General features: G+C 66.2%; 52 protein-coding genes and 1 pseudogene (2 of these 53 running past the window's edge). 32 read left to right on the top strand and 21 right to left on the bottom strand.

Features of this window, described 5'->3' with window-relative positions; all coding sequences use genetic code 11:
• Positions 1-3 carry the start of a DUF1843 domain-containing protein gene (locus tag QW861_RS20600; RefSeq protein WP_315716327.1) on the bottom strand. 459 nt of this gene lie to the left of the window's left edge, so 3 of the gene's 462 nt are visible here — the first part of the coding sequence; the start codon lies at positions 1-3; its stop codon lies off the left edge, out of view.
• Between the two features lie 79 nt (positions 4-82).
• On the opposite strand from QW861_RS20600, the gene QW861_RS20595 reads away from it, so the two are divergent.
• Positions 83-1,573: a radical SAM/SPASM domain-containing protein gene (locus QW861_RS20595; RefSeq protein WP_316172619.1), complete on the top strand. Its 1,491-nt coding sequence runs from the start codon at positions 83-85 to the stop codon at positions 1,571-1,573.
• 85 nt (positions 1,574-1,658) lie between these two features.
• Entirely contained in the window at positions 1,659-2,117 is a 459-nt protein-coding gene (locus QW861_RS20590) for a hypothetical protein (RefSeq protein ID WP_315751394.1), read from the top strand.
• A gap of 359 nt (positions 2,118-2,476) precedes the next feature.
• On the opposite strand, the gene QW861_RS20585 is transcribed toward QW861_RS20590, so the two are convergent.
• From QW861_RS20585 to QW861_RS20575, 3 genes are read right to left on the bottom strand one after another with little or no spacing between them, the layout of a single operon-like run.
• Positions 2,477-3,226, bottom strand: coding sequence for a CoA-transferase (locus QW861_RS20585; protein WP_315751396.1), 750 nt, complete (start codon positions 3,224-3,226; stop codon positions 2,477-2,479).
• Positions 3,223-4,041 (bottom strand): CoA transferase subunit A, encoded by an 819-nt coding sequence (locus tag QW861_RS20580; protein ID WP_315751398.1) that lies wholly within the window; start codon positions 4,039-4,041, stop codon positions 3,223-3,225. Before QW861_RS20580 ends, QW861_RS20585 begins: the two co-directional genes overlap by 4 nt.
• Before the next feature lie 57 nt (positions 4,042-4,098).
• Entirely contained in the window at positions 4,099-5,160 is a 1,062-nt protein-coding gene (locus QW861_RS20575) for a LacI family DNA-binding transcriptional regulator (protein WP_315751400.1), read from the bottom strand.
• Between the two features lie 122 nt (positions 5,161-5,282).
• On the opposite strand from QW861_RS20575, the gene QW861_RS20570 reads away from it, so the two are divergent.
• The gene (locus QW861_RS20570) at positions 5,283-6,584 is read left to right on the top strand and encodes a Xaa-Pro peptidase family protein (RefSeq protein ID WP_315751402.1); all 1,302 of its coding nucleotides are present in this window, start codon (positions 5,283-5,285) and stop codon (positions 6,582-6,584) included.
• Between the two features lie 155 nt (positions 6,585-6,739).
• Positions 6,740-7,705, top strand: a complete 966-nt coding sequence (locus QW861_RS20565; protein ID WP_315751404.1) for an NAD(P)-dependent oxidoreductase — start codon at positions 6,740-6,742, stop codon at positions 7,703-7,705.
• 6 nt (positions 7,706-7,711) lie between these two features.
• Here QW861_RS20565 and QW861_RS20560 read toward each other — a convergent pair whose 3' ends face one another.
• The 3 genes from QW861_RS20560 to QW861_RS20550 all read right to left on the bottom strand — a co-directional run bounded on the left by QW861_RS20560 (position 7,712) and on the right by QW861_RS20550 (position 10,619).
• The gene (locus QW861_RS20560; RefSeq protein WP_315751406.1) at positions 7,712-9,025 is read right to left on the bottom strand and encodes a tetratricopeptide repeat protein; all 1,314 of its coding nucleotides are present in this window, start codon (positions 9,023-9,025) and stop codon (positions 7,712-7,714) included.
• A gap of 2 nt (positions 9,026-9,027) precedes the next feature.
• Positions 9,028-10,038 (bottom strand): aldo/keto reductase, encoded by a 1,011-nt coding sequence (locus QW861_RS20555; protein ID WP_315751408.1) that lies wholly within the window; start codon positions 10,036-10,038, stop codon positions 9,028-9,030.
• Between the two features lie 158 nt (positions 10,039-10,196).
• Positions 10,197-10,619, bottom strand: coding sequence for a PaaI family thioesterase (locus tag QW861_RS20550; RefSeq protein WP_315716316.1), 423 nt, complete (start codon positions 10,617-10,619; stop codon positions 10,197-10,199).
• Positions 10,620-10,699: 80 nt separating this feature from the next.
• Between QW861_RS20550 and QW861_RS20545 the strand changes: the two genes are divergently transcribed.
• Both QW861_RS20545 and QW861_RS20540 read left to right on the top strand, forming a co-directional pair.
• Positions 10,700-11,329, top strand: a complete 630-nt coding sequence (locus QW861_RS20545) for a CoA pyrophosphatase (protein ID WP_315751410.1) — start codon at positions 10,700-10,702, stop codon at positions 11,327-11,329.
• A gap of 25 nt (positions 11,330-11,354) precedes the next feature.
• Positions 11,355-12,536 (top strand): hypothetical protein, encoded by a 1,182-nt coding sequence (locus QW861_RS20540; RefSeq protein WP_315751412.1) that lies wholly within the window; start codon positions 11,355-11,357, stop codon positions 12,534-12,536.
• An 18-nt stretch (positions 12,537-12,554) separates the two neighbouring features.
• On the opposite strand, the gene QW861_RS20535 is transcribed toward QW861_RS20540, so the two are convergent.
• Complete coding sequence (locus QW861_RS20535; protein WP_315716313.1) at positions 12,555-12,857, bottom strand: hypothetical protein; 303 nt, start codon at positions 12,855-12,857, stop codon at positions 12,555-12,557.
• Between the two features lie 173 nt (positions 12,858-13,030).
• Here QW861_RS20535 and QW861_RS20530 point away from each other — a divergent pair, with 173 nt between their 5' ends.
• From QW861_RS20530 to QW861_RS20510, 5 genes are all read left to right on the top strand, one after another.
• Complete coding sequence (locus tag QW861_RS20530) at positions 13,031-13,507, top strand: hypothetical protein (protein ID WP_315716312.1); 477 nt, start codon at positions 13,031-13,033, stop codon at positions 13,505-13,507.
• 208 nt (positions 13,508-13,715) lie between these two features.
• The gene (locus QW861_RS20525) at positions 13,716-14,678 is read left to right on the top strand and encodes a TAXI family TRAP transporter solute-binding subunit (RefSeq protein WP_315716311.1); all 963 of its coding nucleotides are present in this window, start codon (positions 13,716-13,718) and stop codon (positions 14,676-14,678) included.
• 156 nt (positions 14,679-14,834) lie between these two features.
• Positions 14,835-16,928, top strand: a complete 2,094-nt coding sequence (locus QW861_RS20520; RefSeq protein WP_316193486.1) for a TRAP transporter permease — start codon at positions 14,835-14,837, stop codon at positions 16,926-16,928.
• A complete protein-coding gene (locus QW861_RS20515) occupies positions 16,925-17,299 on the top strand; it encodes a DUF1850 domain-containing protein (RefSeq protein ID WP_315751414.1) in 375 nt (124 codons plus the stop codon). The genes QW861_RS20520 and QW861_RS20515 overlap by 4 nt, the downstream gene beginning before the upstream one ends.
• Positions 17,300-17,322: 23 nt before the next feature.
• On the top strand, positions 17,323-18,123 hold the full coding sequence (locus QW861_RS20510) for an SDR family oxidoreductase (protein WP_315716309.1): 801 nt from the start codon (positions 17,323-17,325) through the stop codon (positions 18,121-18,123).
• Positions 18,124-18,270: 147 nt separating this feature from the next.
• Here QW861_RS20510 and QW861_RS20505 read toward each other — a convergent pair whose 3' ends face one another.
• Positions 18,271-19,041, bottom strand: coding sequence for a hypothetical protein (locus QW861_RS20505; RefSeq protein ID WP_315751416.1), 771 nt, complete (start codon positions 19,039-19,041; stop codon positions 18,271-18,273).
• 325 nt (positions 19,042-19,366) lie between these two features.
• Here QW861_RS20505 and QW861_RS20500 point away from each other — a divergent pair, with 325 nt between their 5' ends.
• From QW861_RS20500 to QW861_RS20480, 5 genes are all read left to right on the top strand, one after another.
• Complete coding sequence (locus QW861_RS20500) at positions 19,367-20,116, top strand: tetratricopeptide repeat protein (protein WP_315716460.1); 750 nt, start codon at positions 19,367-19,369, stop codon at positions 20,114-20,116.
• A 101-nt stretch (positions 20,117-20,217) separates the two neighbouring features.
• Positions 20,218-21,600 (top strand): tetratricopeptide repeat protein, encoded by a 1,383-nt coding sequence (locus QW861_RS20495; RefSeq protein WP_316235510.1) that lies wholly within the window; start codon positions 20,218-20,220, stop codon positions 21,598-21,600.
• A gap of 122 nt (positions 21,601-21,722) precedes the next feature.
• A complete protein-coding gene (locus QW861_RS20490) occupies positions 21,723-23,627 on the top strand; it encodes a propionyl-CoA synthetase (RefSeq protein ID WP_315751418.1) in 1,905 nt (634 codons plus the stop codon).
• Positions 23,628-23,725: 98 nt separating this feature from the next.
• Positions 23,726-23,998, top strand: coding sequence for a hypothetical protein (locus tag QW861_RS20485; RefSeq protein ID WP_315751419.1), 273 nt, complete (start codon positions 23,726-23,728; stop codon positions 23,996-23,998).
• Positions 23,999-24,181: 183 nt separating this feature from the next.
• On the top strand, positions 24,182-24,913 hold the full coding sequence (locus QW861_RS20480) for an OmpW family protein (RefSeq protein ID WP_315751420.1): 732 nt from the start codon (positions 24,182-24,184) through the stop codon (positions 24,911-24,913).
• 286 nt (positions 24,914-25,199) lie between these two features.
• Here the strand turns inward: QW861_RS20480 and QW861_RS20475 are convergent, their stop codons facing one another.
• The gene (locus tag QW861_RS20475) at positions 25,200-25,895 is read right to left on the bottom strand and encodes a DUF1013 domain-containing protein (RefSeq protein ID WP_315716303.1); all 696 of its coding nucleotides are present in this window, start codon (positions 25,893-25,895) and stop codon (positions 25,200-25,202) included.
• Between the two features lie 267 nt (positions 25,896-26,162).
• On the opposite strand from QW861_RS20475, the gene ispH reads away from it, so the two are divergent.
• The 3 genes from ispH (at position 26,163) to rnhA (ending at position 28,714) form a co-directional block, all read left to right on the top strand.
• The gene (ispH, locus tag QW861_RS20470) at positions 26,163-27,131 is read left to right on the top strand and encodes a 4-hydroxy-3-methylbut-2-enyl diphosphate reductase (RefSeq protein WP_315716301.1); all 969 of its coding nucleotides are present in this window, start codon (positions 26,163-26,165) and stop codon (positions 27,129-27,131) included.
• A gap of 147 nt (positions 27,132-27,278) precedes the next feature.
• Positions 27,279-28,253 carry a homoserine kinase gene (locus QW861_RS20465; protein ID WP_315751421.1) on the top strand — a complete coding sequence of 325 codons (975 nt, stop codon included), beginning with the start codon at positions 27,279-27,281 and terminating at the stop codon, positions 28,251-28,253.
• On the top strand, positions 28,250-28,714 hold the full coding sequence (gene rnhA, locus QW861_RS20460; protein ID WP_315751423.1) for a ribonuclease HI: 465 nt from the start codon (positions 28,250-28,252) through the stop codon (positions 28,712-28,714). Before QW861_RS20465 ends, rnhA begins: the two co-directional genes overlap by 4 nt.
• A gap of 129 nt (positions 28,715-28,843) precedes the next feature.
• Here rnhA and QW861_RS20455 read toward each other — a convergent pair whose 3' ends face one another.
• The 5 genes from QW861_RS20455 to QW861_RS20435 form a co-directional block, all read right to left on the bottom strand.
• Positions 28,844-29,329: a peroxiredoxin gene (locus QW861_RS20455; protein WP_315716297.1), complete on the bottom strand. Its 486-nt coding sequence runs from the start codon at positions 29,327-29,329 to the stop codon at positions 28,844-28,846.
• Positions 29,330-29,473: 144 nt separating this feature from the next.
• Complete coding sequence (locus QW861_RS20450; RefSeq protein WP_315751424.1) at positions 29,474-31,165, bottom strand: long-chain fatty acid--CoA ligase; 1,692 nt, start codon at positions 31,163-31,165, stop codon at positions 29,474-29,476.
• A 191-nt stretch (positions 31,166-31,356) separates the two neighbouring features.
• A complete protein-coding gene (locus tag QW861_RS20445) occupies positions 31,357-32,784 on the bottom strand; it encodes a D-alanyl-D-alanine carboxypeptidase family protein (RefSeq protein WP_315751426.1) in 1,428 nt (475 codons plus the stop codon).
• A gap of 173 nt (positions 32,785-32,957) precedes the next feature.
• Positions 32,958-34,748 carry a glucan ABC transporter ATP-binding protein/ permease gene (locus tag QW861_RS20440; RefSeq protein WP_315751427.1) on the bottom strand — a complete coding sequence of 597 codons (1,791 nt, stop codon included), beginning with the start codon at positions 34,746-34,748 and terminating at the stop codon, positions 32,958-32,960.
• A gap of 85 nt (positions 34,749-34,833) precedes the next feature.
• A complete protein-coding gene (locus QW861_RS20435; protein WP_315751428.1) occupies positions 34,834-35,889 on the bottom strand; it encodes an ABC transporter substrate-binding protein in 1,056 nt (351 codons plus the stop codon).
• A 276-nt stretch (positions 35,890-36,165) separates the two neighbouring features.
• On the opposite strand from QW861_RS20435, the gene QW861_RS20430 reads away from it, so the two are divergent.
• The 5 genes from QW861_RS20430 (at position 36,166) to QW861_RS20410 (ending at position 39,466) form a co-directional block, all read left to right on the top strand.
• Positions 36,166-36,567, top strand: coding sequence for a hypothetical protein (locus QW861_RS20430; protein ID WP_315716292.1), 402 nt, complete (start codon positions 36,166-36,168; stop codon positions 36,565-36,567).
• Positions 36,568-36,672: 105 nt separating this feature from the next.
• Positions 36,673-37,074, top strand: coding sequence for a phosphoribosyl-ATP diphosphatase (hisE, locus tag QW861_RS20425; RefSeq protein WP_315716291.1), 402 nt, complete (start codon positions 36,673-36,675; stop codon positions 37,072-37,074).
• 69 nt (positions 37,075-37,143) lie between these two features.
• Positions 37,144-37,725: a YqaA family protein gene (locus QW861_RS20420; RefSeq protein WP_315716459.1), complete on the top strand. Its 582-nt coding sequence runs from the start codon at positions 37,144-37,146 to the stop codon at positions 37,723-37,725.
• On the top strand, positions 37,725-38,354 hold the full coding sequence (locus tag QW861_RS20415) for a hypothetical protein (protein WP_315716290.1): 630 nt from the start codon (positions 37,725-37,727) through the stop codon (positions 38,352-38,354). The genes QW861_RS20420 and QW861_RS20415 overlap by 1 nt, the downstream gene beginning before the upstream one ends.
• A gap of 143 nt (positions 38,355-38,497) precedes the next feature.
• Positions 38,498-39,466: a nitronate monooxygenase family protein gene (locus QW861_RS20410; protein ID WP_315716289.1), complete on the top strand. Its 969-nt coding sequence runs from the start codon at positions 38,498-38,500 to the stop codon at positions 39,464-39,466.
• An 81-nt stretch (positions 39,467-39,547) separates the two neighbouring features.
• Here QW861_RS20410 and QW861_RS20405 read toward each other — a convergent pair whose 3' ends face one another.
• From QW861_RS20405 to QW861_RS20390, 4 genes are all read right to left on the bottom strand, one after another.
• Positions 39,548-41,119, bottom strand: a complete 1,572-nt coding sequence (locus QW861_RS20405) for an ABC transporter substrate-binding protein (protein ID WP_315716288.1) — start codon at positions 41,117-41,119, stop codon at positions 39,548-39,550.
• A gap of 212 nt (positions 41,120-41,331) precedes the next feature.
• On the bottom strand, positions 41,332-42,864 hold the full coding sequence (locus tag QW861_RS20400; RefSeq protein WP_315751429.1) for an ABC transporter substrate-binding protein: 1,533 nt from the start codon (positions 42,862-42,864) through the stop codon (positions 41,332-41,334).
• A gap of 132 nt (positions 42,865-42,996) precedes the next feature.
• Positions 42,997-44,607 carry an ABC transporter substrate-binding protein gene (locus QW861_RS20395; protein WP_315751431.1) on the bottom strand — a complete coding sequence of 537 codons (1,611 nt, stop codon included), beginning with the start codon at positions 44,605-44,607 and terminating at the stop codon, positions 42,997-42,999.
• A gap of 44 nt (positions 44,608-44,651) precedes the next feature.
• Positions 44,652-45,287, bottom strand: coding sequence for a hypothetical protein (locus QW861_RS20390; RefSeq protein ID WP_315751433.1), 636 nt, complete (start codon positions 45,285-45,287; stop codon positions 44,652-44,654).
• A 519-nt stretch (positions 45,288-45,806) separates the two neighbouring features.
• On the opposite strand from QW861_RS20390, the gene minC reads away from it, so the two are divergent.
• Genes minC through QW861_RS20370 form a run of 4 tightly spaced genes read left to right on the top strand, consistent with a single transcriptional unit; the run spans position 45,807 to position 48,405 of the window.
• Positions 45,807-46,502, top strand: a complete 696-nt coding sequence (minC, locus tag QW861_RS20385; RefSeq protein ID WP_315751435.1) for a septum site-determining protein MinC — start codon at positions 45,807-45,809, stop codon at positions 46,500-46,502.
• A 20-nt stretch (positions 46,503-46,522) separates the two neighbouring features.
• A complete protein-coding gene (minD, locus tag QW861_RS20380) occupies positions 46,523-47,338 on the top strand; it encodes a septum site-determining protein MinD (RefSeq protein WP_315716283.1) in 816 nt (271 codons plus the stop codon).
• On the top strand, positions 47,335-47,610 hold the full coding sequence (gene minE / locus QW861_RS20375; protein ID WP_315716282.1) for a cell division topological specificity factor MinE: 276 nt from the start codon (positions 47,335-47,337) through the stop codon (positions 47,608-47,610). Before minD ends, minE begins: the two co-directional genes overlap by 4 nt.
• A 21-nt stretch (positions 47,611-47,631) precedes the next feature.
• Complete coding sequence (locus QW861_RS20370; RefSeq protein WP_316193441.1) at positions 47,632-48,405, top strand: thioesterase family protein; 774 nt, start codon at positions 47,632-47,634, stop codon at positions 48,403-48,405.
• A 334-nt stretch (positions 48,406-48,739) separates the two neighbouring features.
• Here the strand turns inward: QW861_RS20370 and QW861_RS20365 are convergent.
• A pseudogene (locus tag QW861_RS20365) lies at positions 48,740-48,913 on the bottom strand (methyl-accepting chemotaxis protein); the annotation flags it as partial.
• A gap of 112 nt (positions 48,914-49,025) precedes the next feature.
• On the opposite strand from QW861_RS20365, the gene QW861_RS20360 reads away from it, so the two are divergent.
• Entirely contained in the window at positions 49,026-49,439 is a 414-nt protein-coding gene (locus QW861_RS20360; RefSeq protein WP_315751436.1) for a DUF1801 domain-containing protein, read from the top strand.
• 547 nt (positions 49,440-49,986) lie between these two features.
• Positions 49,987-51,003 carry a hypothetical protein gene (locus QW861_RS20355; RefSeq protein WP_315751438.1) on the top strand — a complete coding sequence of 339 codons (1,017 nt, stop codon included), beginning with the start codon at positions 49,987-49,989 and terminating at the stop codon, positions 51,001-51,003.
• Between the two features lie 1,247 nt (positions 51,004-52,250).
• Here the strand turns inward: QW861_RS20355 and QW861_RS20350 are convergent.
• Positions 52,251-53,813 carry an AMP-binding protein gene (locus QW861_RS20350; RefSeq protein ID WP_315751440.1) on the bottom strand — a complete coding sequence of 521 codons (1,563 nt, stop codon included), beginning with the start codon at positions 53,811-53,813 and terminating at the stop codon, positions 52,251-52,253.
• Between the two features lie 154 nt (positions 53,814-53,967).
• Here QW861_RS20350 and QW861_RS20345 point away from each other — a divergent pair, with 154 nt between their 5' ends.
• Both QW861_RS20345 and QW861_RS20340 read left to right on the top strand, forming a co-directional pair.
• A complete protein-coding gene (locus tag QW861_RS20345) occupies positions 53,968-54,597 on the top strand; it encodes a hypothetical protein (protein WP_315751442.1) in 630 nt (209 codons plus the stop codon).
• Positions 54,598-54,653: 56 nt separating this feature from the next.
• A protein-coding gene (locus tag QW861_RS20340; protein WP_315751444.1) for a nitronate monooxygenase crosses the window boundary here: on the top strand, positions 54,654-55,518 show its 5' portion. It continues 107 nt past the right edge of the window; 865 of the gene's 972 nt are visible here — the first part of the coding sequence; its start codon is at positions 54,654-54,656; its stop codon lies beyond the right edge, outside the window.

Raw genomic sequence — 55,518 nt, 5'->3', positions numbered from 1 at the left:
CAAATTCGCCTCCCTCGTCCTCTATACAATCTAAGGTTAGTATTTTACGATACCAATCGTCAACGATGTCGCGGCAAATTTCATGTTCTCTCGTGTACCCCACGCCGATACCGAGATGCCGGTCCGATCAATCCCTTCCGGCGGCTTGCCTACCGCTCAACCGCGCTATGTGGTCTGGGAGATCACGCTCCTCTGCAACCTGAAGTGCAGCCATTGCGGGTCCCGGGCCGGCGCACCTCGCAATGACGAGCTGACCACCGCGGAATGCATCGCTCTGATTGGCGAACTTGCGCGCGCTGGCACCAAGGAGATCGTTCTGATCGGCGGCGAAGCTTACCTCCGCCCCGATTGGCTAGTCCTCGTCGAGGAGATCACTCGTAACGGCATTGTCTGCGGCCTGCAGACCGGCGCCCGGGCACTCACGGAAGCGAAGATCGAAGCGGCCGCGCGCGCCGGACTCAAGACCGTCGGCGTTTCCATCGACGGCCCGGCCGCTACACATGATCGTCTCCGCGGTATCAAGGGCAGCCACGGCCAAGCGGTGGCCGCGCTCCGGAACGCCCGAAAGCATGGGCTGATGGCGACCGCCAACTCGCAGGTCAATCGTCTTACCCTGGGCGGCCTGCGCGACATTTTCGATACGATCATCGACGCCGGGGCCTCCGCCTGGCAGATTCAGCTCACCGTGCCCATGGGCAATGCGGCCGATGCTCCATCCTTGCTGCTGCAGCCCTTCGATCTCGCTGCGCTGATGCCGGAGCTGTTTGCACTGTTCGAAGAGGGCCTCGATCGCGGCCTGCAGCTTATGCCCGGTAACAACATCGGGTATTTTGGCCCATACGAAGCGGCTTGGCGCAGTACCTCCGGACGATTCGAATACTACGGCGGCTGCCAGGCCGGACGGGCTGGCCTGGGAATCGAGGCTGACGGCGCCATCAAGGGCTGCCCGTCGCTCCCTACGGCCGCCTATGTCGGCGGCAATATCCGCGATCGATCATTTACCGACATCTGGAACGACAGCGCCGAACTGCGTTTCATGCGCGATCTCGACGAGAGCCGCGGGCGCCGCTGGGGGTTCTGCGCCAAGTGCTACTATGGTCCGATGTGCCGCGCCGGGTGCAGTTGGACCACGCACGTGCTGTCGGGACGGCCTGGCAACAATCCGTTCTGCCACTACCGGGTATTGCGGCTGGCCGAACGCGGCTGGCGCGAGGTGATCGTGCAGCGGACGAGGCCATCGGGACGACAGCCGTTCGACCATGGCTGCTTCGACATCATGATCGAGGACGCCCACGGCGGCCGATACGGCCAGGAAGTGTACGCGAGCGACGAGTTCCAGGATCTCGCGCCTGACGCGGCGGCGAGGCTGGACCAGCTGCTGCTCTGCGAGTCCTGCAAGCACTTCTTCTATCAGGGAGAGCCGGAATGCCCGCATTGCCGCGCAGGCGCGGACGCAACGAACAGTGCCGATGATCACGTGCGGGTCGTGCAACGCGTCATGCAGCACCACAACGAGATCGAACAAATACTGCGCCGTATCGAGGCCGGACCGAAGGGCGCCTCCGCAGGTTGAGCGGAGTCGTTCTTCGGTGCCTACGGCCGCGGGAAGGCGCGGCGAAAGTCGTCTGGTCCAATCCAACCCAACCGAGGAGAGTCCCATGAATGCAAATGAAGACGTCAGAGCCGCGTTGGCGAACATTCCCGTGTCCTGGCTGCACATGCCGGCTCTGGCGTTCGCGGAAGCAGGAGCAGCGGGCGCGAAGGAATTCGGGCCGAAGATCGCGCCCGCCGTGCTGGCGCTCGGCGCTGCAGCCGCAGGAGCGATCATCGGCGGTGGCCTGCAACTCACGCATCAATACCTTCACGACAGCAAAGCCGGACCTGTATCGTATCAGGGCATCGACAAGGTGATCTGCACGGCGACCTTCGCCGAGATCGAAGCAGCCGCAACGCGCATCTACCAGGAGTCCGCCCAGGCCAAGGACGGCAATGCGCTGCAGCAGATCATCGATACTGCGGCAGGCGCGAAGTTCGTTCCCGCGCTGGCGCCCGTTGCCGGAGCGGCGGCGGCCTTCCTTGCCGGTGTCTATGCCGGTGCTGCGGCGGCACGTCACTGATCAACAGTGAAACTGATCAACGCTGAAGGCGGCGCGCGGCTTGCCCGTGCGCCGGTTTCACAGGTGCGGCTTCGCATGATGCCGACCGAGTCGACGGGCGGCTTTGGCCCCCCGGGGCATCGTGGACGGCGCGTGCGCCAGACCCGCCGCTACCAGCGGCGGCAGACCGTTCCGGTCGCAGCATGGCTCAGCGGAATGGCGATGGGCCGTTCCGAGTTTTGTTACTTCGTTCGTCCATTTAAGCCTTTGGCGGATTTGCCGAGTTCAAAATGCCCGCCCCGCGGCGCGCGATGGCCTATGCATCCAATTCCAATTTTGGCGTCGGCACCAGCATGGACAGGCGTAGCCTGGATCGCTGGCTAAGCCGCTGCAGCCATCGCGCGCGCGAATTCCGGATAGCATTCGGCGAGCTCGTCGAGGATCCGGCCGCGGATCAGCTCGACGGTCGCCCGGTCCGGCGCGGGCGTCGGCGGCACGATCTCCGGCACCGCATAATCGAATCCGGTGCGATCGCGCACGTCGTCGGCGTAGTAGCCCGGATGCACCGAGCGCAGCCGGAAGCCGCCGCGCTCGCGGTCGAAATCGAACAGCGCCAGATTGGTCAGCAGCGCATGCGGGCCGCCGCGCCGCTTCACCTCCGGCGTGGTCGCGGCGGCGCTGACGAAATCCACCTTCGGCACCAGCACGCGCGGCGAATGCTCCTCGCGAAACAGGATCACCCGCGGGATGAGATGATAGAGATAGGCCGAGCCGAACGAGCCCGGCCAGCGCACATCCATCCGCGGATAGTCGCCGGTGCCGACCAGGTTGATGTTGCCGCTGCCGTCGATCTGACCGCCGCCGAGAAAGAACGCGTCGACGCGGCCCTGCGCGGCGCAGTCGAACAGCTCGACGCCGCCATTGGTGAAGAAATTGTGCCGGCTCGAGCCGAGGATCGAGATGCGGACCGGTGGCTTGCCCGCTTGCGCGTTCCGTGCGCGCAGCAGCATCGCGCCGGCCGCCGGGATCGGCGACGAGGCGCCGACGGCGACATGGCGGATGCCATCGAGCAGGTCGGCGATGGTGGTGATCAGCAGCTCCTTGCGCGCGCGCTCGTCGTGCATGGTCATGCCACCTCCTTGCAGCGGGTCAGGAAGGCGGAGAGATAGCTGCGAAAGCCCTCGTCGGTGCGCGCCATCGCGGCGTAGCGCGCCAGCTCGGCGCCGTCGGTCTCGTATTCGTCCCACAGCGGCAGCGGCCAGGCCCCGTTCGCGGCCACCGCGATGGCATCGACATACAGCGCCGGCAGCACGCCGGCCGCCGAGTCTTCGGTCGCCATCAAATCGCTATCGACGATGCGCTCGACGGTGACCAGCGTGCGCTTCGCCGCATAGGCCATCGTCGCCAGCTCGCGGTAGCGACCGATGCGGACATTGCCGAAGCGGTCGGCCTCGGGCGCATGAAACAGCGCCACGTCGGGCGTGATCGCCGGCACCACGACCACCTTGCCGGGCTCGCCGACCGGACTGTCGATCACCTTCCAATCGGGGCGGACCTGCAGCAGATCGCTGCCGATGATGCCGGCGATCGGCATGAACGGCACGCCCTTCTGCCCGGCCAGCAGGCCGGCATGGATCGCAGGGCAGGTGGCATCGCGCAGGCGGATGCTGCCGTCGCGCACGGCCGAGACGAAGCGCGGTGCGCCGCCGGCCTCGCCGAGCGAGACGGCGCTGGTTTCCACCACCGCGGCCACGCCGGCGCCGATCAGCAGATCGGCCTGGAGGCCTGATATCGGCACGCAGACGAGATGCAGTCCGGTGAGGCCGGCCTCGATCATGGCCGCCGTCGCCGCCATCGAGACGCCGGCACGGTCGACCGGGATCGCGATCGATTGCCCCGGTGCGATGGATGCGACGAGCGCCCCCAGACCGACCATCTCCGTCATCGGCGTATCCTCCCGTTGTTGCTTTGCCGCGCAGTGTAGCGATGACCCGCGGACCTGTCAGTGCTCGTATGCGATCGTCGAGCCGCGGATGATGAGCTCCGGCGCCAGGACGATGTGGTCGGTCGCTGCCTCGCGCCCGGCAAGGCGGTCGAGCAGCAGCCGCGCCGCGGCTTCCCCCATGTCGCGCTGGGCGATCCGCACCGTGGTCAGCGGCGGCGCGACCATGTCGACGAACGGCATGTCGTTGTGGCCGACCACGGAGATATCACCGGGGCAGGTCAGGCCGCGCGCGGCGATCGCGTCATAGACGCCGAGCGCCAGTAGATCATTGGCGGCGACGATTGCGGTCGGGCGCGTCCGCCGCGCGAGCAGGCGCAGCGCAGCCTCGCGACCCGCCGCCCGCGTATAGGCTTCGACGGCTTCGACCGGCGCATGGCGGGCGGACAGTCCCGCGACCCTGATGCTGGCCTCGAAGCCGGCGCGGCGGTGCGCGCCGGTCGAGACGTGCTGCGGGCCCGCGACGTGACCGATGCGGCGGTGGCCGAGCGCGACGAGATGCTGGACGGCGAGACGCATGCCGGCGGCATCGTCGCTGGCTGCCGAGGGCAGGAGTCCGGCGGCATCGACGCGATTGACCAGCACCACCGGCAGCGCCGCGTCCAGGCAGTGCTTCACGACATCGTCGCGCAAGCTCACCGTCGCCAGCACCAGACCGTCGACGCCGCGGGCAATCAGCCGGTCGACCAGATCCTGCTCCGAGCCCTTGCTGCCGACGTCGACGACGATCGTCGCATAGCCCTCGGCGTTGAGACGATCGGCGATGCCGGACAGCACGGGCGGGAAGCCGGGATCGGCGATATCGGGCGCGAGCACACCGATCAGGCCGCTGCGCCCGGTTCGCAGGCCCTTGGCGGCCATGTTCAGCCGATAGCCGAGCGCGTTGGCGGCGGCCTGGATCCGCTCCACGACATCGCCCGCCACCAGATGCTTCATGGCCGGGCTGAGCGCGCGCGACACCGTGGAGGGATGCACGTCGCAGCGCGCGGCGACGTCCTTGATCGTCGGGCGTGAGGACGCCGTTGCGCGCGGGCTCCTTGTCGATGGCGACGTCCGTTTCATCTCCGCTCCCCGATGCCGCAGCGCAACGACGTTTTGATCGCGCGGTACCTTGACACATTTTGCGTGCGTGCAATAAATCCGGCTCTGCAATCGATTGCAATAGCACAATGGGAAACGCCCACATGACAGCTAGCGCGCTGAAGCCGCATCTGGTCAGCCCGGAGCATCTCGATCCGCATTGGCGCTGGGGGCGGGCGATTCCGTCGCATGGCCATGTCTCGGTGGATTTCGAGCGCCGCGTCGATTTCGACAGGTTGCGGCGCTACCGACTGGCGCGGGCGCGCGTGGCGCTGAAGGCGTCGGGCTATGGTGCGCTGCTGCTGTTCGACGTCAACAACATTCGCTACGTGTCCGGCACCAAGATCGGCGAATGGGAGCGCGACAAGCTGTGCCGTTTCGCGCTGCTGGCCGGCGACGGCGAGCCGATCGTGTGGGATTTCGGTTCGGCAGCCGTCCACCATCGTCTGTTCTGCGACTGGCTGGCGCCGGAGAACTGCCGCGCCGGCATGCTCGGCATGCGCGGCACCGTGCCGCCGGCGGTCGGACTGATGAAGGCGCATGCCGAGGAGGTGATGAGCCTGTTGCGGTCGGCCGGCGTTGCCGACATGCCGGTCGGCGTCGACCTCGCCGAGACCGCGATGTTCTTCGAGCTGCAGAAGGCCGGCATGAAGGTGGTCGACGGCCAGCAGGTCATGCTGGACGCGCGCGAGATCAAGAACATCGACGAGATCATGCTGTTGAATCAGGCCGCGGCCATGGTCGACGGTGTCTATCATTCGATCTACGAACACCTGAAGCCGGGCGTGCGTGAGAACGACATCGTCGCGCTCGCCAACAAGATGCTCTATGAGATGGGCTCCGACGACGTCGAGGCGATCAATGCCATCTCCGGTGAGCGCTGCAATCCGCATCCGCACAATTTCACCGACCGCATCCTGCGTCCGGGCGACCAGGCGTTCTTCGACATCCTGCAGTCCTATCAGGGCTACCGGACCTGCTACTACCGCACTTTCAACGTCGGCCGCGCCACGCCGGCGCAGCACGACGCCTACAAGCAGTGCCGCGAATGGCTCGATCATGCGATCGCGCTGATCAAGCCAGGCGTCTCGACCGACACCGTCGCCAAGGTCTGGCCTAAGGCCGAGGAGTTCGGCTTTCCCTCGGAGATGGCCGCCTTCGGCCTGCAGTTCGGCCACGGCCTCGGGCTCGCGCTGCATGAGCGCCCGATCATCTCGCGGCTGGTCTCGCTGGACAATCCGATGGAGATCAAGACCGGCATGGTGTTCGCGCTCGAGACCTACTGTCCGGCGACCGACGGCTTCTCGGCCGCGCGGATCGAGGAGGAGGTCGTGGTCACCGACAAGGGCTGTCAGGTGATCACGCTGTTCCCGGCCGAGGAATTGCCGATCGCCAACCGCTATTGAGCGAACGAACGGTGCGACCAGGAGAGTGGTCTTCGTGTTTTCGTCATTGCGAGCGAAGCGAAGCAATCCAGGGCGGCAGCCGTGACTCTGGATTGCTTCGTCGCTTCGCTCCTCGCAATGACCGCATCCGTGATAAGTAGGACGAGGAGACGACAATGACCACGACGCATTCGCTCGGCTGGATCGGCATGGGGCGCATGGGCTATCCCATGGCCGAGCGCCTGCTCAAGGCCGGCCACAAGGTGTCGATCTACAATCGCACCCGCGCCAAGGCCGAGCCGCTGGCGGCGAAAGGCGGCGTGATCGTCGATCATCCCCGCGATCTCGCCGCGTGCGACATCGTGTTCACGATGGTGTCGACGGGCAAGGATCTCGAGCAGGTCTATTTCGGCGACAACGGCCTGGTGGCCGCCAGTTCCGGATCGCGTCCCCGGATCCTGGTGGACTGCTCCTCGATCGGCATCGAGCAGTCGGAGGCGATCGCCGCCAGGCTCGTTCGACTGGGCTGTGAGTTCGTGCGCGCGCCGGTGTCCGGCAACGGCAAATGCGTCAAGGCCGGCAAGCTGTCGTCGGTGGTCTCCGGCCCCAAGGCCGCATTCGAGGTCATCGCACCGTATCTGGCGAAGATCGCCGTCTCCGGCGTGTCCTATGTCGGCGAGGGCGAGCTCGCGCGCATCTGCAAGATCGCGCACAACGTCTTCCTCGGCGTCGTGATCCAGAACCTCGCCGAGATCACCATCCTGGCGCAGAAGGCCGGCGTGCCGCGCCATGCCTTCCTGAACTTCATGAACGCCAGCGTCATGGGCTCGACTTTCACGAAGTACAAGAGCAACGCGCTGGTCAATCTCGACTGGACCACAACCTTCACGCCGCCGCTGCTGCGCAAGGATCTCGATCTCGGCCTGTCGGCAGCGCGCCAGCTCGACGTCGCGATGCCGGTGACGGCCGCGACGCGCGAGGCATTGCAGGCCCATGTCGGCGCGGCCTCGCTCCAGGTCGATCCCGCCGCTTATCTGGAGAAGGATTTCGCGGCGCTGCTGGAGACCGTGGCGCTCGCGGCGGGTCTCAAGCTGCAGCCCGAGAATGTGCCGATGCCGACCGGGCTGGAGACCGAGGGATAATCCGGCTCACCTCGCGGTGAGCGCCCGCCAGCGTGTGTCGCGCGCGGAGGGGCGGCGGTGCAGGCGGGCATCGAGCAGGTCTCGTGCCTGGGCCAGCGCGCCGCTGCGGATCAGCGCCAGGATGTAGGTGTCCTCGATCACCTCGCGCTGGGCGTGGCTGCCGCCGATGCGGGGGAGATCGCCGATGACGGGCGCAAGCTCGCGCGCGCATCCGCGCCAATTGTCATCGGCGAACGCACGCAGCGCCCGCAACATGTGCGGCACGATGCGCCCGGCCGGCAGCCTGCCCTCGGCCTGCCGCCGCTCGATCGCGGCAAGGCGTCCCTTGAGCGCGGCGCTGTCATGCGTTGCTGCCGCGATCATCACCAGATGCATCTCGGCGAAGGCGAGGGTCGAGCCCGTGAAGCGCGTGCTCGCATAGGCCGCCGTATCGGCCCATGCGTTGGGCGGCACCGGTTGCTCGTCAGCCATCAGCCGCCACAGCAGCGAGGCGCAGTCGGACAGGGTGTTGAGCGGCGGCGCCGAGTCCATCGTCGGCACCAGCACGTCGGTATAGACCGCCCGCGCCTTGTCGGCATCGCCCCGGTCCAGCGCGCCGAGCGCCTGGTGCCAGCAGATATGGCCATGCAGCATTCCCGTGCGGTCATAGTCGCCGATCCACCCCTCGACGAGCGCATCGGCCTCGTCCACCGCGCCTTCCTCGAACATCGCATGCAGCAGCGCATGCACGGCATAGGCGTTGTGCCGGCGCAGCGCGAAGCTGCGCTCGGTGACGGCGCGGCCCTTCGCCAACTCGCCGGACTCGGTCAGGGCCCAGCCATGGTTGGACATGAACCACCAGTCCTCGCCATAATCAGCGGCGAAGCGGTCGCAGAGGTCGCGGCGAGCGGCATCGTGATCGGCGCGGCCGGAGAAGGCGAGCAGGCCGAAAGCGCCGAGCGGGAGCGCCATGATCATGGCGTCCCGCGGCCAGTTCGCCAGATGCGCCAGGGTCGATGTCAGCGCGTCAGTGCCGCGTCCCTCGATGGCGAGCACCAGGGTCGCGACATGGCTCTGCTCGCGCGGGGTGCCGCGCTTGGCAGTGAGATCGCGGGCGCGTGCGATGGTCTGGAGCGCCGCCTCGCGCTGCATGTAGATCGCGTGGATGCGAGCACGCGCCGCGTGCGCCAGCGCGAACTCCGGATCGAGCATGATCGCCCGCTCGAACGCGTCAATGGCCCCGGGCCAGAATGCGAGCAGCAGATCCATGCCCTCGCGATAGGCTGCGGCCGCGTCAGTGGAGGCGGTCGAGAGTGGCAGGCCGTAGCGATCCTCCTCCATCTTTAGCCCACCCGCGGCCTGCGGCCCTCGATCGGGTAGGCCGGATCGTTGTAGCCGGGCGTCGAGGCGTGACCGGTCACGACCAGCCGGTCGATCAGCGCCTCGTCGTCGGCGGCAAAGGGATAGTCGAGCGCGCGGATGTAGTCGTCCCATTGCGCCTCGGTGCGCGGACCCGCGATCACGGAGCTGATGAAGGCGGAGTTGAGCACCCAGGACACGGCGAACTGTCCCGGCGTGAAGCCCTTCGTCTCGGCGTGACGCTTGATCTCCTGCGCCAGCTTCAACGATTCGGGCCGCCACTCGGTCTGCATCATTCGCGTATCGTTGCGGCCGGCGCGGGTGTCCGTGTCCGGCGGCGCATCGGGGCTGTACTTTCCGGTGAGCACGCCGCGCGCCAGCGGGCTGTAGGGCACGACGCCGAGGCCGTAATAGCCGCAGGCCGGCAGGTGCTCGACCTCCGGCATCCGGTTCATCGCATTGTAGTACGGCTGGCTGACGACAGGGCGGTCGATGCCGATGGCGTCGCAGAGATTGCAGATCTCGGCGAGCCGCCAGGCGCGGTAGTTGGAGACGCCGAAATAGCGGATCTTGCCGGCACGCATGAGATCGCCGATCGCGCGCACGGTCTCCTCGAGCGGTGTCGCGTGATCTTCCTTGTGCAGGTAGTAGATGTCGATGTGCCCGGTGCCGAGCCGCCGCAGGCTTTCGTCCGCGGCCTGCAGCACCCAGCGCCGCGACAGGCCGGCGCGGTTGGGATCGTCGCCCATCGGATTGGCGAGCTTGGTGGCGACGATCCAGCGGTCGCGCTCGCGCGCGATGGCGCGGCCGACCACCTCTTCCGAGACGCCTTTATTGTAGGCATCCGCGGTGTCGATGAAGTTGATGCCGGCGTCGCGCGCTTTGGCGATGATGCGGGCGGATGCCGGCTCGTCGGTGGGACCGCCGAACATCATCGTGCCCAGGCAGATCGGCGACACTTTCAGGCCGGAACGGCCGAGCTGGCGATAGTCCATTGATGCCTCATTCTTGCCACACGCGCGCATGGGTTTGATAGGACGATAAACCCATCAACGCGTCATTGCGAGCGCAGCGAAGCAATCCAGAGTCCTTTCCGCCACCCTGGATTGCTTCGTCGCTGCGCTCCTCGCAATGACGGCGGAGCGAGTGACCCCTATTCGCTCTTCAAGATCTTGAACACGCCCGAGGCCATCGCGATCACGCGAGGTCCGGCCGTGACCTCGGTGGTGATGAACACCAGGCTGCGGGTGATCCGCACCACATGCGGCCGCGACACCAGGGTCTCGCCGATCTTGCCGGACTCGACGAAATGCGTGTCGAACTGGATCGTCGCCATGTGCTCCTTGCCTGCGGCGTAGCGGGCCGTCATGCCGCAACTGCGGTCGGCCAGCGTCATGATCACGCCGCCCTGGACCAGGCCGCGGCGGTTGTGGTGCTTGTCCTCGGTGACGATGGCGTACTCGTGGACACCGCCGACGACCCGCTGCCACAGCGGGCCGATCAGATGCAGGAAACCGGAGGTGTCGACGATCTCCCAGCCGTCGGACGTCATCCTGGCCGCGGCCGATTTCGTCATCGCTGAAGACCCTTCCCGTTGTGGCCCGAGCCGGCCTGGAGGTCGTTTCATCTGTCGCCGGCCTGGTGTAGTCAAGCTGCATGCCGATGCCGTTCGACGATGCCACCAGGCGGAAAATCGCAAGCTGCTGCGCGGGCTTCGTGCGGTTGGAGGCGACTGCGGCGGCGGCCTCGCTGAAGCGCGCGGCGGTGGTGATCGCGCTGGCCCCCCACCACGAGACCGGCAACACGGCGCTGCTGCTCACTCTGCGTGCCGCAGGGCTGCGCAGCCATGGCGGGCAATGGGCGCTGCCGGGCGGACGCTGCGACGCCGGCGAAACGACGGTCGAGGCCGCCCTGCGCGAGCTCGCAGAGGAGCTCGGGCTGATCCTGGCGCCGGATGCGGTGCTGGGCCTGCTCGACGACTACCCGACACGGTCGGGCTATCTGATTACCCCGGTCGTGGTATGGGCGGGCGATGGCCGCACGCTGCGGCCGAATCCGGACGAGGTCTCCTCGGTGCACCGGATCGGCCTGGATGCGATCACGGCGGATGACGCGTTCGACTTCACCGTGATCCCAGAGAGCACGCGGCGCGTGATCCGCTTTCACGCCCGCGAGGGCCTCATTCACGCGCCCACCGCAGCGCTGATCTATCAGTTCCGCGAGGTGCTGTCCGGCCGCGACACCCGGGTGCATGAGCTGGAACAGCCGGTGTTTGCCTGGAAGTAGCCGCCGTTTCGGCTACAAGGGCGGCATGCTTCATCAGCCGATTCGCACGCTTGTCCTGATTCTCGCCTGCGCGGTCGCGGGCGCACCGCCATTGCTGGCCGTGGAACCCGCGCCAGTCGCAGCTCCGCGCGATGCCTTGGCCCAGATGGCCTCGCCCGCCGCGATCGCGGAGTACCAACGCAGGCTCGCCGAATATCAGCAGGCGCGGGCGGTGTTCGACCAGGAGGCGGGCGCCTACTGGAAGGCGATCTCGAATAAGCGCCGCATCCGCAACGCCAAGCGCCGCGACCGCCAGCCGATCGGGCTCGACGACTACGTGCTGGAGCAGCCGCCGGTCTACACCGGGCCGAAGCGGCCGGTGAACCCCGAGCCGGAACCTGAGGGCGAGCCGCGCGAGCGCAAATATATCCCCGTGGTCGCCGACCTCGTGAAGGCGGCGCAGGAGCATTTCCAATGGTCGCCGCAGCGCCCCGCCAACGACATCGATTTCAAGCGCGCCTATGCGCGCTTCGCCGCGGCGTCGGGACTGACGCGCGAGCAGGCGGTGCGCGTCTATGCCTTCGAGACCGGCGGCAACGGCAAGCACGACTCGCAATCGGGCTTCAAGGGCAACCGCGCGATCTCGACCGCGATCGGCTACAATCAGCTCTTGACCACCAACAGCGTCGAGCTGCTGGCCGAGCAGGGCCCGCTGTTCATCCGCCTGCTCGGCGAACGCGTGGCCCGGACGTCCGGCCCGGCACGCGGCGCGATGGAGCACAAGCTCGCGGTCCTGAAGAAGATGGTCGCGATCGCGCGCTCCGTGCCGGACGACTGGTCGGCGCATGAGAAGATCGGCAACACGCCGCAAGGCTGGGCCATGCATGCGATGGTGCTCGACATCGACGTCGGGCCGATGCTGCAGACCCACAAGCTCTTGACCTCGGTGCTGTTCGCACGCGCCAAGGGCTACACGCGGCCGCTTTCGGCCGCCGAGCTCGAGATGATGAATCTCACCGGCGACGGCACGGGCTTCGACATGGTGACGATGCCGCTCGAGATGCGCGATCAGGTTCCGACCGCCAACTTCTTCCAGCGCGGCGGCTACGAGCGCAATCCGGTCGCCGTTCGCCACAACACCGTGGCGAAGCTGCTTGCGGTGACGGATTCCAGGATGGACTCGCTCAGCAGCCTGCCCGGCGCCAAGGAGCTGGCGGCCGCGTTCTGAGGCTGCGCTCGCTCGCCCTTACTCATCCGCGCCGAACGAGAAGCTGCCGTCGCCGTCGAGATAGGGGGCCGTCCGCATGTAGAGCTGACCGTTCTGGCCGACGAAGAACAGCGTGCCCTTCGGTACCTTCTTGGCGCCCTTGAGCAGCATGTCGGCGTTCTTGGTGCCCATCTTGTAGGCGAGCGTCCGGCCATCCTTGCCATAGGCGTAGCCCATGTCGGGCTTCAGCTCCCACGGCTCCGGTGGTGCCGCGCGCACCGCGCTGGTCAGTGCACCCAGCGCACCGAGGGCGATCAGGGCTTTCAGAACCAAGCTCTTCATGTCCTCCTCCAATCGATGTCGTCTCGAACAAATCACGAACGCTGACGCGACGTCAACGTCGCCCCGTCGCAGTGCAGTGATCGTTGGGCGGATTTTCCATTCGCCGATCTCGCGATTATCCTGCAGCGTGGTTTAGAAACATAGGCCAAGAAAACAATTTGGGGATGATTCGGATGAGCCTTGTCACGAAGATCGGTTGGGTTGCGGCGTTGTCGCTGGTGACGTTGGCATCCGCCCGGGCCGACGACTTCAAGCTGTCCAACAACCAGCGCATCGCCTGCAGCCGCGGTCTCTCCGCCGGCAAGCTCAATACGGCCGTCTGCAAGTCCTACGCCTACCTCTTCAACGTGAAGACCTCGGAATATTTCCGCTGCCAGGTCTCACTGTCGCTGACCCGGGACAACAAGGAAGTCATCAACGTCCAGACCGACGGCGGCTGCACCAGGAAGCCGCGCGTGTTCGACACCGATTCCAAATATGAGTTCGACGCCACCGAGACCGAGCCGGCGAACACCAACTCCTTCTTCGGCAATGGCGGCTATTCGATCTGGGTGGCGGATACGACCCAGCAGAAGGTGCGCGGCTGCATGACGATCTCGTCCGGGCTCGGCTCGGACATCTCCAAGTGCCTCGACATGACGTTCCAGTGACCGGCGGCCTTGCGAGCGAGGCGGCCCGCTCCTCTGGGCTGCACCTGCGGTTCAAGCTGGTGGTGCTGTCAATGTAAGATTGAACGCGGGGCGCATCGGTCCCGGCCTCGCGCCGTGGGAGCGGGAGAGGCTGGTGCGCCAGTCTTTCGGATGGGTTGACCCCGCGCCCGCAGCCGTCCAATTTGCGGCAAAATCAATGGGAGGATCCATGCGCTTCTCGAAAATCTCTGGCACTGCAACCGGTTTCATTCTGGCAGCCGCCTGTCTGCTCGCGGCGCCAGCGGCGCAGGCCCAGAGCTTCATCAACGTGCTCACCGGCGGCACGTCGGGCGTCTACTATCCGCTCGGTGTCGCGATCGGGAAGATCTACGGCGACAAGATCCCCAATGTGAAAACCCAGGTGCAGGCGACCAAGGCCTCCGTCGAGAACCTGATCCTGCTGCAGCAGGGCCGCGGCGAGCTCGCCTTCGCGCTCGGCGACTCCCTGAAGGCCGCCTGGAACGGCGAGGAGGAGGCCGGTTTCAAGACCAAGCTGGACAAGCTGCGCACGATCGGCGCGATCTATCCGAACTACATCCAGATCGTCGCGACGGCCGAGTCCGGCATCAAGACGCTGGCGGATCTCAAGGGCAAGAGTCTGTCGGTCGGCGCGCCGAAGTCCGGCACCGAGCTCAACTCGCGCGCGATCCTCGCCGCCGCCGGCATGAGCTACAAGGATCTCGGCAAGGTGGAGTATCTGCCGTTCGCCGAATCGGTCGACCTGATGAAGAACCGGCAGCTCGGTGCCACCTTGCAGTCGGCTGGCCTTGGCGTCGCATCGTTGAAGGATCTATCGACCTCGTCGCCGATCACCGTGGTGTCGGTGCCGAAGGAGGTCGTCGACAAGATCGGGCCCCCGTTCGTCGCGGCGACCATCCCGGCCAACACCTATACCGGCCAGGACAAGGACGTGCCCACCGCGGCCGTGATCAACTATCTCGTCACCAGCTCGGCGGTATCCGACGATCTCGCCTATCAGATGACCAAGCTGATCTTCGAGTCGCTGCCGGAGCTCGCCAATGCGCACGCCGCCGGCAAGGAGATCAAGCTGGAGACGGCGGCGCAGGACAGCCCGGTGCCGCTGCACCCCGGCGCGATCCGCTACTACAAGGAAAAGGGCATCCTGAAATAAGGACGCTGCTCGCCCGGCCTGCCTTGTAGGCCGGATCATTCGCAACCGGCTGCGTGGGAAACATTCCGCGCAGTCTTGTCGTTCAGGTGATTGCGGCCATGGTCAGCAGCGCCTGATGGGCGCGTTGGGGGGATCATGACGATCGAAGCCGTGAACATGGAAACGCCGGTCAAGGTCGAGTTCGACAATTTCGAGCACGGCTTTCCGGAAGGCTTCGGCCCCGGCCGCTGGGGCTATCTCGCCTACGGCATCGGGCTCGCCTTTGCGATATTCCAGCTCTACGTCGCCGCCTTCAACTATCTGCCGAGCCAGGTCGTGCGCGGCGTCCATGTCGGCTTCCTACTGCTGCTGACCTTCGGCCTGATCGGCAACTTCACCGCCAGGACCGACGCCGGGCGCATCGCGGGCTGGACCATCGGCGCCATCGGCTTCCTGTGCGGCCTCTATCAGTGGATTTTCTATGCCGACCTGATCGCGCGCGACGGCGATCCGACGCGCACCGATCTCGTGGTCGGAACCCTGCTGGCGGTACTGATCTTCGAGGGCACGCGCCGGCTGATGGGGCTCGCGCTGCCGCTGATGTGCGGCGCCTGCCTGTTGTACTGGTTCTTCGGCCAGTATCTGCCGGCGCCGCTCAACCATCGCGGCTATGATTTCGATCAGGTGATTACACACCTCTCCTTCGGCACCGAGGGCTTCTACGGCGTGCCGATCTACGTCTCGGCGACCTACATCTTCCTGTTCATCCTGTTCGGCTCGTTCCTCGAGCATGCCGGCATGATCCAGCTGTTCACCGACGTCTCGCTCGGCCTGTTCGGTCGCACCCGCGGCGGTCCTGCCAAGGTCGCGGTGTTCGCCTCCGGCATGATGGGCACGATCTCCGGCTCGGGCGTCGCCAATGTCGTCACTGTCGGCCAGTTCACGATTCCGCTGATGATCCGGTTCGGCTACCGCCGCGCCTTTGCGGCCGGCGTCGAAGCCACCGCGTCGATGGGCGGACAGATCATGCCGCCCGTGATGGGCGCGGTCGCCTTCATCATGGCCGAAACCCTGGGCGTCGACTACTCGGTGATCGTCAAGGCGGCGGTCGTTCCAGCCATTCTCTATTTCGCCTCGGCGTTCTGGATGGTGCATCTGGAGGCCGGCAAGCACGGCCTGACCGGCATGAAGCCGTCGGAGATCCCGAGCGCCTGGAAGGCGCTGGTGGCGCGCTGGTATCTCGTGCTGCCGCTCGCCGCGCTGGTCTACATGCTGTTCGAGGGTTTCACGCCGCTGTATGCGGGCTCGATGGGACTCGCGCTGACGGTGGCGCTGATCCTGGGCACCTCGATCACCATGGGCTTCTCCAACCAGGTGCTGCGCTACGTCTTCTGGATCGGGCTCGCGCTCGTCGTCGGCGCGCTGTCGCGCAACGGCCTGCAGATCATTCCCGTCGCCTCCGTCGTCGTTGCGCTCATCGTCATCACCGGCTTCGTGCGCGGCGGAATGGGCACCTTGCACGCCTGCCGCGATTCCCTGGCTGAAAGTGCGAAGTCGGCGCTGACCGTCGGCATGGCCTGCGCCATCGTCGGCGTCATCATCGGCATGATGACGCAGACCGGCGTCGGCTCGATCTTCGGAAGCTGGGTGATCGGCCTCGGCAAGACCAGCCTGTTCGCGGCGCTGATCATGACCATGCTGCTGTCGATCCTGCTCGGCACCGGCATCCCGACCATCCCGACCTACATCATCACCGCGGCACTGGCGGCCCCCGCGCTCGCCAAGCTGGGCGTGCCCCTGATCGCGAGCCACATGTTCGCGTTCTACTACGGCATCATGGCCGACCTTTCGCCGCCGGTCGCGCTGGCCGCGCTGGCGGCCGCCCCGATCGCCAAGGAGAATCCCGACAAGATCGGCTGGGAGGCGATGCGGATCGCGCTCGCCGGCTACGTCATTCCGTTCCTGTTCGTCTACTCGCCCGCGCTGATGCTGCAGCCGGGTGACCCGATGGAGGCGCAACTCGGCTTCATCGGCGCGGTGGCGTATGCTTCCGTCAAGGCGCTGATCTCGATCGGCCTGTTCGGCATGGTGGCGATCGGCTTCCTGTACGTGCGCATGACCCTGGTCGAGCGCCTGCTGGCGTTTGTCGCGTCCGTCTGCCTACTCGGCGAATTTCCCTACAGTGACGTGCTGGGATTTGCCCTGGCGGTGGTGATCGTGGCGTGGCAGTGGCGGCAGCGGCCGCCGGCTGCCGTGGCGGCCTCCGCTTGAGCCTCTGCCTCGCCTCATCAGGTGTGGTGAAGGCGCTGACCCTCGCCGGCTTCACCTTGGCCTGGACCCACTCGGTCGAGAGGACCGCGTGGCAGGAGGACTGGCGCGTCACGTCTGACGGTCTCGAACTGGTGCAGGCGCGCGTCAAGGGCTCGGGCGCGGGCATGGAGCCGCCGCCGGAGGCGCGGCTGGTCGACGGCTGGTTCCAGTGGCAGACCCAGCGGGGGCCGCTGTCGCGGATCGTGCTCGCCAATTCCGGCGCGGCCGGCGAGTGGCGCATCTGCGCGGACGGGCAATGCCGGACGCTGTCGGACATCTTCGGCCATGACATCGGCGCAGCGACCATCACGATGAGCGCCTGTACCGAATAACGAATAAGCGACGGGAGAACGCGATGGATCGTCTCAGGGGCAAGGTGGCGCTGGTGGTCGGTGCGGGCTCGATCGGGCCGGGCTGGGGCAACGGCAAGGCCACGGCCGTGACCTTTGCGCGACAGGGCGCCAAGGTGTTCTGCGTCGACCGCAACAAGGACGCCGCCGCGGAGACCGCCTCGATCATTTCAGGCGAAGGCGGGCAGGCCGAGGCGTTCACCGCCGACGTCTCGAAGGCCGTCGAGGTCGAGGCGATGGTGAAGGCCTGTGTGGCGGCCTATGGCCGCATCGACGTGCTCGACAACAATGTCGGCATCGCCGAGATGGGCAGCGTCGTCGATGTCGAGGAGGCCGAGTGGGATCGCGTGTTCGCGGTCAACCTCAAGAGCGCCTATCTCGCCATGAAGCACGTCATTCCGGTGATGATCGGGCAGGGCGGCGGCTCCATCATCAACATCTCTTCTGTCGCCTCGATCCGCCAGGTCGGGATCTCCTATGTCAGCTATGGCGCCAGCAAGGCGGCGATGAACCAGATGACGCGCACGACCGCGGTCGAGTTCGCGCCGAAGCACGTCCGCGTCAATGCGATCCTGCCCGGGCTCATGAAGACGCCGATGGTCGAGCACTCAGCGGGGCTGGCCGCGAGCTACGCCAAGGGCGATGTCGAGGAGATGTGGCGCAAGCGTGATGCGCAGGTGCCGATGGGGCACATGGGCGACGCCTTCGACGTCGCCAATGCCGCCTTGTTCCTCGCCTCCGACGAGTCGCGCTATGTCACCGGCACCATGCTGGTGGTGGATGGCGGGCTGACCTGCCGGAGTTAGGTCTCGCCGCGCGCGTCATTGCGAGCAACGCGATGTGTCCGCCGTCGCTCGAAGAGCGAAGGCGGAAGTCTCCAGGAAGCCCTGGATTGCTTCGTCGCCTTCGGCTCCTCGCAATGACGCGTGTTACAGGGGAGATCAGCGCTGCGGCTATTGCGCCATCGCCAGCATGCCGCCTGCAATCGCATGCCACGTCGAGGTCATGCTGATCGGCCAGTTCAGGAGCTTCACGGCGATCAGCGCCAGCCCGCCATAGACGTAGACCGGGTGGACGCGTCCGAACGTGCGGCGGTCGTGGACGATCGCGACGACGAGCAGCAGGTAGGCGACGAAGGCCGGTGGGATCGTCACGAACACCGGCGGCGGGCCGAGCGGGCCGGGCGGCGCCAGGAATGTCAGGAACCAGCGCGCCACGGCGGCGTCGAGCAGCGAGATGCCGGCGAGCAGCATCAGCCGCTTGTGCGTTTCCGGCCGGCTTAGATGGACAACCGCGAGCGCAAAGACCACGGCGAAGAAGGCGATGCCGCTGAGGGGCACGATGGCAAAGGCGATGCCCTCGTTGGCCTGACCCATCGCCGCGGAGCGCTTCATCGCCTCGATGGCAACGAGGAAGCCAAAGATCGTCATCGCCGTGGCGAGCGATACGCCGAAGATGCCGAGCGAGCGGTGCCGCGCCGTGCGTCCGGATGCGGCAAGCCAGCTCTGCAGCGCGAAATACAGAGTCCAGGCGAAGAACAGGAAGCCGTGGAAATGAATCACGGGCGCGCCGGAGAATGAGCGGCGGGCCAGTGGCAGCCAGTAGGTCGGTGCGAAGCCGATGATCGCAATGGCCATGCAGGCCAGAGCCATGTTGAAATAGAAATAGCGCGCAGGGGACGCAACGACGCCGCGTGCGCGCGAATTGTCGGTCAGAATAGTCATGCGGTTGTGTCTGCGGGGACCGCAACAGGTTCAAATGGCGACCGAGGACGTCGCCGGGGTGCGCATCCACAACATCTTGAGGGGAATGCGCGGCACGATCACGCGCATTTCAGTCGAGGCCGCAATCCACTCGCGAGCTCCCGTTCGCAAAGGTCGCCTTCTCCCGGAAAGGGACTGTCGCACCGCTGCTGCCGCTGTATAGTTGAAGTGCCGCGGCGGCGATTGCGCCCCCCGCGCGCCGTGCCGGATCGCCCACGACCTGAGAGAGCCATCTGCCTTGACCGCATCCGTCTCCTCGTGGGCTGCTGCCGATCGCCGGGATGGGGTGCTGCGCCTGGCCGCGCTGGTCACGCTCGGATGGCTGGTCTCGACCCAGGCCCATGCGGTCGGCGCGGCCGAGCCCGGCAAGGAGCCGGCGGTGGATGCCGGTGCCTGCATCGCGGCCTCGGAGGCGCACGATGGCGACAAGGTGCTCACCGAATGCGGCGCCGTGATCGACAATCCCAAGGCCGCGAGGGTCGATCGCATCAACGCACTGATCGCGCGCGCCTCGATCTTCATCACCAGGGGTGAGATCGATCGCGCCATCGCCGATTACGGCGTGACCTTGCAGCTCGACCCGACCCTCGCCAGCATCTTCAACGCGCGCGGCGAACTGCATCGCAAGAAGGGCGACCGTCCGAAGGCGCTGGCCGATTTCGCCGCGGCGCTGCGGCTCAATCCGGATCACGCCAGCGCCCGCAGCAACTACCACGCACTCGCTGTGGAGCTCGAGCGCCTGGGCGCGCAGATGGCCGTCGCGGGGCGGCCGAGCTTCAATTGCGCCACGGCGCGTCGCGCCGTGGAGAAGGCGATCTGCGCCGATCCGGAGCTCGCCAATCTCGATCGCGAGATCGACGGCGCGCAGGCCCGCGTCGTTCGCGAGGCGGCCGGCCCCGCCGCAGCCCGCGCCCTGCAGCGCGAGCAGGACGCGTTCATCGCGCGGCGCAACGCCGGCTTTGGCAAGCCCGGCTACGATCTCAAGAAGGCGATGGAGGACCGCCTGCGGCGGCTGAACGGCGTCGACGGCTATTAACCATCGGCGTGGCCGCTTGAACCGGGTTCCGGCCGGAGACGACAACGGGGGAGATCAGCGTCTCACCCGCAACAGTCGAAATTCGAGCCGAGTCCATGCCGATGCACGCTTTCATTCGTTCGATTTCATCCTGCTCATCCTACCTCGCGCTGGGTCTTGCAGCCGGTCTTGTCCTTGGCCTCGGGGCCCAGCCTGCATTCGCCGCGGACCCCGAATGCGCTTTGGGCAGCAAGGCGCCCCCGTCCGAGCTCATCACCGCCTGCTCGACCGCAATCGAGCAGGCATCGAGTTCGCCGAAGGATCAATCCATCGCCTTGGTTGCCCGCGCCGATGCCCGTGCGCGTACCTCGGGCGGCCTGACCCAGGCCCTGAAGGACCTCGACCGTGCCATCGCGCTCGACGGCAAGAATGCGCGCGCCTATCGGCTGCGTGGCGACCTAATGCGCGAAGCCGGTGGCGATGCCGGCAGGGCGGCGGCCGATCTGAGCATGGCGATCTCGCTCGATCCGAATGACGCCGAAGCCTATGAGCTGCGTGGCGTTGTCTATACCGAGCAGCGCCGTCTTGATCGCGCTCTGGCCGACTACGACCAGGCGATCCGGCTGAAGCCCGACTACGCGCAGGCCTTTGCCGACCGCGGCGTCGCCTTCTACCTGCGCGGCGACAACGAGAAGGCCGTGCGCGACTATGACGAGGCGATCCGGCTCGACCCGAAACGGCCGCGCACATTCACCAACCGTGCCGCGGCCTACAAGAAGCTCGGCCAGATGGACAAGGCGCTGGCCGATGACGATGAGGCGATCCGGCGCGATCCGAAGGTGTCGGAATATTACGACAATCGTGGCCTCACCTACGCCGCCATGAAGGAGTACGACAAGGCGATCGCCGATTATGATCAGGCGATCAGGATGGAGCAGCGGGCAAATTTCTTCACCAACCGCGGCGATTCCCATCAGTTCAAGGGCGAGCTCGGCGCGGCGCTCAGCGACTACGACGCCGCGCTGCGGCTCGATCCGAATTTCGCGCTCGCCTACAACAACCGGGCGGTGCTGTACAAGAAGATGGGCGAGCGCGCCAAGGCGCTGGCCGACTACGAGGCCGCGCTGCGGCTGGATCCCGGCAACGACAATGCCATCGCCGGCCGGCGCGTCATGCTGGCCGAGATCAAGAAGTTCGGCGCCGAGCCGCCGCGTCCGTTGAACGCGCCGTCAGAGCGAAGCGGTCCGTCGTTCGATTGCGCCACGGCCGCGCGCGAGGTCGAGAAGGTCATCTGCGCCGACCCGCAGCTCTCGGTGCTCGATCTCGGCATTTCCGAAAGCTATGCCCGGCGCTTGAAGTCCTCCCGCGGCCGCGCCGCTGCCGAGCTGCGCGGAACGCAGCGTGACTTCATCGCGGAGCGCAATGCCCGGTTCGGCAAGCCCGGCTACGACCTTCGTCTAGCCCTGCAGCGTCGCCTGGATACCCTCCGCGATGGAGCGCATTGATCCGGCCCGGAAAATGGGCGAACGTCCGGGCCTGCCTGATCTGGATCAATTCATGACGGCTTGAACTGTCGCTTTGTCCCGTGACAATACTCGGGAATAAACACAGATCTTGGGGAAACGTCATGAGCGCTGCGAGCCGCTATCACGAGGTCCATGCACGGTCGCTGCAGGACCCGGAAGGGTTCTGGGCCGAGGCCGCCCGCGCGATCGACTGGATCGAGCCGGCCAAGACCATCTTCGATCCCGCGATGGGCGCCTACGGCCGCTGGTTTGCGGGGGCCGTCGTCAATACCTGCTACAACGCGCTCGACCGCCACGTCGCCGCCGGCCGCGGCGATCAACTGGCGCTGATCCACGATTCGCCGCTCACCAGCTCGGTCACGAAGCTCACCTATGCCGAGATGCTGAAGGAGGTGCAGACGCTCGCCGCGATCATGCAGGATTTCGGCGTTGGCAAGGGCGACCGCGTCATCCTGTATATGCCCATGGTGCCCGAGGCGATGGTCGCGATGCTGGCCTGCGCGCGCATCGGCGCGGTGCATTCGGTGGTGTTCGGCGGCTTCGCGGCCAAGGAGCTCGCGACCCGCATCGACGACGCCACGCCGAAGCTCGTGCTGTCGGCGAGCTGCGGCATCGAGCCCGGCCGCATCGTGCAATACAAGCCGCTGCTCGATCAGGCGATCGAGCTCGCCGACAACAGGCCCAAGGCCTGCATCGTCCTGCAGCGTCCCGAGCATGTCTGCGAGCTGAAGCCCGGCCGCGATTACGACTGGGCGGCGCTGCGCAAGTCTGCGCTCGCCAATGGCAAGCTGGCGCCGTGCGTGCCGGTGCTGGCGACCGATCCGCTCTACATCCTCTATACCTCCGGCACGACCGGCAAGCCGAAGGGCGTGGTGCGCGACAATGGCGGGCACCTCGTCGCGCTGAAATGGTCGATGGAGAATCTCTACGGCATCAAGCCGGGTGAGGTCTGGTGGTGCGCCTCCGACATCGGCTGGGTGGTTGGCCACAGCTACATCATCTACGGCCCGCTGATCCATGGCGCGACCTCGGTGATGTACGAGGGCAAGCCGGTCGGAACGCCCGATGCCGGCGCGTTCTGGCGCGTCATCAGCGATCATAAGGCGGTCGCTCTGTTTACCGCGCCCACGGCATTCCGCGCCATCCGCAAGGAGGATCCGGAAGGTACTTTCTTGCGCAAATACGATCTATCGCATTTCCGCACCCTGTTCCTGGCCGGCGAGCGCGCCGATCCGCCGACGGTGGAATGGGCCGAGCAGCAATTGAAGGTGCCGGTGATCGATCATTGGTGGCAGACCGAAACCGGCTGGTGCATCGCCGGCAATCCGGTCGGCCTTGGCCTGTTGCCCGTGAAGCACGGCTCGCCGACGGTGCCGATGCCGGGCTACCAGGTCGACATCGTCGACGAGGCCGCCAAGCCGGTGCCCGCCAACACCATGGGCTCGATCGTGATCAAGCTGCCAATGCCGCCCGGCTGCCTGCCGACCCTGTGGCAGCAGGAGGACCGCTTCAAGGAATCCTATCTCAGCGAATTCCCCGGCTACTACAAGACCTCAGACGCCGGCTACAAGGATGAGGACGGCTATGTCTTCGTGATGGGCCGCACCGACGACATCATCAATGTCGCCGGCCACAGGCTGTCGACCGGCGGCATGGAAGAGATATTGGCCTCGCATCCCGACGTCGCGGAATGCGCCGTGCTCGGCATCAAGGATGCGATCAAGGGCGAGGTGCCGTGCGGCTTCATCGTGCTCAAGGCCGGTGTCTCGCGCAGCCCGTCGCAGATCGAAAAGGAGATCGTGGCGCTGGTACGCGACAAGCTCGGACCGGTCGCTGCGTTCAAGCTCGCCATCACCGTCGGCCGGTTGCCGAAGACGCGCTCCGGCAAGATCCTGCGCGGCACGATCAAGAAGATCGCCGACGGCGAGCAATGGAGCATGCCGGCCACGATCGAGGATCCCAAGGTGCTCGAAGAAATCGGCGAGGCGCTGAAGAGCCGCGTCTGACACGCCGCCGCTGAAAGGTGACCCGGGCTTGACCCGGGCGCCCATTCTCGTCAAGCAACGGCGTCAGACCAGCCCGATTGACGAGAATGGAACGTTCGATGCGACAGACCTCCGCCTGCCTGGCCCTGGTGCTGATGGCCGTATTTTCGCTCTCGGCCTGCGCCTCCCGCAACCAGGGTCCGGCGGTGGCGCTCGGCAATGACGACGATGATGCGGTCTGTCAGGCCGGTGGCAAGGTCGCGCCGGGCTCCGCCGAATATGTCGCCTGCCGCAAGGACCGCGACGTGCAGCGGCAGCGCGCCGAGGCACGTGCCGACCGCCGGCAGCGCGATCTCGGCGAATACATGATGAACCACCCCGACCGGCCCTGAGCGCCACTGCAAGCGCCTCTCATGGCGCGTGACTTCGATGCAACAGTTGCGTGACATCGGCGCTGCAACAATGCCGATTGATTGAGATCAAATCCAACTCCATGGCGTCCCTGCCACATCTGTGACCGCAAGGCGCGGCCGTGCCCGCGCAGATGTTGCTCAAGGGTGGCTATGGGGATCTCGATGAACAGGATGTTGAAACTCTCGTCGTCGCTGCTGGTGCTGGCGGCGATCTGCGGAGCCATGGGCTCGGCGCAAGCGGCCGACCTGCAGGCGGCGCCGGTCTACACCAAGGCGCCGGTGGTCGAGGCGTGGAATCCGTGGATGCTTCGTGTGCGCGCGCTCGGCGTGCTGCCGGATGCTGGCGGCTCCACCGTGAACGTGACCGGCGTGCCGGCGCTGTCGTCGCCGAACTCCGGCCTGTCGATCTCCAACTCGGTCGTGCCCGAGCTCGACATCAGCTACTTCTTCACCAAGAACATCGCGGCCGAGCTGATCCTCGGCGTCACCCGGCATTCCATCGGCGGCACCGGCTCGCTCGACGGCCTCAACATGGGCAAGGCCTGGCTGCTGCCGCCGACGCTGACCCTGCAATATCACTTCACCGATTTCGGCGCGTTCAAGCCGTATGTCGGCGCGGGTGTGAACTACACGGTCTTCTTCAACCAGAGCGCCGCGAACCAGGTGTGGAACGGTCTTGCCGTCACCAACCTGCACATCTCCAACCAGTGGGGCGCCGCGGTCCAGTTCGGCTTCGACTACATGCTCGACAGGCACTGGGGCCTGAACGTCGACGTCAAGAAGCTGTGGCTGCAGCCGAACTACTCGGCGACCGTCAACGGCGCAATTCCGGTCACCGGCCGCGCCAACATCGATCCGTGGCTGGTCGGCGTCGGCGTCACCTACAAGTTCTGATTTTTTCAGTTCCTCCCAAGACTGTCATGGCGCCGGCATTCCCGGCGCCATTTTTTTTGGACTGTTTGCGGGTCGCGAAGCTCGGGCTCGGGCCTGTAAAACCGGCGTCGTCCCGGCCTTGAGCCGGGACCCATACGCCGCAGCGGGAGTGAGGAAAGACGCGCTGAGTTACAGCCAGCTTGAGCCGTCACGCAATCCTGTGGTTATGGGTCCCTGCGTTCGCAGGGACGGCACCGATGGTGGGGCAGTCGCGGGTGAATTGACCCGAGGACAGGAGGTGCCCGTCCTACTCCTCCTCGTCGTCCTGCTTCTTGCCGCCGATGGTCTTGAGCTTGGCGAACACGGCGTCGACGTTGAGATCGTCCTCATCGCGGCCCGCCGGCTCGTACTCGTCCTTGCGCGTGGTCTCGGAGGCCGGGAGCAGGGTGGCGCCGCTGTAATTGGCGTCGAGCGGCTTTTCCTTGGCGGCACGCTGGACCTCGAAGTCGAGCTCGATCTGCGAGCACAGGCCGAGCGTCACCGGATCCATCGGCGTCAGTGTCTGCGCGTTCCAATGGGTGCGGTCGCGCACGCTCGCGATCGTGGTCTTGGTGGTGCCGACCAGGCGCATGATCTGGGCGTCCTTGAGCTCGGGATGGTTCCGCACCAGCCAGAGAATGGCGCTCGGGCGCTCGTGGCGGCGCGAGACCGGGGTGTAGCGGGGGCCCTTGCGCTTGGGCTGCGGCGGCAGCACCACCTTGCTCTCCTGCAGCCGGAGCCGGTAATTCGGGTCGCGCTCGGCCTTCTCGATCTCCTCGCGGGTGAGCTGCCCGGTCGAGATCGGATCCATGCCCTTGATGCCCTGGGCGGCGTCCCCGTCGGCAATGGCGCGCACCTCCAGCGGGTGCATCTTGGTGAAATCGGCGACCTGGTCGAAGGTCAAGGCGGTATTGTCGACCAGCCACACGGCAGTTGCCTTCGGCATCAGCGGGGCGTTGCTCATGGCAAATCTCCTTTGTGCTCCGCCCCGGCCCTGGAGGCGAAACCTGCGGTCATCGGCGATGACGGGAATTGGCCCTATATAAGCCGTCCCGGGGGCAGGGCGCAATGGCCTGGAGAAAACGGCCTTGACAGCGCTCGAAAGCAGTCCCAAGTCCTACCCAAACGAGTGTCAGACCCAAGTTCTTCGCGTATCGACCGCCCCCGCTTGCCGGCCCGGGGGTCCGTGGTCGCCGAAACCAGCCCGCATAGATCAGCTCAGACCAGCCCCATGGCAGCCAAACCAGACCTCAAAATCGTGCTTTGCTCGCCGCGCGGCTTCTGCGCCGGCGTGGTGCGCGCCATCGACACCGTGGAACGGGCGCTCGCCATCTATGGCGCCCCGGTCTATGTCCGACACGAGATCGTGCACAACAAATACGTCGTCGACAGCCTGAAGACCAAGGGCGCCATCTTCGTCGAGGAACTGGCGGAGATTCCCGACAGTACCAACGCACCGGTGGTGTTCTCGGCCCATGGCGTGCCGAAATCGGTTCCGGCCGAGGCCCAGGCGCGCAACTTCTTCTCCCTGGACGCGACCTGCCCGCTGGTGACCAAAGTCCACCGCGAGGCGGCGATCCACTTCAAGCGCGGCCGCGAGATCCTGCTGATCGGCCATTCGCACCATCCGGAGGTGGTCGGCACCGTCGGCCAGCTTCCGGCCGGCGCCGTCACGCTGATCGAGACCGCCGAGGACGCGGCGACCTTCACCCCGAAAGACCCCAACAACCTCGCTTTCGTCACCCAGACCACGCTGTCGATCGACGACACCAAGGATATCGTCGCGATCCTCAAGGGCCGTTTCCCGAACATCTCGGGCCCGCACAAGGAAGACATCTGCTACGCCACCACCAACCGCCAGCTGGCGGTCAAGAAGGTGGCCCCGGTGGTCGATGCGCTGATCGTGGTCGGTGCGCCGAACTCGTCGAACTCGCAGCGCCTGCGCGAGGTCGCCGAGCGCGAGGGCTGCCCGATTGCCGTGCTGGCGCAGCGCGCCTCGGACATCGACTGGGCGCGCTTCGAGGGCATCAAGAGCCTCGGCATCACAGCCGGCGCCTCGGCGCCGGAGGTGATCGTCGAGGAGATCATGGGCGCCTTTGCCGAGCGCTACGTGCTCCATGTCGAGACGGTCTCTGCGGCGGAAGAGAACGAATTCTTCCCGCTGCCGCGCTCGCTCCGGCCGGAAGCGGCAGCCGAGTAAGTCGGCCGGTTCTTTTCCGCCCTCGGCGGCCTCTCGGCCTTGAACGCGGCGCCCGCATGCGCGATGAAGGGCGCTACGGGCCTGTTCGGTGACGAAGTTCGCATCGGAGAGGCGGGGGCAGGCGAACTTCGATAACTGGGATAGCGCATGGCGGTCTATACCGACGTCGCCGCCGACGAGCTTGCGGATTTCATCAAGACCTACGACATCGGCGAGCTGCTCTCTTACAAGGGCATCGCCGAAGGGGTCGAAAACTCCAACTTCCTGCTCCACACCACCAAGGGCTCCTTCATCCTCACGCTGTACGAGAAGCGCGTGGCGGTGGATGACCTGCCGTATTTTCTGGGCCTGATGGCCCACCTCGCCGAGCGCGGCGTGAGCTGTCCGCAGCCCGCCCGCAACCGCGACGGGGCGGTGTATTCGAGCCTGTCCGGCCGGCCCGCGGCGATCATCAACTTCCTGGAAGGCATGTGGCCGCGCAAGCCGAACGTCACCCACTGCGCCGGCGTCGGCGCGGCGCTGGCGCAGATGCATCTGGCCGGACGCGACTTCCCGCTGGTGCGCAAGAATCCGCTCTCGGTCGCCGGCTGGCGGTCGTTGTTCGCGCAGGCCGCCGACCGCGCCGACACGGTGCAGGCCGGCCTCTCCGCGCTGCTCTCCGCCGAGCTCGATCATCTCGGGCGCTCCTGGCCGACGCATCTGCCGGAAGGCGTCATCCATGCCGACCTGTTTCCGGACAATGTGTTCTTCCTCGGCGACAAGCTCTCGGGGCTGATCGACTTCCCGTTCTCCTGCAACGACATTCTGGCGTATGACGTCGCGATCTGCCTCAACGCCTGGTGCTTCGAGGCCGATCATTCGCTGAACGTCACCAAGGCGCGCGCCTTCTTCAACGCCTATGGCCGCGTCCGGCCGCTGTCGGACGCCGAGCTGGAGGCGCTGCCGCTGCTGGCGCGCGGCGCCGCGATCCGCTTCCTGCTGACGCGGCTGGTGGACTGGCTCAACGTGCCTCCCGGCGCGCTGGTGAAGCCCAAGGATCCGCTCGAATATGTCCGCAAGCTGCGCTTCCACCAGGCGGTGACCAGCGTGCGCGACTACGGCATCGGCGGAGCATTGGCGTGAGCGAGCATCCGGTCGTCAGCATCTACACCGACGGCGCCTGCTCGGGGAATCCGGGGCCGGGCGGCTGGGGCGCGATCCTGCGCTTCGGCGACAAGGAAAAAGAGCTCAAGGGCGGCGAGCCACACACGACCAACAACCGCATGGAGCTGATGGCCGCGATCTCGGCGCTGGAGGCGCTGAAGAAGTCGTGTCAGGTCGAGCTCTACACCGACAGCCAATATGTCCGGCAGGGCATCACCGGATGGATCCACGGCTGGAAGCGCAATGGCTGGAAGACCGCCGACAAGAAGCCGGTCAAGAACGCCGAGCTGTGGCAGCGGCTCGACGCGGCGCTGAAGCCGCACAAGGTCAACTGGCACTGGGTCAAGGGCCATGCCGGGCACGCCGAAAACGAGCGCGCCGATCAGCTCGCTCGCGACGGCGTGGCGATGGCCAGGATGCAGAAGAACGTGCGGGCCTGATGTCTTCTACGCTTGTGAGTTTGATCGTCATTCCGGGGCGACGCGAGAGCGTCGAACCCGGAATCTCGAGGTTCCGGGTTCGCTTCGCGCCCCGGAACGACTGACCATCTGCAGCAGTGCGTTGTTTATCTACAGCTGCCCGAGCAGCGTGTCGCCGCCGGAGACCTCGACCTTGCCCGGCGCGGCTTCGAGGTTCAGCTTCTTGACCACGCCGTCCTCGACCAGCATCGAATAGCGCTTGGAGCGGATGCCGAGGCCGGCGCCGGAGGCGTCGAGCTCCATGCCGATCGCCTTGGTGAACTCGGCATTGCCGTCGGCCAGGAACACGGCCTCGTCGCGCTGGTCGGTGTCGCGCTTCCAGGCGTTCATGACGAAGGCGTCGTTGACCGAGACGATCGCGATGGTGTCGACGCCCTTGTCCTTCAACGCATAGGCATTGAGGAAGATGCTGGGCAGATGCATCTTGTGGCAGGTGCCGGTGTAGGCGCCGGGCACCGCGAACAGCGCGACCTTCTTGCCCTTGAAGATGTCGTCGGTGGTTTTGACCTGCGGGCCTTCGCCGGTCATGACGCGGAATTGGGCCTGCGGCAGCTTATCGCCAACCTGGATGGTCATTCGAGTTACTCCTTCCCCTGGATGTGTCTTGCGCGGTGCGCGCTACACTATTCGGCGGGCCGGAAACGGCAACGGCCCGCCGTGATCACGTATCCGTCATCGCACGTCCCTCATCGCGCGCCGGGGCTTGCGGCGCCAATGGACTCAGGCCGCTGCTGCCGGCTTCTTCTTCTCGTCGCGCAGCTCCCGGCGCAGGATCTTGCCGACATTGGTCTTCGGCAGCTCGGTCCTGAACTCGATCTGCTTCGGCACCTTGTAGTTCGTGAGCTGCTCGTGGCAGTGCTTGATGATGTCCTCGGACGTGAGGTTGGGGTCCTTCTTCACCACGAACGCCTTGACGACCTCGCCGGTCTTCTCGTCCGGCAGCCCGATCACGGCGGTCTCCAGCACGCCCGGATGGGTCGCGATGACCTCTTCGACCTCGTTCGGATAGACGTTGAAGCCGGAGACCAGGATCATGTCCTTCTTGCGGTCCACGATCTTGACCGAGCCGTCCGCGGCCATGACGCCGACGTCTCCGGTGCGGAAGAAGCCGTCCGCCGTCATCACCTTGGCGGTCTCGTCGGGACGATTCCAGTAGCCTGCCATCACCTGCGGGCCCTTGGCGCAGATCTCGCCGGGTTGTCCCAGCGGCACTTCGTTGCCGTCGTCGTCGCGGATCGAGAGCCAGGTCGACGGCAGCGGCAGGCCGATGGTGCCGGTGAATTCCGTCGAGGTCGGTACGTTGCAGGTCAGCACCGGTGCGGTCTCCGACAGGCCGTAGCCTTCGGCGATGCTGCAGCCCGTCACCTGCTTCCACTGCTCGGCCACCGGGCGCTGCACGGCCATGCCGCCGCCGTTGGAGACCTTCAGCTTGGAGAAATCGATCTTGCGGAAGTCAGGATGATGCAGCAGGCCGTTGTAGAGCGTGTTGACGGCCGGGAAGGTGGTGACCTGATACTTCATGAGCTCCTTGATGAAGCCGGGGATGTCGCGCGGATTGGGGATCAAGAGATTGGCGCCGCCCGCGCGCACCGCGAGCAGGAAGCAGCAGGTCAGCGCGAAGATGTGGTAGAGCGGCAGCGCACAGACGATCAGCAGCTGATCGACATGCGGCGGCTTGTCCATCACCGGCTGCAGCCACGCATCGTTCTGCAGCACGTTGGCGACGACGTTGCGGTGGAGCAGCGTGGCGCCCTTGGAGACGCCGGTGGTGCCGCCGGTATATTGCAGGAAGGCGACGTCGTCTGGACCGATGGTGGGCTTCTGGAAGCGCTTGCCGCGGCCGGCGGCGAGCGCATCGTTGAAGGGGACCGCGCCCGGCAGCGAGAACGCCGGCACCATCTTCTTCAGGCGGCGGACGACGAGGTTGACGATCACGCCCTTGAAGCCGAGCAGGTCGCCCATGCTGGCGACGACGATGTGCTTGACCTGGGTGTGGCTGACCACCTGCTGCACCGTGTGGGCAAAGTTCTCCAGCACGATGATCGCCTCGGCGCCGGAATCCTTGAGCTGGTGCTCGAGCTCGCGCGGCGTGTAGAGCGGGTTGACGTTGACGACCGCGTAGCCCGCGCGCAGCACCGCGGAGATCGCGATCGGATATTGCAGCACGTTCGGCATCATCAGCGCGACGCGCGCGCCCTTTGCCAGCCCCAGGCCCTGCAGATAGGCGCCCATCGCGACCGACATATCGTCGAGCTCGCGATAGCTGATCGCCTTGTCCATGCAGATGAAGGCGCGGCGATCGGCGAATTTCCTGAAGCTCTCTTCCAGCAGGTCGACGAGCGACGGGTATTTGCCCGGATCGATATCGGCGGGAACGCCGGCCGGATAGTGCTTGAGCCAGATGCGCTCCATGACCCTTCCTCTCTGATCGTCTCTTGTTCGTCTATCGGCAGCCGCCGGCCTCGCTCGGGCCGGCGGCGCCAATATCGAATTTCCGGCGGTTCAAGGCAAGCGGCCGGCGCGGCGACGAAAGGGGAGGGACGGGCGATCCGGGCCGAGGGCCCGTGCCAATTGCTGGCTGCGGCGGTATGCGCCGCGCGGGATCAGCCGTCCTTCGGCGCGGGCTTGCCGTCCGTCTTCGGCTTTGCGGCAGCCTTGGGTTTGGTGGGCTTGGGCGCGTCGGAGCCGGCTTTTTCCGCCGTTTTTCCGCCGGCTTCGTGCTTGGCGGCGACGTGGCGGGCCGCGCCCGGCTTGGCCTCAGCCGGCTTGGCCTGCGGCTTCGCAGCGGCCTTCGCATCCGCATCGGTCTTGGCGGCGGTCCGGGTCGCGGGCTTGGCATCCTTGTTGGCATCCTTGCGGGCGGCGGCATGCGCCTTCTTGCCGCGGTGCCTGGCCGGCGTCTGTGCGTCGGCATCGGCGGCGACGGCGGCGATCAGCGCCGCGCCGGTGCGCGTCGGGCCGGTGTAGACCAGCACCGGCTCGGACGGGGCGGGCGCCGCCGCCAGCAGCTCGGACGGCTTCATGGTCGGCGTCTGCAGGCCGGCGAGCAGGGTGCCGCCGGTCGCTTCGCCGTCCGCACCGGCAACGGTGTCCTCGTCGTCGTCGCTGGCTGGTCGGTGGCGGCGGCCGTTGCACATGTCGTCGCGCAGGTTGGGCGGCGTCGCGTCGACGGGGGGCAACTGATCGACCGTGCCCAGCGGCGACTTCAGCCAGCTCAGCTGGTTGCCGTTGAAGCCACGGTCCAGCATCTGGATCGCGCGCACGGCGCGCATCTGCCCCGAGGAGGCGCCGAGCACCACCGCGATCAGGCGCTTGCCGTTGCGGGTCGCCGACGCCACGAGATTGTAGCCGGAGGCGCAGATGAAGCCGGTCTTGAAACCGTCGGCGCCGGGATAGCGCCCGATCAGCTTGTTGAAGTTCTGCACGACGCGGCGGCCGTAGCGGATCGACGGGATGTGGACGAAATATTCGTACTCGGGAAGATCGCGGATGATGGCGCGCGCCAGGATCGCGAGATCACGCGCCGAGGTGATCTGGCCGTCGGCAGGCAGCCCGTTCGGATTCACGTAGCTGGTCTGCGTCATGCCGAGCTTGCGGGCGGTGTCGTTCATCATCGCCGAGAAGCCGTCGATGGAGCCGCCGACGCCCTCGGCCAAGACCACTGCCATGTCATTGGCGGACTTCACCAGCATCATCTTCAGTGCATTGTCGACGGTGACCTGCGTGCCGGGCCGATAGCCCATCTTCGACGGCGACTGTGATGCCGCGGTCGGTGAGACCGTGAACAGCGTGTCGAGCGTGATCCTGCCGTCCTTGACCGCCTTCAAGGTGACATAGGCCGTCATCAGCTTGGTGACCGATGCAGGGTACCACGGATAGGTCGCGTTCTGCGCCTCCAGCACCTTGCCGGTGTCGGCTTCGACGAGCAGCAGCGCCTCGGCATGGGCCCCGCGCGGCGCGAGCACGAGAGCGGCAGCGAGAGCGATGATCTTGATCGGGGCGTAGCGGAACAACAGGCGAAGCGTCTGCACTGGTCTGGTCCGGTCCTTTGAGACCCGCCTCGCGCGGCGAGGTGGGCAAGCGGGCTTTCGGGTTTCAAGCGTGTCCGGCGCCGCTTTGGTTGCGGCAGGCCGCGAACCTATACCGGCTCGACGCTGGCGAACAGAGGCCAGCCATTCAATTCCACGATGAAAGCGTCCCGCGATCAGGTCTTGACGATGGTGCCGTCGCTCTCGGGCGCTGCGAGAGTCGCGCGCGCGCTCTCCTGCACCATGAACTGGGCCTTCGCGAGTTCCGCGAAGTGGCCGCCCTTGGCGACGAGTTCATCGAACGTTCCGCTTTCGATCACGCGTCCGTTCTCGAACACCAGGATTCGCGTCGCGTTGCGGATGGTCGAGAGCCGGTGTGCGATCACGAAGGTCGTGCGTCCCCTCATCACCTCGTCGAGCGCCGCGTTGAGCTTGGCCTCGGTGACGGCATCGAGCGCGGAGGTCGCCTCGTCGAGAATCAGGATCGGTGGATCCTTCAAGAGGGCACGCGCGATCGAGAGCCGCTGGCGCTCGCCACCGGACAGCATGCGGCCGCGCTCGCCCGCGTTGGTATCGAAACCCTGGTCGGCACGATCGATGAAGTCGAGCGCCTGGGCGCGCGCGGCGGCGGTGCGCAGCTCCTCGTCGGTCGCGTCGGGCTTGCCGACCAAAAGGTTCTCGCGGATCGAGCGGTTGAACAGGAGCGCCTCTTGGAACACAACGCCGATGTTCCGGCGCAGCGCCGCGAGCTTCAATCCGCGCACATCCATGCCGTCGATCTTGATGAAGCCCGACTGCGGGTCGAAGGCGCGATGCAGGAGCGCGATCGCCGTCGACTTGCCGGCGCCGGTCGGGCCGACCAGCGCGATGGTTTGGCCGGGCAGCGCGGTGAAAGTGAGGTCCTCCACCGCTGGCCGCTTGCCGTCGTAGGAGAACGACACATCGTTGAATTCGACCAGGCCCGAGAGTCGGCCGACCTCGATCGCGTCGGGGCGGTCGCGCACGGCCGGCACGGCATCGAGCACGGTGAAGAACTCGGCCAGCCGGGGCGCCTCCATGAACACGTTGTTGATGAAGGACACGACCTGCTCCAGCTTCTGGATCAGCATGGTCGCGAACGACACGAACATCACGATCTCGCCCACCGACGTCAGCCCGGCCTGATGCAGGGCGATGCCGAGTGTGAAGATCGCGAGCACGGTGATGGTGGTCGAGGCACGCGTGATGACCGTCACCAGCGCCCACCAGCCGAGCACCGGCATCTGCACCGACAGCAATTGTCCGGCGACGGTGCGCAGGCCCTGCACCTCGGCATCGATGCGCACGAAGCTCTGCACCAGCGCGACGTTGCCGAGCGCGTCGGAGGCACGCGCCGACAGGTCGCTGTAATGCTCCTCGACCTCGCTCTGCATGCCGTAGGTCTTGCGCACGACCAGGGTCGTCAACACGGTGAACACGACGCACAGCACGAACAAGAGGATCGCGAGCCGCCAGTTCAGATAGAGCGACAGCGGCAGCAGCACCAGCACCGACATGATCGCGGCGAAGTGCTCGCGGAAGAACGACAGCCACAGCTTCCACAGCGCGTCGGTGCCGTTGATCATCACCTTCATCAGCCGGCCGGAATGGGTGCCGGAATGGAACGTCAGCGGCAGCTGCAAAATGTGCTCGAAATAGCTCGTCAGCACCGCATGGCGCTGCCGGTGCGCCAGCCGGTCGGCCTGCAGCGCGACCCAGGCGCTGGCCAGAATCGTGAACAGGCCGAATCCGGCCCAGGCCGCGAGCAGCGGCCAGGCGGTGCTGGCCGAGGCCTTGCCGGAGAGCGAGTCGACAATGCGTCCGAACAGCACCGGGTCGGCGAACTGCGCCACCGCCAGCGCCAGGTTGGCGATCGCGAGAAACCAGCCGAGCCGCGCCTCCTTTCCGAGCAGATGGAGCACGCGGGCATAGATGCGGAGCAGGGACATGGCGGGGCGCTTCGTGTCGGCAGTTGGAATCAGCGCTGGGCGCGCGGCACCATGTTAGCAAGGGAACGGCCGCCGCGGCGAGCGCTCAGTTGACGAGCCGGCTGTCGGCGGGCGGCAGGAAGCTGTCGTCGAAGATGTCGGCGGGTTGCGGACGCTTGTGGTGGAATTTGCCGTCCTCCGCGAGCTGGTCGAGGGCCCGCTCGAACCGGGCGGGCTCGATGCTGCCGATGCCATCGCGGCGGACGTCCGGCGTCAGCACGTTGTCGACGAGCACGCTCTGCAGTCGCTGCAGCTCGAGCTCGCGGGAGCCGTCATCCATCCGGCTCACCACGTCGGCGATCGCGCCGGCAGGGTCCTTGATGGCAAGCTGGAGCCCCGATGTCAGCGCGCGCAGGAAGCCCTTCACCGCCGCCGGCTGCTTGGCCGCAAAGCCGGGATTGACGATCACCGCATGGCCATAGGCCTCGCAGCCATAATCAGCGAAGCGCAGCACCGCGAGATCGGCGGCGGGCACGCCGCGGTCGCGCAGATTGATCGCCGAGAGATACGAGAAGCCGCTGACGGCATCGACCTGGCCGGCGGACAGGATCGGCTCGCGCACGGCCGCGCCAACGCGCGACAGCTTGATGGTCTCGGGCCTGAGATGGTTGTGCCTCACGACCGCCGGCCACAGCCGGATCGAGAGATCGCCCTCGGCGACGCCGAGCGTCTTGCCTTCGATGTCGCCGAGCCCGTTGATGCCGCGACTCCTGCGCGCGATGATCGCATAAGGCGCCCTGTTGAACAGCACGAACACGGCCTTGACCGGCTGGCTGTTCGACGCGTCGCGATAGCGGATCAGCTCGTTGATGTCGGCGAGCGCCATGTCGGTCTCGCCGGAGGCCACCCGCGCGATCGCATCGGGAGAGCCCTTGGCCGTGGTGATGGTGACGGTCACGCCCTCGGTGGCGAACAGCCCGCGGCTGGCGGCGAGGACCAGTGGCGCCATGCTGCCATCGAGCGGCCGATCCAGCGCGAACATGACGGCGACCGGACGTTTCGGCTCCTCCGCTGCGGCTTCCTCTCTCGACAGGCATGAGGGCACGACGAAGGCGGCGAGGAGCGCCAAGGCAAGCAGGGTGACGGGTCGTCGCATGCGCATCATGTCACGCCGGTATTCGCAGGCCGTACCGGTCTTGTCACGCCGGTATTCTAATCAGTTCGCCGGCCATCGCGGGATCGAGATGTCAATTTCGTGACAGCGTCGCGGTGTCGCTGCCGCTCGGGGCCGGCGGTGCCTGATCATGTCGGATCGAATGTGAACGGTCCATGAGCAAGGCCTGCGGCGATTTGCGGCTTCGACTCCGGGTTTCGCGAGGGGAACTGTGGGCGCAGTTCGCGAGTTGGTACCCGAGATTAGATCGTACGGAGGATCCACATGATCGCACAGCGCGGAAGTTTTTCACGCTTTGGCCGTGCTACCGTCCTGGCGACGGTGGCCGCGGTGACTTTGACGGCCGTGCAGCCGACACTCGCCTTTGCCGGCTCCGCGCCGGCCGAGAAGGGCGTCGTCGCCAAGACGGCCAATGATGGCGGCCTGACCGATGTCAGCGCGCGCCGGCGCCACTATCGCGGCAATGGTGGCGCGGCGGCTGCGGCGGCGTTCGCCGGGATCGTCGGCACCGGACTTGCCATCGCGGCGACGCAGAACCGCCGCTCCTACTACGAGGACAACTATTACTATGGCCGGCCGGCCTATTATGGCTACGGACCGCGCTATCAGTATTACGGCGGCGGCCCCTATTACGGTGGCGGCTATTACCATCACCCGCATTGGTGATGTGAGATCGGACGAAACGATCCGCCGGCCGCCGTGCCGGCGGATTTTTTCTTGCCTGCCGCGAACGTTAATATGCGGACCATCGAATTTAACTATTGTGGCCAGATGACTGATTCGATCGATCGGCTCTATCGCGCTGTCCTGGCTGCCAGGGATCTCGACCCCGCGCGATCGCGCACGGCCAAGCTGATGCAGCAGGGCACGGCCAAGATGGCCAAGAAGCTCGCCGAGGAGGCGATCGAGGTTGCGATCGATGCCGTCGGCGGCGACGCCCAGGCCGTGGTGCGCGAAAGCGCCGACCTGATCTACAATCTGGCCGTGCTGTGGGCCGAGCTCGATGTCCAGCCCGAGGACGTCTGGCGCGAGATGGAACGGCGCGAGCTGATGCTCGGCATCGCCGAGAAGCTGCCGAAATCGCCGGTGAAGGTCGCCAAGGCCGCGCCCGGACGGGTGGCGGGGCGACCGATCGTCGCGGCCGAAAGCCGGACCATCCGCAAGCGGCACTAGTGTGGCGGTCCGATTCGGGTCGACATATGGGCCATGGACAAATCCTGCCCGGTTTGCTTCATCGCCAGCATGCTCAGACGGATCTACGACTGGTGTATCGACGCCGCCCACAAGCCGCATGCCATGTGGATCATGGCCGCGGTTGCCTTCGCCGAAAGCTCGTTCTTTCCGGTGCCACCGGATGTGATGCTGATCCCGATGTCGCTGGCGAAGCCGCAGCGGGCGTGGCTGTTCGCCGGCGTCTGCACCGCGGCCTCGGTGGCGGGCGGCCTGGTCGGTTATGCCATCGGCGCGCTGCTCTACGACTCCCTCGGCCATTGGCTGATCCAGCTCTACGGCCTCGGCGACAAGGTCGAGGCGTTCCGTGCCTCCTACGCCGAGTGGGGCGCCGTCATCATCCTGGTGAAGGGATTGACGCCGATCCCCTACAAGCTGGTCACGATCACGTCGGGCTTCGCCGGCTACAATCTCTTTCTGTTCGTCGTCTGCTCGATCATCGCGCGCGGCGGCCGCTTTTTCATCGCCGCGATATTGCTCAACCGCTATGGCGAATGGATCAGGGTGCGCATCGAGAAGCATCTCGGCCTGTGGGTGGCGATCGGCGCGGCCGTGCTGGTGGCCGGATTCGTCATCGCCGTGAAGCTGATCTGATGCGGCCGCTGCGCCCGGGGCTGGGGGCAGGCGCGGCGCTGCTCGCCGTCGTCTCGGTTCTCTCCGCCGCCGCGGCATGGGCGCAAACGACGCCTTCCTTGGGGCTGCGAGAAGCGCCGCAACAGCCACCGCAGCAGGCGCCTGCCGTCCAGCCTGCGCCGCCTTCCAGTCCGGGTCTGGTGGAGGAGCTCGGCAAGCTGTTCGAGAAGATGTCGATCATTCCGCTGAAGCCTTCGGGCGATGCCCGCGCCGAGCCGCCGGCGGCCGGCAGCGATCCCACCGGCGCTGCCGCGGATCAGCCCGCTGCGACACCGGTGCAGCCCGGTGGCCCGGTCGCGCCGAAGGGCGGCGCCGACGTGCTGAAGGAGACCGGCGAGACCTTGTCGCGCCTCGCCCAGCCCTCGAGCATGATCTCCGGCCGCTCGGTCTGCCCGATCGCCGCCAACGGCACGCCGGATTGCAAGCTCGGCGCCGACCGGTTGTGCCAGGGCAAGGGTTACAAGGAAGGCAAGAGCCTCAACACCGATTCTGCGGAGACCTGCTCGGCGCGGGTGCTGATCCCCGGTCGCGAGCGCAAGCCGGGCGATTGCCGGACGGACACCTACGTGACCTCGGCGCTCTGCCAATGACGCCGGCACGCCAGCGTCTCAACGCAAGACCCTGGTCCGGCTTTTCCGGTCCCTCTGCGAGCGAATTGCCATCACGGCATGATGTCGGGCATGCTCGCGATCACGAGTGTTTCCGCATTTCAACGCAAGAGGAATTCCCATCCATGTCCATGCCCGCCTTGTTCAAGGGCCGCCTGACGATCCCGGTGATCGGCTCGCCGCTGTTCATCATCTCCGTGCCCGACCTGGTGATCGCGCAGTGCAAGGCCGGCGTGGTCGGTTCGTTTCCGGCGCTCAACGCGCGGCCGGCCGCGCTGCTCGACGAATGGCTGGCGCGCATCACGGAGGAGCTCGCCGCCTATGACCGGGCGCATCCGGAACGCCCGTCGGCGCCGTTCGCCGTCAACCAGATCGTGCACCGTTCCAACAACCGGCTCGAGCAGGATCTCGCGCTGTGCGAGAAGTACAAGGTGCCGATGATGATCACCTCGCTCGGCGCGCGCGAGGAGCTGAACCGGGCGGCGCATGGCTGGGGCGGCATCGTCTTCCACGACGTCATCAACCAGACCTTCGCGCACAAGGCGATCGAGAAGGGCGCCGACGGCTTGATCTTGGTCGCGGCGGGCGCCGGTGGACATGCCGGCACGATCTCGCCGTTTGCCTTCGTGGCGGAGACGCGGAGCTGGTTCGATGGCCCGATCGCGCTGTCGGGCGCGATCGGGAACGGCCGCGCCATCCGTGCCGCGCGCGTGCTCGGCGCCGACTTCGCCTATATCGGCTCGGCCTTCATCGCCACCAAGGAGGCGAATGCGGTCGAAGGCTACAAGCAGATGATCACCAGCTCGGGCGCCGACGACATCGTCTATTCGAACCTGTTCACCGGCGTGCACGGCAACTATTTGAAGCCGTCGATCGTCGCAGCCGGCCTCGATCCGGACAATCTCCCGACCTCCGATCCGTCGAAGATGAGCTTCGGCACCGACGCCTCGGGCGAGCGCGCCAAGCCGAAGGCATGGAAGGAGATCTGGGGCTCGGGGCAGGGCATCGGCGCCATCAAGGACGTGCTGCCCGCCGCCGAGCTGATCGCGCGCTTCAAGAAGGAATATGACGAAGCAATCGATCCGCCGCTCTAAGCGGCTCCGCGACGGACAAAAGAAAAGCGCGGCAGCCAGGGCTGTCGCGCTTTTTTGTTGAGGTCGCAACAAGCGGGCGGGCTATTCCAGCTCGATCGCCTGGAACTTGCCGCGCTCGTCGAGCGCCGTGCCCCAGATCTTATGCGAGGCCTGGTGTTCGGCGCGGCCGAAGCCGAGCTTGGCACCGAGACCGAGATCGATGTCACGCATGTTCTCCAGCGTGTCGATCAGCGCCTCGGTGTCGAGCTGCGGGCCGACCCGGCGCAGCGCCTGGACCAGCACGTTGGCCGAGACGTAGCCTTCGAACGACACGTAGGACGGTGCCTCGCCCGGGAAGTACTTCTCGAGCGCGCTCTTGTATTCGAGCACGGCGCTCGAATAGCCGCCGACGGCCGGCACCACCTGGGTGACGATGACGCCGCTGGCATAGCGCGGGCCGAGCAGCATCAGCTCGTCCGAGAGCTCGGTCGAGCCCACGAAGGAGACGTTGGTGTAGATCATGTGCGGGAACAGATCGCGCGTCTTCTCGATGAACTTCGCGGCGGCGCGATAGGTTGCGACCATGACGATCGCCTTGGGCGGGTTCTTCAACGCCCGCAGCTGGTTGACCGCGTCGTCCACGTCGACCGTGTTGCGCTTGTAGTTGAGGCGCAAGATGGACGTGTCGGCAAGGCCGAGCGAGCGGAAGGCCTTGGCCACACCGGAGAAGCCGGCATCACCATAGGCGTCCTGCTGCGCGAACACGGCGATGTCCTTGGCCGGCAGGCGGCGCAGCTTGACCAGATAGCGAACGACGGTGTCGGTCTCTTCGGCGTAGCTGGCGCGATAGTTGAACACGTAGCGATCCGGCGGATCGTTGCGCAGGAGGTTGGCGCCGGTGAACGCGCCGTAGAACAGCACGCGGCGCTGCAGGGCGTAGGGCATCGCCACGGCAGACGTCGGGGTACCGACATTGCCGACGAAGCCGAACACCTTGTCCTTCTCGTAGAGCTGCTTCATCGCGTCCAGCGTCCGCGACGGCTCGTAGCCGTCGTCGGCCGAATAGAGCCGCAGCGAGCGCCCGGCGATGCCGCCGGCGTCGTTGGCGCGGTTGAAGGCGGCCTCGATGCCCATCTTCATCTGCCGGCCGAGCTCCTTGGCAGCGCCCGAGAACGGAGCGGCGATGCCGAAGCGGATCTCGTTGGCGGTGACGCCCTGGACGTTGGAGGTGGACGCCGGCGGCAGCGTCGCGGTTGGTGCCGTCGCAGCCACGGCCGCGGACGGGGCGATCACCCCGGCGAGGCTGGTGGCGGTCTGGCTCGGCGCGCTTTGCCCGAGCGAGCGCTCGAGCTCGGCGAGCTGGCGGCCCGCGGAGTTGCAGTCGGTCTGAGCCGCCCCGACACGGTTGCGTCCATCGGCGACGTAGCCGTTGAAGACGCGGGTGAGCTCGTCACGATCCGAGCCGCCGGTGGAGGCCTCCCGGATCACCTCGCGAAACTTGTCGACAATGGCCTGAACGCGGCCCTGGTCGATCGCCTGACAGGCGGATGCTGCTCCCACGATCGGCCCGACCCGGCTCGCAAGATTACGCACCACATCCGCATTGGTGCCCGCCGCGCTGGCGGGCGTTGCGAGCAATGCCGCAACCAAGAACACGCTACAACGAAAGTTCATTGCCACTATCCCACTTTGGACCCCATCCAGGTCTTCCGCCTGGTGAATTGACGCCGTGTCTGCGACGGAGAAGACATAAGACCGTCACCATGCACAGACCAGCCTTTCCTAAGAGCATGACCATTTCGGTAACCCGACACGCCTTTTTCCGATCATACTTTAGGACCTGCTAACGAAACGTCTTCACCAGTTCTTCCCCTTAGAAGCTAATTCTACTCAAGTTCGATTGCCTGATACGTGCCGGTTTCGTCGAGTGCGGTGCCCCAGATCTTGTGTGAGGCCTGGTGCTCCGCGCGTCCAAATGCGAGCGTCGTGCCGAGGCCGAGATCGAGGCTGCGCATCGATTCGAGCGTGTCGACCAGCCGCTCGGTGTCGAGCGGATTGGTCTGCTTCAGCGCCTGGATCAAAATCGTCGCCGCGATATAGCCTTCGAGAGACGTATAGTCCGGCGCCTCGCCGGGCGCGTATTTGGCCAGGGCGTTCTTGTAGTCGAGCACGAGGCTCGAATAGCCCGAAACCGCCGGCACGCCCTGCGTCACGATGACGCCGTTGGTGAAGCGCGGGCCGAGCAGCTTGAGCTCGGTCGCGAGCGAGGTCGAGCCGACGGCGGACACGTTGGCGTAGATCAGGCCCGGTACCGCGTCGCGCGTCTTCTCGATGAACTTCGCGGCGGCGCGATCGGTCGCTACCATGATGACCGCCTTGAGTCCCGGCTTGTGCGCCTTGACCTGATTGACCGCCTCTTCCACGTCCATCGTCGCGCGCGGATAGTTGATGCGCGTTACGGCATCGCCGATTTTCAACTGCCGGTAGGCCTTCGCGACACCGGCGAAACCGTCGTCGCCGAATGGGTCCTGCTGGGTGAACACGGCGATCTGCCTGGGCGAGACGCGCTTCATGTTGATCAGGTAGCGCACCAGCGCGGCCGTCTCCTCGGCGTAACTCGCCCGGTAGTTGAAGACGTAGCGATCCGGCGGATCGCGTCGCACCACTGCTGCGCCGGTGTTCGGTGCAAAGAACAGCGTGCGCCGCTCCAGCGCATAGGGGATCGCCACCTGCGAGTTGGCGGTGCCGACGTTGCCGATGAAGCCGAACACCTGCTCCTTGTCGTAGAGCTGCGTCATCGCCGCCAGCGTGCGGCCCGGGTCGTAGCCGTCGTCCGCCGCCACGAGACGGAGCATGCGCCCGTTGACGCCGCCGGCGTCGTTGGTGCGTGCGAACGCGGCCTCGATGCCCTGGCGCATCTGACGCCCGGTCTCCTTGCGGATGCCGGAGAACGGCAGGACCATGCCGAAGCGGATCTCGCGGTCGGTGATGCCGCGCACGGGGCTCGCGGTGACGGCGCCAGTCGTCGTTTCGGCCTTGACCGGTGTGATCGGGGCCGTCGCCGCAGCCGGCTGGTCGAGCGAGCGTTCGAGCTCCGTCAGTTGCCGCTCCGCGGCGGCGCAGGTCGCCTGCGAGGCGCCCGTACGACTACGGCCCTCGGCGATGTAGCCATTGAAGCTGCGGGTCAGCTGATCGCGCTCGCCGTCATTCCTCGTCGCCTGGCGGATGGCTTCGCGGAATTTGTCGACCATGCTCTGGACGCGGCCCTGCGCGATGTCGGGGCACGCGGAGGCCTGTCCCACGATCGGTCCAACCCGGCCGCCAAGCTCCCTGACGACGTCGGGAGCCGCCGCCAAAGCGGGGCTGAAGGGAGCTACGAAAACACTCCCGATGATCAACGCGGACCAACGCACGGCCATCGAACCTTCCACCTGCTCAGCTTGTTTCAAACCCTCTTCGTTCTACTATTCGTGGCATTTCGAATTAATGTCGGGTTTCTCTGTCGCTCTTTATGTCCTGGTAGTTGAGGCCGTCGCGCCTCTAGCGGTATCCTATTCAAGTTCGACGGGTTGGTAGGTGCCGCTGTCGTCCAGTGCCGTGCCCCAGATCTTGTGCGAAGCCTGGTGTTCGGCGCGGCCGAAGCCGAGCTGCGTGCCGAGGCCGAGATCGATGTTGCGCATGTTCTCGAGCGTTTCGACCAGTTGCTCGGTATCGAAGTTCGGACCGGCGCGCTTCAGTCCCTCGATCAGGATGCTCGCGGCGATGTAGCCCTCGAGCGAGGTGTAGTCGGCCGGCTCGCCCGGGGCATATTTCGCAAGTGCGGTCTTGTATTCGAGCACCAGGCTCGAATAGCCGGAGACGCCGGGCACGGTCTGGCTGACGATCACGCCCTCGGCGTAGCGCGGTCCGAGCAGCATCAGCTCGCTGGCGAGCGCCGAGCCAGCAACCGCGGAGATGTTGGCGAAGATGACGCCCGGAAATACGCCCTGGGCCTTCTCGATGAACTTGGCTGCGGCGCGCGTCGTCGCCAGCATCACCACCGCCTTGACCGGTGTCTTCAGCAGCTTCAGCTGATTGATGGCGTCGTCGACCTCGACCGTGTTGCGCGGATAGTTGACCCGCACGATCGAATTGTCGCTGACGCCGAGCGTGCGGAACGCCCTGGCCACCCCGGCGAAGCCGGCGTCGCCGAAGGCATCGTTCTGCGCGAACACGACGATCTGGCGCGGATGCAGCCTTCGCATCTTCACGAGATAATGGACCAGCGCGTCGGTCTCCTCGGCATAGCTCGGCCGGTAGTTGAAGACGTAGCGGTCGGGCGGATCGTGGCGCACGACGTTGGCGCCGGTATAGGGCGCGAAGAACAGCGTGCGGCGCTCGAGCGCGTAGGGGATGGCGACCGCGGCGGTGGCCGAGCCGAAATTGCTGATATAGCCGAACACCTGCTCCTTCTCGTAGAGCAGCTTCATCGCATCCAGCGTGCGCGCGGGATCGTAGCCGTCATCGGCGGTGACGAGCTTCAGCATGCGGCCGTTGACGCCGCCGGCCTCGTTGGCGCGATTGAACGCCGTCTCGACGCCGATCTTGAGCAGTCGCCCGCTCTCCTTCACCGGTCCGCTGTAGGGAATGACCATGCCGAGCTTGATCTCGCTCTGCGTCACCCCGCGCACGTTGCCGGCCGGCGGCAGCAGTTGCGCCGGTACAGTCGCGGCCTGCGCCGTCGCAGGTCCGATGCTCACGGCAGACAGGTTCGCGCGCGCCGGAGGCGGCGCTGCGATGGATTGTTCGAGATCGGCAAGCTGCCGATTGGCGCCGCCGCAATCCAGCCGGCCCGACGTGACGAGGCTGCGACCTTCGGCGACATAGCGGTCCAGCAGGCGCGTCAGCTCGTCACGGTCGGCCTCGCTGGCGGCGGCCTCGCGGATGACGAGCTGGAATTTCTCGATGATGGCCTGGATGCGCGGCCGGGCGATGTCGCGGCACGCGAGCGCGGCGCCAATGATCGGGCCGACGCGGCTGCCGAGCTGGCGCGCCACGCTCACACTCTCGCCGGGCGCAGCAGCGGCCTCGCCGGCCACGAGGGACGCGAGCAGGATGGCTGCCATACGGGCGTGAGCCAGCGGACGGCGTGCTGCCGCTTTCTGCGGTAGGACGTCGATCATCGTCGCCTGTGATGTGTTGGAAGTCGGATCAGTCGTGCAGAGGGTTAGCGAACCCGCTCCATCTGACCCGTCTTCTGGTTCCACTGCATGAACTGCTGCAGCATGGGCTTTTCTGGAGTGTCGGTCTCTGCCGTCGGCGCCGGAGCGTCCGCGAGCAGCGATTTGAACTGCGACAGCGCCGGAGCCTGCGGCTCGACCCGCTCGGGCAGCGCGCTGGTCTGGTCCGCCTTGGCGTCCTGGACGTCGGCGGCGACCGGCGGCAGCGTCTTCATCGACTGCACGGCGGCGACGAAGGACGAGCTGGCGTCGGGCTGGCGCCACACCGGCACGATGTTGACGAAGAACAGCGCGACGACGGCGGCGACGCCGGTTGCGGCGGCGAAGCGGCCGGCCACCTTGAACACGACCGACCGGCGGTCGCGCTCGCGCTCCAGATCCGGCGGCTCGCGCATGACTTGCGGATTCAGCGACTGGCGAAGGGATTCGAACACGGCGGTCTCCAGGCGAGCATCGAGCTGTCCTTGCTGTCCCGAAGCGGGACGCTCGGCCGCCTCCGCTGCCTTGGCATTGTCACCGACGAGAGATAGACGCGCGGCTTCCGGACGTTCGCGCAGCCACCGCGGCGCATAGTGCAGCGGGTCCTGCGGGTTCATCGGATTCTGTTCACTCAACGAACTCATACGCTACTCCTCTGACGCTCGATTCCGGTAAACTGATACGCTTCTGCCACGGTCGTATGAGAGCTAGTTTCAAACGAAGAGCGGGAGCTGGTCTGCCACTTCAGAGTATACGGAATCACTTGCAGAATCAGACGTTTCGCGTCGATCAGCGATCGCACGCCAGCGGTCCCTTCCTGCAAGGCGCCGTGGCACGTTTGCCGTGCCTTGGGCGCCTCTATCGATCCCATGCCCCGCCCCCTGACGAGTGTCAATCGATCGGAACCTCTTAAAGTCGTCGGTTCCGAATTATATGTACGTTAAAGTTATCATCATGATGTGATTAAAATGAGGCGTGACGGGTCTTGACGCAGATGCTCATGAATTGCGTCTCATTGATGCCAAGATTGCGCCTTGATTCGATCATCATCGAACTATGTCGGGCGGGCCGCTGTCGATTTTTGAGCGGCTTAGCGTCGATTTAACTATCCGTTAACCATCTGGCGCCGACAGTTAACCAATCACTAAGAAGGGTTGGGTCGGATGGTCATGAGTGCCAGCGCTGAAACGGTGCGTCCTGTTATTCGTCTGCGCGGGCGCTCCTACGTCGCCTTCGTGTTTTCGCCGGTTGTGCCGATTGCCGATTGGCTGGCTGAGCTCGATGCAACGCTCGCGGGCTCGCCCGGCTTCTTCGTCGGCAAGCCGATCGTGCTCGATCTCTCAGCGCTGGATCTGAGCCCGCTCGCCATCACCCATCTCATCAAGAGCATCGAGTCGCGCAACATCCGCGTGCTCGGTCTCGAAGGCGTCGAGCAGGGGCGGCTGTCGCTCGGCATGCCTCCCTTGTTGTCGGGCGGCCGTCACTGCGCCGTGCAGGAGATCGAGCCGGAGAAGCCGTCGCTGCAGCAGCCGACCTCGCTGCTGCTCGACCAGCCCGTACGCTCGGGCCAGTCGGTCGTGTTTCCCGATGGCGACGTCACCGTGCTCGGCGCGGTGTCGTCGGGCGCCGAGATCGTCGCCGGCGGCTCGATCCACGTCTACGGCACGCTGCGCGGCCGCGCGATGGCCGGCATCAACGGCAACGCGGCGGCGCGCATCTATTGCCAGAAGATCGAGGCCGAGCTGGTCGCGATCGACGGCTACTACCAGACCGCCGAGCAGATCGACGCCGCGTTGCGCGGCCGGGCCGTGCAGGCGCGGCTCGAAGGTCATTCCATGAAGATCGTTGCATTGAACTGAGTAGCAGGAGGATCCGTGACATGTCGAAAGTACTCGTAGTGACGTCGGGCAAGGGTGGCGTCGGCAAGACCACCACGACGGCGGCGATGGGCGCGGCGCTGGCGCAGGCCGGCGAGAAGGTCGTCGTCGTCGATTTCGACGTCGGCCTGCGCAACCTCGATCTGGTGATGGGCGCGGAACGCCGCGTGGTGTTCGATCTCATCAACGTGGTCCATGGCGTCGCCAAGCTGCCGCAGGCTCTGATCCGCGACAAGCGGCTGGAGAATCTCTGGCTGCTGCCGGCGTCGCAGACCAAGGACAAGGACGCGCTGACCGAGGACGGCGTCGGCCGCGTCATCGCTGAGCTGCGCAAGACCTTCGACTGGGTGATCTGCGACAGCCCGGCCGGCATCGAGCGCGGCGCCATGCTGGCGATGCGCTATGCCGACGAGGCTCTCATCGTCACCAATCCGGAAGTGTCGTCGGTGCGCGATTCCGACCGCATCATCGGCATGCTCGACTCCAAGACCGTGCGCGCCGAAAACGGCGAGCGCGTCGAGAAGCACATTCTCATCACCCGGTACGATGCCGGCCGCGCCGCGCGCGGCGAGATGCTGTCGATCGATGACGTGCTGGAAATCCTGGCGACGCCGTTGCTCGGCATCGTGCCGGAGAGCCAGGACGTGTTGCGCGCCTCCAATGTCGGCTGCCCGGTGACGCTCAACAGCCCGGCGAGCGCCCCCGCACGCGCCTATCACGATGCGATGCGCCGGCTGCTCGGCGAGGAGGTCGAGATGCAGATCCCGACCGAGCGCAAGGGCCTGATGAACCTGCTCTTGGGACGGAGGGCTGCATGAGTGTGCTGCGGCTCTTTACGGGGCGTGCAGCCTCCGCGCCCGTCGCGCGGGAACGGCTGCAGATCCTGCTCGCGCACGAGCGCAGTCTGCGTGGACAGCCCGATCTCCTGATGCAGCTGCGCGAGGAAATCCTCGCCGTGGTTTCGCGCCATGTGGTACTTGATCCGGACAAGGTCATCGTTCGCATGGACCGGGGAAAGCATGTCTCGACGCTCGAGGTCGACATCGAACTGCCCAATGGCGCCGACCGCGCCTTTGCCAGCGCCGGCTGAGACGTGGCGAGGCGCGCGCTGATGCGGCCGATCTTCCGCATCGCGGACAATCGGGTCGCCGTCGGCTCCGATGCTGCGGGACCCTGGGATCCGACCATGCAACATGGGTCTGCGCCATCGGCGCTGGCCGTGTGGGCGGCCGAGCGCATTCCGACGAAGTCGCCGATGCGCATCGCCCGCGTCACCATCGACCTGATGCGCCCGGTGCCGCTCGCAGAGCGCCTCATCGAGACCGAGGTGCTGCGCGAGGGGCGCAAGATCCAGCTCTGCGCCGTGCGCTTGCGCGCCGGCGACACGGTGGTCGTCACGGCGACGGTGCTCAAGATCAGGCAGGACGCGGTGCCGCTGCCGGACGATGTCCGCGAGCTGCCGGTCGATCTGGTCGGCCCTGACGAGGCCCTGCCGGAGCCTGCGGATTTCTCGACCAGCCCCTTCGTGCGTGGCATGACGCTGCGCGCTGCGCGCGGCCGGTTCGGCGTCAAGGGTCCCGGCGCGATCTGGTATCGCGTCGACTGGCCGCTGGTCGAAGGCCACGCCGTGTCGCAGGCGATGCGCGCCGTGGTCGCGAGCGACTTCTGCAACGGCACCTCCGCCGCGCTCGACTTCCACAGCTATACGTTCCTCAATGCCGACCTCACCGTGAACATGGCCCGCGAGCCGGTCGGCGACTGGATCCTGCTCGACGCCGAAAGCTGGATCGGCCCGGACGGCGCGGGTCTGGCGATGGCGCGGCTGGGCGATGTCAGGGGCTATTTCGGCCGGGTGGTGCAGAGCCTGGTGATCGAAAAGCGGTGAGGGGGCGGTCAGCCGTCCGGATTGCGTTCACGGCGAGTTGGCGAACTGATCACCGCACCGGCGCTGCCTCGTTTCCAACGGCGTGCTGCGGCGAGGTGTTATTAAGTTGGGCCGGTGATCGGCAGTTGCCTGCTTCGTTTCCGGTGAACCGATCAACCCCGCGCCAAGCTCCGCTGTGCCCTCTCCCCCGCTTGCGGGGGAGAGTTGGAGAGGGGGCGCCACGCACACCGCCGCTGGAGCGGCCCCCTCCCTAGCCCTCCCCCGCAAGCGGGAGAGGGAACAAACTGCCGTTGTCGCGAGTGAACGAGTTCAACGACGAACGATTTCGCTCTTGCGCCGCCCGCACCGTGTTCAAGAATCGTCCCACCTCCAGCTTCAGCCGGTTGCTGTCCTGTGACAGCGACTGCGCCGCCGACAGCACCTGGGACGAGGCCGAGCCGGTTTCGCTGGCGTCGTGCTGCACCTCGGTGATGTTGGACGACACCTCGTTGGTGCACTGTGCCGCTTGGCCGTGGAGTTATCAATATTGCTATAAACTTGAGCAGGCCAAGATGGTCGTATAACTACGACGCGGACTACACGCAGGTGAAACGACAAGCAGGTGGATGGGAATAAGCGTCATGGCGAAACCAACGAAGGCTACGAGCGTCGGCGAGGGGAACCAGTCTCCGTCGGAGCTGATCGACGCCCGGATCAAGGAGCTCGGGGATTGGCGCGGCGTCACGCTCAGCTACGTCCGCGATCTCATCAAACGGGCCGATCCCGATATCGTCGAAGAGTGGAAGTGGCGTGGCGTTCCCGTATGGTCGCATGCCGGCATCGTCTGCACCGGCGAGACCTACAAGGCCGCGGTGAAGCTGACCTTCGCCAAGGGTGCATCGCTGCCGGACCCTTCCGGCCTGTTCAACGCCAGCCTCGACGGCAATACCCGCCGGGCGATCGACCTCCATGAGGGCGACGAGATCGATGAGACTGCGTTCATGGCGCTGATCCGCGCCGCGGTGGCGCTGAACATGACGAAGGGGAAGCGGTAGGGCTGGTGCATCGCTCCGCGCAGTCAGTATCAACGATCCAGGTCGCTGCTCACTCACCACGTCGTCGCGAGCGCAGCGAAGCAATCCAGGGCCAAGTCGAATCATCTGTCTGGAAGGCCTGGATCGCCTCGTCGTTTCGGGGGCTCGCGCCGGCGGTGTGCCGGTCGCCGACAACCTTTCGCAAGGATGACCCGTGTGCATCGAGGTGGGAGGAGGCGGCGGCCATGGTTGCGCTCTGCCGAGAAACACGCTAGTTCGGCGCATCCCAACTTCAACGCAGGAGGCGACGATGTTCAGACTCACGCGCTTCCCGGGCTCGCTGCGCGATCATTGACGCGGCCGACCGGGATGATTGTCCCGGCCATGATTTGACCCTTTCGCATCTCATCGAAAAGCCCGCGGCCCTCGTGGCCTGCGCTTGAACCGTCGTGTCATGACATCAAATCTCTTGCTGACTCCCAGCCGGGAGCCGGAGCGTTCCGACCTGCGCGAACGCCGGCTGCGGCGCTATTCGTCTCGTCTGCAATCCCGCGTGCGCGCATGCGCGATGCGACATCCTCATCTCGCCGACCTCGCGTTGAGCTTTCCGGCGCTGCTGTTCGCGCTGGCAGTGCCGCGCCCGGATGTCGATCCGGAGCGGGCGATCGCGTGCGTGATCGCGGGGCGTCCGCTGGCCGAGGCGGCGGCCGCGGCCGGTCTGCCGCTCTGGCTGCGCAAGCTGCCACCGGAGGCGTTCGTCCGTCCGATCCCACCATTGCCAGACGGCGAGCTGTTCCGGCGGCAGATCGGCAACCATTTGCCGCGCTCGCCGAAGCTGATGCCGACCTGGCTGCAGCTCGTGGCGGAGATGGCGGCGCTGGCGCATGAGCCGGCCGCGGTGTGGATCGCCCGTGAGTATCTGCGGGCGCCGCTGGTGCTGAAGCGCGACCGCATGCATCTGCTCGGTCTGTGGATCTGGTTCTCGGGGCAGCCCGCCGGCTTCGGCCGCGAGCTCGTCGAAAGGCCGTGGACGCCAGCCATGAAGCTCGATGCCGCAATGACGGCTGCCCTCGCTTGGCGAGGGAAAGTCTCGCTGCATCTCAATCTCGGTCAACGGCCAATCCGCGACATGTGGCTCCATCCCGGTCGCGTCGGGGACTATGAGTTTCGGCCGCTGGATGACATCCCGGATCTGGTCGACGAAGCGATGACTATGCGCAATTGTGTCCGCACCTATGGCTCCGACATCGCCCACAATCGCTCTCGGCTGTGGAGCGTCCGGCACCTGGGCGAACGCGTCGCGACGCTGGAGGTCGCCGTCCGTTTTCCTGATCCGTTGTTGGGCATCGTCCAGCTCAAGGGACGGGGGAATGCTGACGTCGCCCGCGAGCTCTGGTGGATCGCGCGGCGCTGGCTGCACCTGCACGATCTGTCGCAGATCGAGACCGGTCGAATGAAATGGCGCCAGGCCCCTGTGGATCTCACCACATGGCGAATGCTGTGGCGGCCGTATTGGCTCGCCAAGCGCCGCATCCCGGACTGGTTGCCGCTCGCACCGTCGCGCGCTGCGTTCGCGGCGTTGTGAGATGGTTGTCGTGTCTGGACGCTCGTCCGACAAAATCAATGTCGTCCCGGCGAACGCCGGGACCCATAACCCAGGGCCATATTCGAGGCACGCGCATTGATGCATCCGGGCTCGCCACGTCCTGGGGTCTCGGTCCTGGGTCGCGCGAACGCGACGATGCCTGCACATCGTCCGGCTTCGCTTGTTCGGCACGACAGCGGGTCGGAGTGCAGACCGGCTTTTCGTTGGGCCCTCTGTCGCGCGTCGCCTGGGATTCGTTGTGCCGCAGCGAGGTTGATTTGGCCGACGAGCAGGCTTGCTTCCCCATCGATACTTTCCGGCGCAGGTCGGGCGTCCGCAGCGGCGCGCGCAAAGACGAAATTCGCTCGCGCGATCAAGCTGATTTGGGCTGTCCAGATGCGGAGCGAAAAATATTCGACTTTGCATTTTCAGAAATCCATGGTCTCTTCTCCGCATCCCGCTTCACTGACGAGGGGCGCTTCGCGAACGTCACGATGCGTTGGGGTGGGATGCGGTGGCCGCGATGGGGCGCAGCATGCTTTGGGCATGCCGACGTACGCCACGTCGCGGACGGTGAAGTCGCAGGGTCCTGGCCTCCCGACGCTGAGGTCCGCGCAACGCGTGAAACGCGTTGTCGCCACGGTGGCAAACAAGCCGGTCACCGAGGAGACTGCGTATAAATCGTAAAGCCATCGCGCAGGGAAGGCCGGGTCTATCCGGCCGAACCTGTGGTTCTGCCGCGTGCTTTTTTGCTGCACGCGGACCGCAGGCCTCGGTCGAGGCCTGGCCTTCCCTGCACCCTCCGTGAGTTGGAGGGGAACGACACCAGCAAGACTCGGACGCAGATGCGCCGCGAGGCAGCAATGTCATGTCTGCAATGGGGGCAGCGCATTCAGTGTTGTTTGGATACAGCGGATCGCGTGGCGAGTATCGCGCCACACAAAGGCTGTCGTCCCGGCGAACGCCGGGACCCATGATCATAAGACGATGGTCGAGGCACGCGGGTCGCTACGTCAGCGCTTACGACGCTGCCCTGTGGTTATGGATCCCGGGTCGCGCTTCGCTTGCCCGGGACGACAGCGGAGCGCGGCGGCTACGGGCGAGAGCTTCCATCGGCATTGCAAAGCCGCGAGTCTGGATTGCCGTCGTTGCGAGCGGAGCGAAGCAATCCAGGGCCTCATCCGCGGCCCTGGATTGCTTCGGCGCAAGAGCAATGACGGTGGCGATCGAGGGAGCTGATGATGCCGCTACCCCACCATCCGCCCGCGGCCCTCCCAGAACCGTGCGCGCAGCACCTTCTTGTCGACCTTGCCGACGCCGGTCATCGGCAGCTCCTTGACGAACGAGATGCTCTTGGGCGCATGGGCCGAGCCCTTGCGCGCCTTCACGAGCTCGATCAGCTCGGCAGCGTCGATCTGCGCGCCGGCGCGGGGCACCACGATCGCGGTGACAGCCTCGCCCCATTTGTCGTCGGGCACGCCGACCACCGCGCACATCGCCACGTCGGCATGTTGCGTCAGCACGTCCTCGATCTCGCGCGGGAAGATGTTGAAGCCGCCGGAGACGATCATGTCCTTCTTGCGGTCGAGGATGTACATGTAGCCGCGCTCGTCGCGGCGGGCGATGTCGCCGGTGTGCAGCCAGCCGTTCTTCAAGGTCTCGGCGGTGATGTCCGGCCGCTGCCAATATTCCGCCATCACATGCGGCGCGCGCACGCAGATTTCGCCGGCCTCGCCCAGCGCGACCTCCTGATCATGGTCATCGAGGATCTTGACCTCGCAGGCCGCGATCGGGAAGCCGCAGGACAGGAACAGCTCCGGCTGCTTCGGATCATGATCGGCCTTCCGCAGCACCGAGACGGGATAGCATTCGGTCTGGCCATAGAGCTGCGAGAACACCGGGCCGATGCGCTCGATGCCTTCGACCAGCCGTGTCGGCGACATCGCCGAGGCGCCGTACAGCACGAGCTCGAGCGAGGAGAGATCTGTCTTAGCTAACGCGGGATGATCGAGCAGCACGTAGATCATCGTCGGCACGAACAGCGTGAAGTTGATGTGCTCGCGCGCGATGGTCGCGAGCACGGCCTCCGGATCGAAGCTCTTCAGCATGTGCACGGTGCCGCCGCGCATCAGGGTCGGCAGCACCTTGGTGCCGGCGACATGGCTGATCGGGGCGACCGTCAGATAGCGGGCGCGCTCCGGGATCTCGAAATCGGCGAGGATCGCGGTGGCGAAGCCGCCATATTCCCGGTGATGGCGCAGCGCGCCCTTCGACTTTCCGGTGGTGCCGCCGGTGTAGTTCAAGGTCGCGATGTCCTCGGGCGTGGCGAAGTTGCGCGCGCTGGCGTGGCCTGACTGCTCGATCGCGGCGAGGAGGTCGACGCCATAGCCGGCTGCGCCCAGCGTGAACACGTGGCGCAGGCCGCCCGAGCGCGCGGCCAGTTCGCCGCCGCGGTCGTGGAACGCGGCGGCATCGATCACCAGCACCTGCGATTCGGAATCGGCGAGCTGGAACAGCTGATCGTCGAGCGAGCCCAGCGGATGCAGCCAGGTGATGGCGAGCCGCGACAGCTGCGCCGCCGTGCCGGCGCACCAGGCATCGGCGCGGTTCGCGCTGAGGAACGCGACGCGTGTTCCCGGCGGCAGGCCGAGCCGCATGAATACGGACTGCATGCGGCCGATCAGGTCGATCGCGCCCTGATAGGTCAGCGATCCGTCCGGCCAGCTGAAGGCGGTGCGCGACGGATGACGCGACAGCGTGAGCAGGGTCTGCTCGCAGACGACCGGAAACGAATGAAGCTGTGGGCTCATGGACGATCCTCCCGAGATGCCGCGATCGTTATGGCGTCGCGGGGCTTGTTGCCGACGCTATCAGAAAGCCCATCATGCTCAAGGCGCGCTTGTCGTCCTCGGAACATCGCTGCGCGCGCCGCGTTGCCCGGCCGAACAATAGCGGAGCAAGGCCATGCGCACCTCGACAGCTTTTTTTGCGGGAGCCGGAACGGTCGCCATCGCCGTCGCGGCCGGTCTCGGCGGCGGGCTCATGATCGCGGAGGGCATGCATCCGAGTTCGCAGGTGTTCGAGCAGGCCAAGCTCGCGCGTTCCGTGCCGGAGACGCCGTCGCCAAGTCCGACGACCACCTCGTATCTTGCGGCAACGCAGGCGGCCGCGACCACGCCGATCAAGGTGGCGCCCGCAGCAGCGGAGACGGGGCCGGCGACGCCGGTATCGCCCAATCCCTCGCCCTCGCCGCAGGCTGCCGTGCCGGACGCGACGGCTGTGCCCGCCGCCTCTTCGGCGCCGGCCAGCACGCAGGCCGGTACCGCCGAGGACGTTCAGGAGAAGGGACAGGACAAGGCCGCAGCGAAGGCCGAGGACGCGGATCTCAAGGCGCGCGGGGCGGAGCGCAAGCGCGTCGCGGAGCAGCGCCGCACCGAGCGGCACCGGCAATATGTCGAGCGCCGGCGCCAGCGCCGCGAGCAGGATCTGCGCGCGGTCGAGCAGGCCGTGCGTGAGGATACGACGCCGCGCGCCTATGCGGCGCAGCCGGTCGGCATGGAGGGGCCGCGCTTCAGCTTCTTCGGCGACGATTGATCGCACGCGGCGGCGCCGTTATCCCTGAGCCAACAAGGATCGGGGAGGAACGCGCCGTGCAGGACACTCGATGGGACGGGCTGCGGGCGCGGCTGCGCCTGCCGCTGATCGCAGCGCCGATGTTCCTGGTGTCGGGAATCGAGCTGGTGAGCACGGCCTGCACCAACGGCGTGATCGGCGCGTTCCCGACGGTCAATTGTCGAACCCCCGACGAGCTCGACGCCTGGCTGCTCCAGATTGCCGATCGGCTTGCGCGCAGCAGCGATGCGAGCGGCGCTGCGGCTGCGCCGGTCTGCCCGAATCTGATCGTGCATCAATCAAACGCGCGGCTGCAGGACGATCTCGCGGTGCTGTTGCGGCGCCGCCCGGAGATCGTGATTACCTCGGTCGGCTCGCCGGCAAAGGTTGTTGCGCCCTTGCATGATGCGGGTGCGCTGGTGTTCGCTGACGTCGCCTCGATCCGTCATGCAGAGCGCGCGGTCGAGGCCGGCGCAGATGGCCTGGTGCTGCTCACGGCCGGGGCGGGCGGCCAGACCGGCTGGCTCAATCCATTCGCCTTCGTGCGCGCGGTCAGGGCGTTCTTCGCCGGGCCGATCGTGCTCGCCGGCGGCATCAGCGACGGCGTGGCGTTGCGGGCGGCCGAGGTGCTCGGCTGCGATCTCGCTTACATGGGCACGAAGTTCATCGCCACGCGCGAAAGCCTGGCCGATGACCGGTACAAGTCGATGCTGGTCGCGAGTTCGGCCGACGACGTGCTGCTCACCTCGGCCTTCACCGGCCTGCCGACCAGCATGCTCCGGCCGTCGATCGTCGCGGCCGGGCTCGATCCCGAAGCCTTGCCGGCGCGTGGCGCGATCGAGATCGGCAGTGACATCGACATCGCTGCGCGCGAGGCGCGGCCGAAACGCTGGCGCGACATCT

It is taken from the genome of Bradyrhizobium sp. SZCCHNRI1029 (assembly GCF_032487555.1).
Taxonomy (GTDB): Bacteria; Pseudomonadota; Alphaproteobacteria; order Rhizobiales; family Xanthobacteraceae; genus Bradyrhizobium.
This window is presented reverse-complemented; position numbering and strand designations above follow the sequence as displayed.

Excerpts from the sequence above, each read along its gene's own strand:
- QW861_RS20465 (WP_315751421.1), top strand. The coding sequence starts at position 27,279 with ATGGCGGTCTATACCGACGTCGCCGCCGACGAGCTTGCGGATTTCATC.
- QW861_RS20495 (WP_316235510.1), top strand. The coding sequence starts at position 20,218 with ATGCACGCTTTCATTCGTTCGATTTCATCCTGCTCATCCTACCTCGCG.
- QW861_RS20430 (WP_315716292.1), top strand. The coding sequence starts at position 36,166 with ATGATCGCACAGCGCGGAAGTTTTTCACGCTTTGGCCGTGCTACCGTC.
- QW861_RS20505 (WP_315751416.1), bottom strand. The coding sequence starts at position 19,041 with ATGACTATTCTGACCGACAATTCGCGCGCACGCGGCGTCGTTGCGTCC.
- QW861_RS20540 (WP_315751412.1), top strand. The coding sequence starts at position 11,355 with ATGCTTCATCAGCCGATTCGCACGCTTGTCCTGATTCTCGCCTGCGCG.
- ispH (WP_315716301.1), top strand. The coding sequence starts at position 26,163 with ATGGCAGCCAAACCAGACCTCAAAATCGTGCTTTGCTCGCCGCGCGGC.
- minE (WP_315716282.1), top strand. The coding sequence starts at position 47,335 with ATGAGTGTGCTGCGGCTCTTTACGGGGCGTGCAGCCTCCGCGCCCGTC.
- QW861_RS20405 (WP_315716288.1), bottom strand. The coding sequence starts at position 41,119 with ATGAACTTTCGTTGTAGCGTGTTCTTGGTTGCGGCATTGCTCGCAACG.
- QW861_RS20520 (WP_316193486.1), top strand. The coding sequence starts at position 14,835 with ATGGAAACGCCGGTCAAGGTCGAGTTCGACAATTTCGAGCACGGCTTT.
- QW861_RS20595 (WP_316172619.1), top strand. The coding sequence starts at position 83 with ATGTTCTCTCGTGTACCCCACGCCGATACCGAGATGCCGGTCCGATCA.
- QW861_RS20475 (WP_315716303.1), bottom strand. The coding sequence starts at position 25,895 with ATGAGCAACGCCCCGCTGATGCCGAAGGCAACTGCCGTGTGGCTGGTC.
- QW861_RS20440 (WP_315751427.1), bottom strand. The coding sequence starts at position 34,748 with ATGTCCCTGCTCCGCATCTATGCCCGCGTGCTCCATCTGCTCGGAAAG.
- QW861_RS20530 (WP_315716312.1), top strand. The coding sequence starts at position 13,031 with ATGAGCCTTGTCACGAAGATCGGTTGGGTTGCGGCGTTGTCGCTGGTG.
- QW861_RS20420 (WP_315716459.1), top strand. The coding sequence starts at position 37,144 with ATGCTCAGACGGATCTACGACTGGTGTATCGACGCCGCCCACAAGCCG.
- QW861_RS20415 (WP_315716290.1), top strand. The coding sequence starts at position 37,725 with ATGCGGCCGCTGCGCCCGGGGCTGGGGGCAGGCGCGGCGCTGCTCGCC.
- QW861_RS20565 (WP_315751404.1), top strand. The coding sequence starts at position 6,740 with ATGACCACGACGCATTCGCTCGGCTGGATCGGCATGGGGCGCATGGGC.
- QW861_RS20485 (WP_315751419.1), top strand. The coding sequence starts at position 23,726 with ATGCGACAGACCTCCGCCTGCCTGGCCCTGGTGCTGATGGCCGTATTT.
- QW861_RS20390 (WP_315751433.1), bottom strand. The coding sequence starts at position 45,287 with ATGAGTTCGTTGAGTGAACAGAATCCGATGAACCCGCAGGACCCGCTG.
- QW861_RS20400 (WP_315751429.1), bottom strand. The coding sequence starts at position 42,864 with ATGGCCGTGCGTTGGTCCGCGTTGATCATCGGGAGTGTTTTCGTAGCT.
- QW861_RS20585 (WP_315751396.1), bottom strand. The coding sequence starts at position 3,226 with ATGACCATGCACGACGAGCGCGCGCGCAAGGAGCTGCTGATCACCACC.
- QW861_RS20570 (WP_315751402.1), top strand. The coding sequence starts at position 5,283 with ATGACAGCTAGCGCGCTGAAGCCGCATCTGGTCAGCCCGGAGCATCTC.
- QW861_RS20575 (WP_315751400.1), bottom strand. The coding sequence starts at position 5,160 with ATGAAACGGACGTCGCCATCGACAAGGAGCCCGCGCGCAACGGCGTCC.
- minC (WP_315751435.1), top strand. The coding sequence starts at position 45,807 with ATGGTCATGAGTGCCAGCGCTGAAACGGTGCGTCCTGTTATTCGTCTG.
- QW861_RS20550 (WP_315716316.1), bottom strand. The coding sequence starts at position 10,619 with ATGACGAAATCGGCCGCGGCCAGGATGACGTCCGACGGCTGGGAGATC.
- QW861_RS20395 (WP_315751431.1), bottom strand. The coding sequence starts at position 44,607 with ATGATCGACGTCCTACCGCAGAAAGCGGCAGCACGCCGTCCGCTGGCT.
- QW861_RS20370 (WP_316193441.1), top strand. The coding sequence starts at position 47,632 with ATGCGGCCGATCTTCCGCATCGCGGACAATCGGGTCGCCGTCGGCTCC.
- hisE (WP_315716291.1), top strand. The coding sequence starts at position 36,673 with ATGACTGATTCGATCGATCGGCTCTATCGCGCTGTCCTGGCTGCCAGG.
- QW861_RS20490 (WP_315751418.1), top strand. The coding sequence starts at position 21,723 with ATGAGCGCTGCGAGCCGCTATCACGAGGTCCATGCACGGTCGCTGCAG.
- QW861_RS20450 (WP_315751424.1), bottom strand. The coding sequence starts at position 31,165 with ATGGAGCGCATCTGGCTCAAGCACTATCCGGCCGGCGTTCCCGCCGAT.
- QW861_RS20545 (WP_315751410.1), top strand. The coding sequence starts at position 10,700 with ATGCCGATGCCGTTCGACGATGCCACCAGGCGGAAAATCGCAAGCTGC.
- QW861_RS20525 (WP_315716311.1), top strand. The coding sequence starts at position 13,716 with ATGCGCTTCTCGAAAATCTCTGGCACTGCAACCGGTTTCATTCTGGCA.
- QW861_RS20555 (WP_315751408.1), bottom strand. The coding sequence starts at position 10,038 with ATGGACTATCGCCAGCTCGGCCGTTCCGGCCTGAAAGTGTCGCCGATC.
- QW861_RS20350 (WP_315751440.1), bottom strand. The coding sequence starts at position 53,813 with ATGAGCCCACAGCTTCATTCGTTTCCGGTCGTCTGCGAGCAGACCCTG.
- QW861_RS20435 (WP_315751428.1), bottom strand. The coding sequence starts at position 35,889 with ATGCGCATGCGACGACCCGTCACCCTGCTTGCCTTGGCGCTCCTCGCC.
- QW861_RS20580 (WP_315751398.1), bottom strand. The coding sequence starts at position 4,041 with ATGACGGAGATGGTCGGTCTGGGGGCGCTCGTCGCATCCATCGCACCG.
- QW861_RS20355 (WP_315751438.1), top strand. The coding sequence starts at position 49,987 with ATGCGACATCCTCATCTCGCCGACCTCGCGTTGAGCTTTCCGGCGCTG.
- QW861_RS20480 (WP_315751420.1), top strand. The coding sequence starts at position 24,182 with ATGAACAGGATGTTGAAACTCTCGTCGTCGCTGCTGGTGCTGGCGGCG.
- QW861_RS20360 (WP_315751436.1), top strand. The coding sequence starts at position 49,026 with ATGGCGAAACCAACGAAGGCTACGAGCGTCGGCGAGGGGAACCAGTCT.
- QW861_RS20535 (WP_315716313.1), bottom strand. The coding sequence starts at position 12,857 with ATGAAGAGCTTGGTTCTGAAAGCCCTGATCGCCCTCGGTGCGCTGGGT.
- QW861_RS20410 (WP_315716289.1), top strand. The coding sequence starts at position 38,498 with ATGTCCATGCCCGCCTTGTTCAAGGGCCGCCTGACGATCCCGGTGATC.
- QW861_RS20590 (WP_315751394.1), top strand. The coding sequence starts at position 1,659 with ATGAATGCAAATGAAGACGTCAGAGCCGCGTTGGCGAACATTCCCGTG.
- QW861_RS20345 (WP_315751442.1), top strand. The coding sequence starts at position 53,968 with ATGCGCACCTCGACAGCTTTTTTTGCGGGAGCCGGAACGGTCGCCATC.
- minD (WP_315716283.1), top strand. The coding sequence starts at position 46,523 with ATGTCGAAAGTACTCGTAGTGACGTCGGGCAAGGGTGGCGTCGGCAAG.
- QW861_RS20455 (WP_315716297.1), bottom strand. The coding sequence starts at position 29,329 with ATGACCATCCAGGTTGGCGATAAGCTGCCGCAGGCCCAATTCCGCGTC.
- QW861_RS20560 (WP_315751406.1), bottom strand. The coding sequence starts at position 9,025 with ATGGAGGAGGATCGCTACGGCCTGCCACTCTCGACCGCCTCCACTGAC.
- QW861_RS20510 (WP_315716309.1), top strand. The coding sequence starts at position 17,323 with ATGGATCGTCTCAGGGGCAAGGTGGCGCTGGTGGTCGGTGCGGGCTCG.